At 52.3% G+C, this 47,434-nt stretch carries 63 protein-coding genes; 59 read left to right on the plus strand and 4 right to left on the minus strand.

Features of this window, described 5'->3' with window-relative positions:
- The 47 genes from tuf to GXX34_01110 form a co-directional block, all read left to right on the plus strand.
- Positions 1-127 (plus strand): elongation factor Tu (tuf, locus tag GXX34_00880; protein ID HHW06079.1); only part of this gene is annotated, 127 nt, incomplete at its 5' end.
- Between the two features lie 189 nt (positions 128-316).
- A complete protein-coding gene (gene rpsJ, locus GXX34_00885; protein ID HHW06080.1) occupies positions 317-625 on the plus strand; it encodes a 30S ribosomal protein S10 in 309 nt (102 codons plus the stop codon).
- A 24-nt stretch (positions 626-649) separates the two neighbouring features.
- A complete protein-coding gene (gene rplC / locus GXX34_00890; GenBank protein HHW06081.1) occupies positions 650-1,279 on the plus strand; it encodes a 50S ribosomal protein L3 in 630 nt (209 codons plus the stop codon).
- A gap of 24 nt (positions 1,280-1,303) precedes the next feature.
- Complete coding sequence (rplD, locus tag GXX34_00895) at positions 1,304-1,927, plus strand: 50S ribosomal protein L4 (protein HHW06082.1); 624 nt, start codon at positions 1,304-1,306, stop codon at positions 1,925-1,927.
- A complete protein-coding gene (rplW, locus tag GXX34_00900) occupies positions 1,927-2,214 on the plus strand; it encodes a 50S ribosomal protein L23 (GenBank protein HHW06083.1) in 288 nt (95 codons plus the stop codon). Before rplD ends, rplW begins: the two co-directional genes overlap by 1 nt.
- A 26-nt stretch (positions 2,215-2,240) precedes the next feature.
- On the plus strand, positions 2,241-3,065 hold the full coding sequence (rplB, locus tag GXX34_00905) for a 50S ribosomal protein L2 (GenBank protein HHW06084.1): 825 nt from the start codon (positions 2,241-2,243) through the stop codon (positions 3,063-3,065).
- A gap of 18 nt (positions 3,066-3,083) precedes the next feature.
- Entirely contained in the window at positions 3,084-3,368 is a 285-nt protein-coding gene (rpsS, locus tag GXX34_00910) for a 30S ribosomal protein S19 (protein HHW06085.1), read from the plus strand.
- Between the two features lie 35 nt (positions 3,369-3,403).
- The gene (rplV, locus tag GXX34_00915; GenBank protein ID HHW06086.1) at positions 3,404-3,742 is read left to right on the plus strand and encodes a 50S ribosomal protein L22; all 339 of its coding nucleotides are present in this window, start codon (positions 3,404-3,406) and stop codon (positions 3,740-3,742) included.
- 3 nt (positions 3,743-3,745) lie between these two features.
- Entirely contained in the window at positions 3,746-4,405 is a 660-nt protein-coding gene (gene rpsC / locus GXX34_00920) for a 30S ribosomal protein S3 (GenBank protein HHW06087.1), read from the plus strand.
- A gap of 2 nt (positions 4,406-4,407) precedes the next feature.
- Positions 4,408-4,845 (plus strand): 50S ribosomal protein L16, encoded by a 438-nt coding sequence (gene rplP, locus GXX34_00925; protein HHW06088.1) that lies wholly within the window; start codon positions 4,408-4,410, stop codon positions 4,843-4,845.
- Entirely contained in the window at positions 4,835-5,041 is a 207-nt protein-coding gene (rpmC, locus tag GXX34_00930) for a 50S ribosomal protein L29 (GenBank protein HHW06089.1), read from the plus strand. The genes rplP and rpmC overlap by 11 nt, the downstream gene beginning before the upstream one ends.
- 12 nt (positions 5,042-5,053) lie before the next feature.
- Positions 5,054-5,317: a 30S ribosomal protein S17 gene (gene rpsQ, locus GXX34_00935; GenBank protein ID HHW06090.1), complete on the plus strand. Its 264-nt coding sequence runs from the start codon at positions 5,054-5,056 to the stop codon at positions 5,315-5,317.
- Positions 5,318-5,358: 41 nt separating this feature from the next.
- On the plus strand, positions 5,359-5,727 hold the full coding sequence (gene rplN, locus GXX34_00940; protein ID HHW06091.1) for a 50S ribosomal protein L14: 369 nt from the start codon (positions 5,359-5,361) through the stop codon (positions 5,725-5,727).
- A gap of 18 nt (positions 5,728-5,745) precedes the next feature.
- Entirely contained in the window at positions 5,746-6,084 is a 339-nt protein-coding gene (locus GXX34_00945) for a 50S ribosomal protein L24 (GenBank protein HHW06092.1), read from the plus strand.
- Between the two features lie 23 nt (positions 6,085-6,107).
- A complete protein-coding gene (rplE, locus tag GXX34_00950) occupies positions 6,108-6,650 on the plus strand; it encodes a 50S ribosomal protein L5 (GenBank protein HHW06093.1) in 543 nt (180 codons plus the stop codon).
- A gap of 40 nt (positions 6,651-6,690) precedes the next feature.
- Positions 6,691-6,876 carry a type Z 30S ribosomal protein S14 gene (locus GXX34_00955; protein ID HHW06094.1) on the plus strand — a complete coding sequence of 62 codons (186 nt, stop codon included), beginning with the start codon at positions 6,691-6,693 and terminating at the stop codon, positions 6,874-6,876.
- 24 nt (positions 6,877-6,900) lie between these two features.
- Positions 6,901-7,299 (plus strand): 30S ribosomal protein S8, encoded by a 399-nt coding sequence (rpsH, locus tag GXX34_00960; protein HHW06095.1) that lies wholly within the window; start codon positions 6,901-6,903, stop codon positions 7,297-7,299.
- A 38-nt stretch (positions 7,300-7,337) separates the two neighbouring features.
- Complete coding sequence (gene rplF, locus GXX34_00965) at positions 7,338-7,880, plus strand: 50S ribosomal protein L6 (GenBank protein HHW06096.1); 543 nt, start codon at positions 7,338-7,340, stop codon at positions 7,878-7,880.
- A 35-nt stretch (positions 7,881-7,915) separates the two neighbouring features.
- A complete protein-coding gene (rplR, locus tag GXX34_00970; protein HHW06097.1) occupies positions 7,916-8,284 on the plus strand; it encodes a 50S ribosomal protein L18 in 369 nt (122 codons plus the stop codon).
- A gap of 19 nt (positions 8,285-8,303) precedes the next feature.
- Entirely contained in the window at positions 8,304-8,801 is a 498-nt protein-coding gene (rpsE, locus tag GXX34_00975; GenBank protein ID HHW06098.1) for a 30S ribosomal protein S5, read from the plus strand.
- 11 nt (positions 8,802-8,812) lie between these two features.
- Complete coding sequence (gene rpmD / locus GXX34_00980; protein ID HHW06099.1) at positions 8,813-9,001, plus strand: 50S ribosomal protein L30; 189 nt, start codon at positions 8,813-8,815, stop codon at positions 8,999-9,001.
- Between the two features lie 13 nt (positions 9,002-9,014).
- Entirely contained in the window at positions 9,015-9,455 is a 441-nt protein-coding gene (gene rplO / locus GXX34_00985; protein HHW06100.1) for a 50S ribosomal protein L15, read from the plus strand.
- Position 9,456: 1 nt separating this feature from the next.
- Positions 9,457-10,710 (plus strand): preprotein translocase subunit SecY, encoded by a 1,254-nt coding sequence (gene secY, locus GXX34_00990; GenBank protein ID HHW06101.1) that lies wholly within the window; start codon positions 9,457-9,459, stop codon positions 10,708-10,710.
- A 58-nt stretch (positions 10,711-10,768) separates the two neighbouring features.
- The gene (locus tag GXX34_00995) at positions 10,769-11,422 is read left to right on the plus strand and encodes an adenylate kinase (GenBank protein ID HHW06102.1); all 654 of its coding nucleotides are present in this window, start codon (positions 10,769-10,771) and stop codon (positions 11,420-11,422) included.
- Positions 11,419-12,165: a type I methionyl aminopeptidase gene (gene map, locus GXX34_01000; protein ID HHW06103.1), complete on the plus strand. Its 747-nt coding sequence runs from the start codon at positions 11,419-11,421 to the stop codon at positions 12,163-12,165. Before GXX34_00995 ends, map begins: the two co-directional genes overlap by 4 nt.
- Before the next feature lie 16 nt (positions 12,166-12,181).
- Positions 12,182-12,484: an RNA-binding protein gene (locus GXX34_01005; GenBank protein HHW06104.1), complete on the plus strand. Its 303-nt coding sequence runs from the start codon at positions 12,182-12,184 to the stop codon at positions 12,482-12,484.
- A gap of 21 nt (positions 12,485-12,505) precedes the next feature.
- A complete protein-coding gene (gene infA / locus GXX34_01010; protein ID HHW06105.1) occupies positions 12,506-12,724 on the plus strand; it encodes a translation initiation factor IF-1 in 219 nt (72 codons plus the stop codon).
- A gap of 39 nt (positions 12,725-12,763) precedes the next feature.
- Positions 12,764-12,877: a 50S ribosomal protein L36 gene (gene rpmJ / locus GXX34_01015; protein ID HHW06106.1), complete on the plus strand. Its 114-nt coding sequence runs from the start codon at positions 12,764-12,766 to the stop codon at positions 12,875-12,877.
- 173 nt (positions 12,878-13,050) lie between these two features.
- On the plus strand, positions 13,051-13,422 hold the full coding sequence (rpsM, locus tag GXX34_01020; GenBank protein ID HHW06107.1) for a 30S ribosomal protein S13: 372 nt from the start codon (positions 13,051-13,053) through the stop codon (positions 13,420-13,422).
- An 18-nt stretch (positions 13,423-13,440) separates the two neighbouring features.
- On the plus strand, positions 13,441-13,830 hold the full coding sequence (gene rpsK, locus GXX34_01025) for a 30S ribosomal protein S11 (GenBank protein HHW06108.1): 390 nt from the start codon (positions 13,441-13,443) through the stop codon (positions 13,828-13,830).
- Between the two features lie 15 nt (positions 13,831-13,845).
- On the plus strand, positions 13,846-14,472 hold the full coding sequence (gene rpsD / locus GXX34_01030; GenBank protein ID HHW06109.1) for a 30S ribosomal protein S4: 627 nt from the start codon (positions 13,846-13,848) through the stop codon (positions 14,470-14,472).
- Positions 14,473-14,511: 39 nt separating this feature from the next.
- Positions 14,512-15,459: a DNA-directed RNA polymerase subunit alpha gene (locus GXX34_01035; GenBank protein HHW06110.1), complete on the plus strand. Its 948-nt coding sequence runs from the start codon at positions 14,512-14,514 to the stop codon at positions 15,457-15,459.
- 15 nt (positions 15,460-15,474) lie between these two features.
- On the plus strand, positions 15,475-15,813 hold the full coding sequence (gene rplQ, locus GXX34_01040; GenBank protein ID HHW06111.1) for a 50S ribosomal protein L17: 339 nt from the start codon (positions 15,475-15,477) through the stop codon (positions 15,811-15,813).
- Positions 15,814-15,900: 87 nt separating this feature from the next.
- Positions 15,901-16,725 carry an energy-coupling factor transporter ATPase gene (locus GXX34_01045; protein ID HHW06112.1) on the plus strand — a complete coding sequence of 275 codons (825 nt, stop codon included), beginning with the start codon at positions 15,901-15,903 and terminating at the stop codon, positions 16,723-16,725.
- Complete coding sequence (locus GXX34_01050; protein HHW06113.1) at positions 16,716-17,579, plus strand: energy-coupling factor transporter ATPase; 864 nt, start codon at positions 16,716-16,718, stop codon at positions 17,577-17,579. Before GXX34_01045 ends, GXX34_01050 begins: the two co-directional genes overlap by 10 nt.
- Positions 17,572-18,369, plus strand: a complete 798-nt coding sequence (locus GXX34_01055; protein ID HHW06114.1) for an energy-coupling factor transporter transmembrane protein EcfT — start codon at positions 17,572-17,574, stop codon at positions 18,367-18,369. The genes GXX34_01050 and GXX34_01055 overlap by 8 nt, the downstream gene beginning before the upstream one ends.
- 15 nt (positions 18,370-18,384) lie before the next feature.
- Positions 18,385-19,134: a tRNA pseudouridine(38-40) synthase TruA gene (gene truA / locus GXX34_01060; GenBank protein HHW06115.1), complete on the plus strand. Its 750-nt coding sequence runs from the start codon at positions 18,385-18,387 to the stop codon at positions 19,132-19,134.
- 28 nt (positions 19,135-19,162) lie between these two features.
- Positions 19,163-20,473 carry a putative manganese-dependent inorganic diphosphatase gene (locus GXX34_01065; protein ID HHW06116.1) on the plus strand — a complete coding sequence of 437 codons (1,311 nt, stop codon included), beginning with the start codon at positions 19,163-19,165 and terminating at the stop codon, positions 20,471-20,473.
- A 37-nt stretch (positions 20,474-20,510) separates the two neighbouring features.
- Positions 20,511-21,374 (plus strand): D-amino-acid transaminase, encoded by an 864-nt coding sequence (gene dat, locus GXX34_01070; GenBank protein ID HHW06117.1) that lies wholly within the window; start codon positions 20,511-20,513, stop codon positions 21,372-21,374.
- 168 nt (positions 21,375-21,542) lie between these two features.
- Positions 21,543-22,532: a TAXI family TRAP transporter solute-binding subunit gene (locus GXX34_01075; protein ID HHW06118.1), complete on the plus strand. Its 990-nt coding sequence runs from the start codon at positions 21,543-21,545 to the stop codon at positions 22,530-22,532.
- A 72-nt stretch (positions 22,533-22,604) separates the two neighbouring features.
- Positions 22,605-23,105 carry a DUF1850 domain-containing protein gene (locus GXX34_01080; protein HHW06119.1) on the plus strand — a complete coding sequence of 167 codons (501 nt, stop codon included), beginning with the start codon at positions 22,605-22,607 and terminating at the stop codon, positions 23,103-23,105.
- A complete protein-coding gene (locus tag GXX34_01085; protein ID HHW06120.1) occupies positions 23,095-25,041 on the plus strand; it encodes a TRAP transporter permease in 1,947 nt (648 codons plus the stop codon). Before GXX34_01080 ends, GXX34_01085 begins: the two co-directional genes overlap by 11 nt.
- 141 nt (positions 25,042-25,182) lie before the next feature.
- The gene (gene rplM, locus GXX34_01090; GenBank protein HHW06121.1) at positions 25,183-25,620 is read left to right on the plus strand and encodes a 50S ribosomal protein L13; all 438 of its coding nucleotides are present in this window, start codon (positions 25,183-25,185) and stop codon (positions 25,618-25,620) included.
- Between the two features lie 18 nt (positions 25,621-25,638).
- Complete coding sequence (rpsI, locus tag GXX34_01095) at positions 25,639-26,031, plus strand: 30S ribosomal protein S9 (protein HHW06122.1); 393 nt, start codon at positions 25,639-25,641, stop codon at positions 26,029-26,031.
- 203 nt (positions 26,032-26,234) lie between these two features.
- Positions 26,235-26,972 carry an N-acetylmuramoyl-L-alanine amidase CwlD gene (locus GXX34_01100; protein HHW06123.1) on the plus strand — a complete coding sequence of 246 codons (738 nt, stop codon included), beginning with the start codon at positions 26,235-26,237 and terminating at the stop codon, positions 26,970-26,972.
- Positions 26,973-27,055: 83 nt separating this feature from the next.
- Complete coding sequence (locus tag GXX34_01105) at positions 27,056-27,559, plus strand: methylated-DNA--[protein]-cysteine S-methyltransferase (protein ID HHW06124.1); 504 nt, start codon at positions 27,056-27,058, stop codon at positions 27,557-27,559.
- 79 nt (positions 27,560-27,638) lie between these two features.
- Positions 27,639-27,995, plus strand: a complete 357-nt coding sequence (locus tag GXX34_01110) for a hypothetical protein (GenBank protein ID HHW06125.1) — start codon at positions 27,639-27,641, stop codon at positions 27,993-27,995.
- Positions 27,996-28,113: 118 nt separating this feature from the next.
- Here the strand turns inward: GXX34_01110 and GXX34_01115 are convergent, their stop codons facing one another.
- On the minus strand, positions 28,114-28,872 hold the full coding sequence (locus GXX34_01115; protein ID HHW06126.1) for a tRNA 2-thiocytidine biosynthesis protein TtcA: 759 nt from the start codon (positions 28,870-28,872) through the stop codon (positions 28,114-28,116).
- 262 nt (positions 28,873-29,134) lie between these two features.
- On the opposite strand from GXX34_01115, the gene GXX34_01120 reads away from it, so the two are divergent.
- The 5 genes from GXX34_01120 to GXX34_01140 all read left to right on the plus strand — a co-directional run bounded on the left by GXX34_01120 (position 29,135) and on the right by GXX34_01140 (position 35,747).
- On the plus strand, positions 29,135-29,779 hold the full coding sequence (locus GXX34_01120) for a flavodoxin family protein (GenBank protein ID HHW06127.1): 645 nt from the start codon (positions 29,135-29,137) through the stop codon (positions 29,777-29,779).
- 118 nt (positions 29,780-29,897) lie between these two features.
- Entirely contained in the window at positions 29,898-31,037 is a 1,140-nt protein-coding gene (locus GXX34_01125) for an acyl-CoA dehydrogenase (protein HHW06128.1), read from the plus strand.
- A 599-nt stretch (positions 31,038-31,636) separates the two neighbouring features.
- Positions 31,637-33,553 carry a CBS domain-containing protein gene (locus GXX34_01130; GenBank protein HHW06129.1) on the plus strand — a complete coding sequence of 639 codons (1,917 nt, stop codon included), beginning with the start codon at positions 31,637-31,639 and terminating at the stop codon, positions 33,551-33,553.
- An 18-nt stretch (positions 33,554-33,571) separates the two neighbouring features.
- Positions 33,572-34,315, plus strand: a complete 744-nt coding sequence (locus GXX34_01135) for a 3'-5' exonuclease (GenBank protein ID HHW06130.1) — start codon at positions 33,572-33,574, stop codon at positions 34,313-34,315.
- A 211-nt stretch (positions 34,316-34,526) separates the two neighbouring features.
- A complete protein-coding gene (locus tag GXX34_01140; protein ID HHW06131.1) occupies positions 34,527-35,747 on the plus strand; it encodes an NAD-dependent malic enzyme in 1,221 nt (406 codons plus the stop codon).
- A 146-nt stretch (positions 35,748-35,893) separates the two neighbouring features.
- Here GXX34_01140 and GXX34_01145 read toward each other — a convergent pair whose 3' ends face one another.
- Both GXX34_01145 and GXX34_01150 read right to left on the minus strand, forming a co-directional pair.
- Positions 35,894-36,916 carry a sugar kinase gene (locus tag GXX34_01145; protein ID HHW06132.1) on the minus strand — a complete coding sequence of 341 codons (1,023 nt, stop codon included), beginning with the start codon at positions 36,914-36,916 and terminating at the stop codon, positions 35,894-35,896.
- 16 nt (positions 36,917-36,932) lie between these two features.
- Positions 36,933-37,580, minus strand: coding sequence for a bifunctional 2-keto-4-hydroxyglutarate aldolase/2-keto-3-deoxy-6-phosphogluconate aldolase (locus tag GXX34_01150; protein ID HHW06133.1), 648 nt, complete (start codon positions 37,578-37,580; stop codon positions 36,933-36,935).
- A 162-nt stretch (positions 37,581-37,742) separates the two neighbouring features.
- Here GXX34_01150 and GXX34_01155 point away from each other — a divergent pair, with 162 nt between their 5' ends.
- From GXX34_01155 to GXX34_01180, 6 genes are all read left to right on the plus strand, one after another.
- Positions 37,743-39,341: a mannitol dehydrogenase family protein gene (locus GXX34_01155; GenBank protein HHW06134.1), complete on the plus strand. Its 1,599-nt coding sequence runs from the start codon at positions 37,743-37,745 to the stop codon at positions 39,339-39,341.
- Between the two features lie 33 nt (positions 39,342-39,374).
- The gene (gene dctP / locus GXX34_01160; protein HHW06135.1) at positions 39,375-40,403 is read left to right on the plus strand and encodes a TRAP transporter substrate-binding protein DctP; all 1,029 of its coding nucleotides are present in this window, start codon (positions 39,375-39,377) and stop codon (positions 40,401-40,403) included.
- Between the two features lie 15 nt (positions 40,404-40,418).
- On the plus strand, positions 40,419-40,901 hold the full coding sequence (locus GXX34_01165) for a TRAP transporter small permease (GenBank protein ID HHW06136.1): 483 nt from the start codon (positions 40,419-40,421) through the stop codon (positions 40,899-40,901).
- Between the two features lie 4 nt (positions 40,902-40,905).
- The gene (locus tag GXX34_01170; protein HHW06137.1) at positions 40,906-42,186 is read left to right on the plus strand and encodes a TRAP transporter large permease; all 1,281 of its coding nucleotides are present in this window, start codon (positions 40,906-40,908) and stop codon (positions 42,184-42,186) included.
- Positions 42,187-42,201: 15 nt separating this feature from the next.
- The gene (gene uxuA, locus GXX34_01175; protein HHW06138.1) at positions 42,202-43,278 is read left to right on the plus strand and encodes a mannonate dehydratase; all 1,077 of its coding nucleotides are present in this window, start codon (positions 42,202-42,204) and stop codon (positions 43,276-43,278) included.
- A gap of 69 nt (positions 43,279-43,347) precedes the next feature.
- Entirely contained in the window at positions 43,348-44,025 is a 678-nt protein-coding gene (locus GXX34_01180) for a GntR family transcriptional regulator (protein HHW06139.1), read from the plus strand.
- 103 nt (positions 44,026-44,128) lie between these two features.
- Here the strand turns inward: GXX34_01180 and GXX34_01185 are convergent, their stop codons facing one another.
- A complete protein-coding gene (locus GXX34_01185) occupies positions 44,129-44,527 on the minus strand; it encodes a pyridoxamine 5-phosphate oxidase (protein ID HHW06140.1) in 399 nt (132 codons plus the stop codon).
- Between the two features lie 49 nt (positions 44,528-44,576).
- Here GXX34_01185 and GXX34_01190 point away from each other — a divergent pair, with 49 nt between their 5' ends.
- Positions 44,577-45,863, plus strand: coding sequence for a trypsin-like serine protease (locus tag GXX34_01190; protein ID HHW06141.1), 1,287 nt, complete (start codon positions 44,577-44,579; stop codon positions 45,861-45,863).
- Positions 45,864-47,434 lie beyond the last annotated feature (1,571 nt).

Here is a 47,434-nt window from a genome sequence, read left to right on the forward strand (position 1 = left end):
CGGCGATAACGTGAAGATGTACATTGAGCTGATTACACCTATCGCCATGGAAGAAGGACTGCGCTTTGCTATTCGTGAAGGCGGTCGTACCGTCGGTGCCGGTGTTGTAAGTGCAATCCACGAATAGAAACTTTGGGCCAGCGGCCGCTGATGCAAGTAGTGCGGTCGCTGGCACCTGGATTCCATTCGTAAGATTCAAATTGTCTGAAGCAATCAGGCGATGACGTGAGAGGTTGCCCGGTATCACGCCGGTACCGGGGGAATTTTCACCGAGAATGTCCGCTTTAAATCGGGCGCAGAGGAGGAAAATAGAAGTATGGCTAAGCAGAAAATCCGTATTAGATTGAAAGCCTTTGATCACAGACTGCTGGATCAGTCCGCGCAGAAAATCGTTGAGACTGCCAAAAGAACAGGGGCTGATGTATCGGGGCCAGTTCCTTTACCCACCGAGAAAAACATCTTCACCATTTTACGTTCACCCCACGTTAACAAAGACTCCCGGGAACAATTTGAGATGCGCACCCACAAGCGCCTGATCGACATTTTGGACCCAACCCCCAAAACGGTGGATGCTTTGATGCGTTTGGATTTACCTGCAGGGGTGGACATCGAGATCAAACTGTAGTAAAGCATTATGGAGGTGCCAAGGATGAAAGGAATACTGGGCAAAAAACTGGGCATGACCCAGGTCTTTAACGATGAAGGCATGGTCATCCCGGTGACCGTCATCGAAGCCGGTCCCTGTGTGGTAGTACAGAAAAAGACTGTGGAAAATGACGGTTATACTGCCGTTCAATTAGGTTTTGAAGCCAGGTCTGAAAGAAGAGTGAATAAGCCCTTGAAAGGGCATTTTGCCAAAGCGGGTGTGAAGCCTTTCCATTACCTCAGGGAATTCAAAGTGGAAAATGCCGATGATTACCAAGTAGGGCAGGAAATAAAGGTTGACGTCTTTGCCGCCGGGGACAAGGTGGATGTGAAAGGTATTTCCAAAGGTAAAGGCTTTGCCGGCGGTGTTAAGCGTCATGGCTTTGGCCGCGGTCCTATGGCCCATGGTTCCAAATATCACCGGCGTCCCGGTTCCTTGGGTGCGAAAGGTCCGGCCCGGGTATTTAAAGGACGGAAATTACCCGGTCACATGGGTCACCGGACAGTGACGGTGCAAAACCTGGAAGTGGTGAAAACCATTCCGGAACGGAATCTATTACTGGTGAAGGGTGCCGTGCCCGGACCTCGCAAGGGCCTTTTGGTGATCACCCAATCCAAGAAGGCCAAAGCCTAGGTGCGATGGAAAGGAGGAAGGAACATGCCGAAGGTAGCTGTTTATAATATGCAAGGTGAAGTGGTAGGAGAAATGGAGTTGAATGACCGGGTTTTCGGATGCCAGGTCAATGAAGCGGTGCTCCACAGCGCGGTGGTGATGCAGCTGGCCAGCCGGAGGCTGGGAACGGCTTCCACCAAAACCCGGGCCGAAGTAGCCGGCGGCGGCCGGAAACCTTGGCGGCAAAAAGGCACGGGCCGGGCCAGAGTCGGCAGCATTCGTTCACCCCTGTGGCGTAAAGGTGGTATCGTTTTCGGACCGAGGCCCCGGAAATACGGCTACAGCTTGCCGAAGAAAGTACGCCGCCTGGCACTGCGTTCAGCCCTCTCCGCTAAAGTACAGGAAGGAAACCTGGTGGTAGTGGAGGATTTAAGTTTGCCGGAAATTAAAACTAAGGAAATGGTGAAGGTCTTAAAAGCCCTGAAGGCGGAACCGAAAGCCTTAGTAGTCACGGCAGGCTATGACGAGAAAGTGGAAAAGTCTGCCCGCAACATTCCCGGCGTCTTACCCTTGGAAGCAAAGGGTTTAAATGTTTACGACATCTTGTATCATGACAAGTTAGTGATGACCAAAGAGGCTGTGGCTCAAGTCGAGGAGGTGCTGGCGTAGTGCGGAGACCTCAGGATATCATTATTCGCCCGGTGATTTCGGAGAAATCCATGGGCTTGATGGAAGACAATAAATACACTTTTATTGTTGACCCGAAGGCCAATAAGATCGAAATCAAGCACGCCATTCAAGAGCTCTTCAACGTCAAGGTGGAGAAAGTTTACACCATGATGGTGCGAGGCAAGAAAAGGCGTCAAGGCCGTTTTGAAGGAAAAACCCCGGATCGGAAGAAGGCAATCGTTAAACTGAGACCAGGAGATAAGATCGAGATTTTCGAAGGGCTGTAAACCGGTCGTCTAGAGGAGGGAATAGCATGGCGATTAAAAAATTCAAACCAACCTCGCCGGGCCTCAGGCAGATGTCCGTTAACACCTTTGAGGAGATTACGACCGATCAACCTTATAAGCCATTAACGGCGCCCCTTAAAAAGAAGGCAGGTCGTAACAGTCAAGGGACCATCACTGTCAGGCACCAGGGCGGGGGACATAAGAGAAAGTATCGCATCATTGATTTCAAGAGGGATAAAGACAACATCCCGGCTAAAGTAGCCACCATTGAATACGATCCGAACCGTTCGGCTTACATCGCGCTGTTGAATTACGCTGACGGTGAAAAGAGATATATTATTGCACCCCATGGGATTAAGGTCGGCGACGTGCTGTATTCAGGTCCCGAAGCTGATATCGTTACGGGTAATGCCCTTCCTTTGAGAAACATTCCCGTGGGTACCGTCATCCATAACATTGAACTAAAGCCCGGGAAAGGCGGCCAGCTGGTTCGTTCCGCAGGCAGCTCAGCGCAGCTGATGGCCAAGGAAGGCGATTACGCCCATGTGCGGTTGGGCTCCGGTGAAGTGCGCTTGATCCACCTTAACTGCCGGGCCACTGTCGGTCAAGTGAGCAATATTGAACATGAGAACATTACCATCGGGAAAGCAGGGCGTTCCCGCTGGATGAACAAGCGGCCTTCAGTCCGCGGTGTCGTGATGAACCCGGTGGATCACCCCCACGGCGGTGGTGAAGGTAAGACCGGTGCCGGTCGTAACCCGGTTACACCATGGGGCCATCCGGCATTGGGCAGGAAGACCAGGAAGAAGAACAAGGCATCAGATCGCCTGATCGTGAAACGCAGGAAATAGGAAAGGAGGTCACACTCTGTGGGAAGATCCTTAAAGAAAGGGCCATACTGTGATCCCAAGCTGTTGGCGAAAATTCAAAAGATGAATGAAACCGGTGAAAAGAGAGTCATTAAGACCTGGTCGAGACGTTCCACCATTTTCCCGGAAATGGTTGGGCATACGCTGGCAGTGCACGATGGCAAGAAGCACGTACCCATCTACATCACCGAGGATATGGTGGGGCACAAGCTGGGAGAATTCGCTCCTACCAGGGTTTTCAAAGGACACGGAGATCATACGGAACGGTCAACGGCCTTGAAATAATTTGTTGATGACGGCTTTTAGGAAGGAGGGTCTATATGGAGGCCAAGGCAGTAGCAAAGTATATTAGGATCTCCCCGAATAAGGTGCGGCAGGTCGTCGATCTTATTCGCGGCAAGGATGTGGCTGAGGCACTGGCCATTTTGCGATTTGTGCCCAAAAGAGCGGCGACCCCGGTGGCGAAGTGTTTGAAATCAGCCATTGCGAACGCTGAGCATAATTACAACATGGATGTTGACAATCTCTATGTGGCGAAAATTTGTGTGGATCAAGGACCCACTTTGAAGAGATACAAACCTCGGGCTTTTGGAAGGGCTGACATGATTAGAAGACGGACCAGCCATATTACCGTGGTGGTTAAGGAAAAGGAGGTTTAGTTAGTGGGGCAAAAGGTTCATCCTAAAGGATTGCGGATCGGGATCATTAAGGATTGGGACGCCAGGTGGTTTGCAGATAAGGATTACACCGAACTCTTGCATGAAGATATTAAAATCCGCCGTTATTTGAAGCAAACCCTGTACAGCGCCGGCATCCCGAAAATTGAAATAGAGCGGGCGGCCAACAGCATGCGGATTTACCTGCATACAGCGAAGCCCGGTATCGTGATCGGTCGCGGCGGCAGCGAAGTGGAGAAGCTGCGTCACCAGCTGGAACACATGACCGGCAAACGGGTCAGCATCAATATCGTTGAAGTTAAGAAACCTGAGCTGGAAGCTCAATTAGTGGCGGAGAACGTAGCCGCCCAGTTGGAAAAACGGGTATCCTTCAGGCGTGCCATGAAGCAAGCCGTGAGCCGCACCATGCGCATGGGAGCGGAGGGGATCAGGATTGCTATCTCCGGCCGCCTGGGAGGAGCGGAAATTGCTAGAACGGAATGGTACAGCGAAGGCAAAGTGCCTCTTCATACCTTAAGGGCTGATATTGACTACGGGTTTGCCGAAGCCATGACTACTTACGGTAAACTGGGGGTCAAAGTCTGGATCTACAAGGGAGAAGTCCTTCCAGAGGCTAAAGAGGCGGTACAGGAAGGGGGCAAATAAACATGTTGATGCCAAAAAGGGTTAAATGGCGTAGACCTCATAAACCGAGAAACTTAAGCGGTCGTGCGCAAAAAGGGAATGAGATCGCCTATGGTGAATACGGATTGCAAGCATTGGAACCCGGTTGGATTACCAGTCGGCAAATTGAAGCGGCTCGTATTGCCATGACCCGTTATATTCGCCGCGGCGGTAAAGTTTGGATTAAGATTTTCCCCGATCGCCCCATTACTTATAAACCGGCGGAAACCCGGATGGGTAGCGGAAAAGGTACGCCGGAGTACTGGGTAGCAGCGATTAAACCTGGTAGAGTATTATTTGAGCTGGCGGGTGTTTCGGAAGAGATAGCCCGGGAGGCTATGCGGCTTGCAGCCCATAAGCTGCCGGTCAAAACGAAATTCATCACGCGAGCAGAATTGGGTGGTGAAGCCAATGAAAGCTAAAGAAGTGAGAGACTTGACCACAAAAGAACTGCAAAAAAAGGTGGAGGATCTCAAGCAGGAACTGTTCAACCTGCGGTTTCAGTTGGCTACCGGGCAATTAGATAATCCCATGCGGATTAGGGACGTGCGCCGGAATATTGCCCGCGTCAAGACAGTTCTCCGCGAGCGGGAATTAAAAGAGACAAAGGTGAAATAAGGAGGGATTTCCTTGACCGAGAGAGGTAGACGTAAAGTCCGGATCGGGCGCGTTGTCAGTGATAAGATGGACAAAACCATCGTAGTTGCCGTAGAAACTTTGAAAAGGCATCCTCTCTATGGCAAAAGAGTGAAGACCAGTAAGAAGTTCAAAGTCCATGACGAGAACAACGAATGCCGCGTGGGAGACCTGGTCAAAATCATGGAAACTCGTCCGCTGAGCAAAGAAAAAAGATGGCGCTTGGTGGAGATTGTTGAGAAAGCACAACAGATTTAATCATAGAGGCAGGCAATTACCGAGAAAAGGGGGGTAGTCCTGTGATTCAACAAGAAAGCAGGCTCAAAGTCGGTGACAACAGTGGGGCGAAAGAGATTCTGTGCATCCGCGTTTTAGGCGGTACCGGGAAAAAGTATGCCACCGTCGGCGATGTGATTATCGCTTCCGTTAAAGAAGCAACACCAGGAGGCGTTGTTAAAAAAGGTGACGTGGTAAAGGCCGTGGTGGTGCGGGTTAACCGGCCCATCAAGAGACCTGACGGTTCCTATATCAAGTTTGACGAGAATGCGGCGGTGATTATTAACGATCAGGGAAACCCGCGGGGCACCCGTATTTTTGGCCCTGTAGCCCGGGAACTGCGGGAAAAGGATTTCATGAAAATCATTTCCCTGGCGCCGGAAGTGCTGTAATCGGCATGATACTCATGGATGGAGGTGAAGATCTTGGCCTCGAAAGTTCACGTTAAGAAAGGTGACACAGTAGTCGTTATTACCGGGAAAGACGCAGGGCACAAAGGGAAAGTGCTGGCGGTATTTCCCAAAAACCAAAGGGTAGTTGTAGAGAAAGCCAATATTGTGAAGCGGCATACCAGGCCTACCAGGACCATGCCTCAAGGCGGTATTATTGAGAAAGAAGCGCCGATTCACAGCTCCAATGTGATGTTGGTTTGTCCTAAGTGCGACAAAGCCACCAGGATTGGGAAAAAAGTCTTGGCCGACGGGAGTAAGGTCAGGACATGCAAGAAGTGCGGTGAAGTAATCGATTAGCTGCAGGAAAGGGGGTTTGCCAAATGGGCTCACTGAAGGAGAAGTATCTGAATGAAGTCGTTCCTGCCATGCAGGAAAAGTTCGGCTATAAAAACATGATGGCCATTCCCAAACTGTCGAAAGTGGTCATCAACATGGGGGTGGGCGAAGCCACCCAGAATCCTAAAGCACTGGACGGAGCGGTCGAAGACTTAATGGCTATATCCGGGCAAAAACCGGTTATCACCAGGGCGAAGAAATCCATTGCCGCCTTTAAGCTGCGGGAAGGAATGCCGATCGGGGTGAAAGTTACCCTGCGGGGAGAACGGATGTATGCCTTTGTCAATAAACTGTTGAGTGCAGTCCTGCCCAGGGTGCGTGACTTTAGAGGAGTTAATCCCCACGGCTTTGACGGGAGAGGCAATTATACGCTGGGCTTAAGAGAACAAATCATTTTCCCGGAAATCGATTATGACAAGGTAGATAAAGTGCGGGGCATGAACATTTCCTTTATCACCACCGCCAAGACCGACGAAGAAGCCTATGAATTGTTGAAGTTGTTGGGTATGTCCTTCAGGGAAAGGTAATTCACTGGAAGCCAGACTACACTAAGGAGGGAAAACAAAGTTGGCGAAAAAATCCATGATCGCCAGGCAGAAGCGCCCGGTTAAGTTCAAAGTAAGATACCATAACCGTTGCAAGCTTTGCGGACGCCCGCATGCCTATATGAGGAAATTCGGCATGTGCCGGATTTGTTTCAGAGAACTGGCTTACAAGGGTGAGATTCCAGGCGTAACCAAGAGCAGCTGGTAACAATAGGGGAAGGAGGTTTTGTCCATGACCATGACCGATCCGATTGCGGATTTCTTGACCAGGATCCGCAATGCAAATTTGGTATACAAGGAAACCGTTGAAGTGCCGTCTTCAAAGATGAAACTGGCCATGACCCAAATCATGAAGGATGAGGGTTTCATCAAGGATTTTGAGCACATTGAAGACGGCAAACAGGGCATCATCAGGATTTACCTGAAATACGGTCCCAACCGGGAAAAGGTAATCACCGGTTTGAAAAGGATTTCCAAACCGGGCCTCAGGGTTTATGCGAAGAAAGATGCAGTGCCCAAAGTATTGAATGGTTTAGGTATTGCCGTGCTTTCCACCTCAAAGGGATTGATGACCGATAAGCAGGCTCGTCGGGAAGGTATAGGCGGAGAAGTGATCTGTTACATCTGGTAAGAGGAAGGATATCCCAGTTACTGCAGGAGGTGTGATACATGTCCAGAATTGGTCGAGCACCGATCACCATACCCTCCGGGGTTGAGGTAAACCTGGACGGTAATAGGATCCGGGTCAAAGGACCGAAAGGACAGCTTGAGAGAACCTTGCACCCGGATATGCAGGTGGCCATCGAAGGTAATCAGATCGTCGTTACCAGGCCCTCCGAAGAGAAAAAACACAAGGCGCTTCATGGTTTGACCAGAACCCTTGTTAACAATATGGTTGAAGGTGTCACCAAAGGTTTCAGCAAAAACTTGGAACTGGTCGGTGTGGGTTACCGGGCAGCCAAGCAGGGCAATAAGCTGGTCCTGACCGTCGGTTATTCCCAGCCCGTGGAAATCGTCCCCGAAGCGGGTATCGAAATCGAAGTACCGGCTCAGAACAAAATCGTGGTAAAAGGTATCGATAAAGAACGGGTAGGGGCCCTGGCGGCATACATCAGAGGCATTAGGCCCCCGGAACCCTATAAAGGCAAGGGCATTAAATACGAGAATGAAGTCATCCGCCGTAAGGTCGGTAAGACAGGTGCTAAGAAATAGGTAACGCCTAGCGCTGGTAGAGGGGAGTGATATGATTGTTTAAGCTGGTAGATAAGAACGCCGTCCGCAAGAAGAAGCATTACCGGATCAGGAAAAAGATCTCCGGGACACCCCAGCGTCCCAGGCTTTGCGTGTACCGGAGCAACAAGCATATTTATGCCCAGATTATTGACGATGTAAACGGCACCACTTTAGTGGCTGCTTCCACCTTGGAAGCCCCCCTGCGGGATGAGTTAACCAGCAAGTGCAATAAAGAAGCGGCAAAAAGAGTTGGTCAACTCATTGGGGAGAAAGCTTTGGCGAAAGGCATCAAATCTGTTGTGTTTGATCGAAGCGGGTATATCTATCACGGCCGGGTAGCCGCTCTGGCGGATGGAGCCAGGGAAGCCGGTTTGGACTTCTAGGAAAAGGAGGGAAGGTTTAGTGCAGATCGATCCAAAAGATATGGAATTGGTCGAAAAGGTTGTATCCATCAACCGGGTTGCCAAAGTAGTGAAAGGTGGCCGGAGATTCAGTTTCAGCGCTCTGGTCGTTGTGGGCGATAAGAACGGTCATGTAGGAGCAGGTTTAGGGAAGGCGGCGGAAGTACCGGAAGCCATCCGGAAAGGCATAGAAAACGCTAAGAAAAACTTGATTAAAGTACCCATCGTCGGAACCACCATTCCCCATCAGGTGATTGGTCAGTTCGGTGCCGGCAGCGTCTTGTTAAAACCTGCCGCCCCCGGTACAGGCGTGATCGCCGGTGGTCCGGTGCGGGCGGTCCTTGAACTGGCCGGGGTAAAAGATATCCTGACCAAGTCCCTGGGTTCTTCCAACGCTAACAATATGGTATATGCCACATTGGAAGGATTGCAATCACTGAAGACAGTCGAGCAGGTGGCTAGACTCCGGGGCAAATCAGTCGAGGAACTGTTGGGCTAGGAGGGATCTAAGTGGCCAAGAAATTGAAAATAACTCTGGTACGCAGTCTCATTGGCAGGTCTGAGCGCCAGCGGCGTACTGCCTATTCCCTGGGCCTCAGCAAGCTCAATGGGAGCGTTATCCAAAACGATACCCCCGATATTCGCGGTAAGATCAAAAAACTAGAGCATCTGTTGGCCGTTGAGGAAATAGAGGCTTAAGGAGGTGTTGACGTTGAAGCTCCACGAATTAAAGCCAGCAAAGGGTTCTCGCTTTAAAGCTCACCGGGTAGGCCGCGGCATTGGCTCAGGTTCCGGCAAAACCTCCGGCAGAGGGCACAAAGGACAAAAAGCTCGTTCCGGCGGCGGAGTGCGCCCTGGCTTTGAGGGCGGTCAAATGCCTCTTTACCGCAGATTGCCGAAAAGAGGCTTTACCAATGTCTTTAAGAAAGAGATCGTTGCCGTAAACGTGGAAACCCTGAATCGTTTCGAAGCAGGCACTGAGGTCACCCCGGCTCTCTTGGTGGAAAGCGGTGTGATCAAGAGTGTGAAAGACGGGGTTAAGATCTTAGGCAACGGCAGTTTGGAAAAGGCACTTACCGTCAAAGCACACAGCTTCAGCCAGTCGGCCCGGGAGAAAATCGAGGCGGCCGGCGGAAGAGCAGAGGTGATTTAAGGTGCTGCAAACACTGTCCAGTGCCATGAAGCTGCCGGACCTAAGGAAGAGAATAGGCTTTACGCTGCTCATGTTTCTCATCTTCAGGTTAGGAGCTCACGTCCCGGTACCCTTTATCAACCGTGAGATCCTGGCTCAGATGATGCAGCACAATATCTTCGGCTTTTTCGACATCATTTCCGGGGGAGCTTTTAAGACTTTTACCGTCTTTGCCATGGGGATTATGCCTTACATTAACGCCTCCATTATCATGCAGCTGTTGACGGTGGTCATTCCCCAATTGGAGCGCCTGGCGAAAGAGGGAGAAGAAGGGCGGAAGAAAATCGTCCAGTATACCCGTTACGGCACTGTGGTTTTAGGTACGATTCAGGCCATCGGCATGACCTTCTATCTCCGTACGGCCCTGGTGAATCCATCCTTCTTAACTTACACAGTCATCGTTATTACCCTGACTGCAGGTACCGCTTTCCTGATGTGGTTAGGTGAACTGATCACGGAAAAAGGTATCGGCAACGGTATTTCCCTGATCATTTTCGCCGGGATAGTGTCTCGTTTGCCCATGGGCACATACAATGTCATCCAGGAAGTCCTGGCCGGTGAAGTGAGCATTTTCGGTGTCATCGCCTTCTGCATCATCGCCGTGCTGGTCATCGCCGGCGTGGTGGCTATCCAGGAAGGACAAAGACGTATTCCCGTCCAGTACGCCAAGCGGGTAGTTGGCCGGCGGGTTTACGGCGGGCAAAGCACTCACATTCCCTTGAAAGTGAACCAGGCAGGGGTTATTCCGGTTATTTTCGCCATGTCAATTCTCATGTTTCCGTCGACCATCGCCAGCTGGTTCCCGGAAAACGGCGTGGCTCAATTTGTGCTGCGGCATTTTAATTTCAACGCACCACTATATATGATCTTTTATGCGTTGCTGATCGTCTTCTTTACCTATTTCTATACGGCAGTTACTTTTAACCCGGCGGATGTGGCCGAAAACATCAAAAAGTACGGCGGCTTCATACCGGGTATTCGCCCGGGCAAGCCTACGGCCGAGTATATTGAAAGAGTACTAAGCCGGATCACTTTAGCTGGGGCCGTGTTCCTGGCAGCAATTGCATTGCTCCCCAACATTATCATGTCGCTGACCGGACTCAATATCTATTTTGGCGGCACAAGTCTGTTGATTGTGGTAGGTGTAGCATTGGATACCATGAAGCAGATGGAATCCCACTTGCTGATGCGGCACTATCAGGGCTTTATGAAGTAGCAGAGGTACGGCTGAACTTTACCGGTAACTGTAAAATAATTTAAGGAGGTAATTAATAATGAGATTGTTGATTATGGGACCTCCCGGTGCTGGGAAAGGAACGCAAGCCGAAACTTTGGTGGCAAAACTGGCTATTCCGCATATCTCGACGGGTGACATGTTCCGGAAAGCCATCAGCGAGGGCACGGAACTAGGTAAAAAAGCCAAGGAGTATATGGATGCGGGTCAATTAGTACCTGATGAAGTAACCATCGGAATAGTCAAGGAGAGATTGTCACAGCCGGATTGTGCCGAAGGATTCCTGTTGGATGGGTTCCCCAGAACGGTGCCGCAGGCAGAGGCGTTAGAGCAGTTGTTAAAAGAACTCGGCATGTCCCTGGATGCCGTGTTGAATATCTCCGTGCCGGATGAGAAACTGGTGGCTCGCTTAACGGGACGGCGCATTTGCCGCCAGTGCGGTGCGAGTTTCCATGTGGTCTTCAATCCCCCGAAACAAGAGAACGTGTGTGATCACTGCCAGGGAGAGTTGTACCAGCGCAGCGACGATAATGAGGAAACAGTCACCAACCGGTTGAAGGTGTACCACCAGAACACCGCTCCATTGATTGATTTTTACCGGGAGCGGGGACTGCTGAAAGACATTGACGGGGATCGTCCCATTCCCGAAGTGCTGGTTGCCATCGGAAAGGCCTTAGGAAGAGATTGGGCATGATTGTGCTCAAATCCGAGAAGGAATTGGGCTATATGCGCGAGGCTGGCCGCGTAGTAGCCATTGTGCTGAAGGCGATGGAGGAAGCAGTAGAACCGGGCATTACCACCAAGGAACTGGATGCCATTGCCGAAAGAATCATCCGCGAACATGGCGGCACTCCCTCTTTTAAAGGTTATAACGGTTTTCCCGCCAGTATTTGTACATCAGTCAACGAACAAGTGGTGCATGGCATTCCGGGTTTAAGGAAGCTGGTAGCGGGAGATATTATTAGTATTGATGTGGGCGTGGATATAAATGGATATCATGGCGACGCGGCCATCACGCTGCCGGTGGGAGAAGTAGATGCGAAAGTGATGCAGCTTTTGCAGGTTACCCGGGAATCCCTGATGGCTGCCATTGAAAAGGCAGTGGTCGGTAATCGTTTAAGCGATATCTCCCATGCGGTTGAAAGCTATGTGAAGAAGTTTGGGTTTTCCGTCGTGAAGGACTATGTTGGACACGGTATCGGCGCCAGGTTGCATGAGGAGCCCCAAGTACCTAATTTCGGTCCTCCGGGGCGGGGGCCCCGCCTGAAGGCAGGGATGACCCTGGCCATTGAACCCATGGTCAATATGGGTACCGATCAGGTCAAGGTGCTGCAAGACGACTGGACCGTGGTGACGCGAGACGGTATGCCCTCGGCTCATTTCGAGCACACCGTCGCCGTTACACCGGATGGCCCTGAGATTTTAACAAAGTTGTAGCCCGGGGGGTGTTTGGGTGACGTTAGAGCCTGAATTAGAACCCGGACAGCTGGTGATTTCCGTTGCCGGCCGGGATAGGGGTCGAGCCTATTTGGTGGCCGGGTATGACAACGCCAAGTACGGCACTTTCGTGTATGTGGTTGACGGCAAATATCGTCCTGTCCAACGTCCGAAACGTAAAAATATTAAACACTTGAAAGCAACTCAACTGAAAGCGGAGGAAATAGGCAGTCGCTTGGAGACCGGAAACCCTGTTTCTAATGTGGAGATACGTAAAAAGCTGGCGGATTTGCTTGCCATTTACCGGGAAGACTCTTAAGCCTAAAAGGGGGTTAGATGAGTGGCGAAGGAAGACTTAATCGAATTTCAAGGTAGGGTAATTGAGCCTTTACCAAATGCCATGTTTAGGGTAGAATTAGAAAATGGTCATAAAGTGCTCGCCCATGTTTCCGGAAAGATTCGCATGAATTTCATTCGTATCTTGCCGGGGGACCGGGTGACGGTGGAATTATCCCCTTATGATCTTTCCCGCGGGCGGATAGTATACAGGTACAAGTAACATTGGTGGCAGGCTACTCATGGTAAAGGAGTGTTAACAATGAAGGTAAAGCCATCAGTAAAGCCAATCTGTGAAAAGTGCAAGATTATCAAGAGAAAAGGCAGAGTTATGGTCATCTGCGAAAATCCCAAGCACAAGCAAAGACAAGGTTAATTAGCACCAGTGGACTTGTCCTAAAGGTGCGGCTGCCCCGGAAGTGGGACTTTTAGGACAAACCCCGGAATTCTCAGGAGCGACTTTTAGCCGGTCGCACACCCCTTCTTGAGTGATTCCTCCACTGCTGGTTTGATTGTAGATTTAAGTCTGTTATTTGGAGGTGCAACTTAATGGCAAGGATTGCCGGAGTAGACTTACCCCGGGATAAGCGAGTGGAAATAGCCTTGACTTACATTTACGGCATCGGCCGTTCCAGATCCAAGGAAATCTTAGCCAAGGCCAATGTCAATCCGGATACGCGGGTGCGGGACCTCACTGAAGATGAAGTGAGCAGGCTGAGAGAAATCATCGATAAAGAATACACCGTCGAAGGCGATTTGAGAAGAGAAGTCTCTCTCAACATCAAGCGGTTAATGGAAATCGGTTGCTACCGGGGCATTAGGCACCGGAGAGGCTTACCCGTCAGGGGTCAGCGGACCAAGACCAACGCTCGTACCCGGAAAGGCCCCAGGAGAACTGTGGGCGTCAAGCGGAAGAAGTAAGGAAAGGGGGAACATTGGATGGCGAAAAGGCCTACGCGTACAAGACGGCGTGACCGGAAAAACGTTGAATACGGCGTAGCTCACGTCAAGTCGACTTTTAACAATACAATTGTGACCATTACTGATAAAGCCGGTAACACCATTTCCTGGGCCAGTGCCGGTACCATCGGTTTTAAAGGATCGAGAAAGAGTACTCCTTACGCTGCCCAAATGGCCGCCGAGGCTGCCGCCAAGGCCGCTATGGAGCACGGCATGAAGGAAGTAGAATGTTATGTGAAAGGCCCCGGGGCCGGCCGGGAAGCAGCGATTCGTTCCCTGCAGGCGGCAGGTTTAGAGGTCAGCATGATCAAGGACGTAACTCCTATTCCCCACAACGGCTGCCGGCCGCCGAAACGCAGAAGAGTATAAGGAGGTGCACGGACTTTGGCAAGATATACTGGAGCAGTATGCCGCCTTTGCCGGCGCGAAGGTGTCAAATTATATCTGAAAGGGGACCGGTGCTACTCCGACAAGTGTTCTGTGGATCGGAAAGGATATGCACCGGGACAGCATGGACAGCAGCGAGCCAAACATTCTGAATACGGGCTGCAGCTCAGGGAAAAACAAAAGGCAAAACGTATTTACGGCGTGATGGAAAGACAGTTCCGCGGTTACTTTGTAAAAGCCGAACGGCAAAAAGGTATCACCGGGGAAAACCTGCTGCGACTGCTGGAAAGAAGATTGGACAACGTGGTTTACCGTCTAGGTTTAGCCAGTTCCCGGGTGGAAGCCAGGCAGCTGGTGCGCCATGGACATTTCACCGTGAACGGGCGCAGGGTCAATATTCCTTCTTACTTGGTGGAAATCGGCGACGTCATCAAAGTAGCGGAAAAGAGCATGAAGTCGCCCAAGTTTAAAGAACTGGCTGAAGCAGCCGTTCATAAAACCCCGCCTGCTTGGCTGGAACGCAATATGGAAGCCTTAGAAGGCAGGGTAGCGGCATTTCCTTCCCGTGAAGAAATCGATACAGGCATCCAGGAGCATCTCATCGTGGAATTGTACTCCAAGTAACCTCGGAAGGAAGGCGAAAGCTATCGAAGGAGGGTAAGAATGTTAGAGATTGAAAAACCTAAGATCGAGTGCGTTGAGCGCAGCGATGACAATCGTTATGGTAAGTTCGTGGTTGAGCCCTTGGAAAGGGGTTACGGCATCACACTAGGCAATTCCCTCCGGAGGATTCTGCTTTCTTCTCTGCCTGGTGCAGCAGTTACTTCCGTCAAAATCGACGGTGTACTGCACGAGTTTTCCACGATTCCCGGTGTGCTGGAAGATGTAACCGATATCATTCTCAATTTGAAGAGTCTTTCCGTTAAACTCCATTGCGATGAGCCGAAAACAGTGCGCATCGATGCTGCGGGAGAGGGAGTCATCACAGCGGGAGATATCATTCATGATGCCGATGTGGAGATTCTTAATCCTGATCTCAAAGTCGCGACGCTGGAAGCGGACGGCAAGTTAAGGGCGGAGATGGTCGTGGAGAAAGGCCGGGGCTATCGCCCGGCTGAAAAAAACAAGAAAGACGGGCATGTCATTGGGGTCATACCCATTGATTCCTTGTTTTCTCCCGTGCTGAAAGTCAACTATACCATTGAAGACACCCGGGTGGGCCACAGCATGGATTATGACCGCTTGACCCTGGAAGTTTGGACGGACGGCAGTATCGCCCCGGATGAGGCCATCAGCTCCTCGGCCAAGATCCTGAGCGATCATCTAAAACTCTTTATCGGGTTGACCGAAAAGATCAGCGATGAGGTCACGATGGTGGAGAAAGAAGAAGAGAAAAAGGACAAGGTCCTGGAAATGACCATCGAAGAACTGGATCTGTCCGTTCGCTCCTACAACTGCCTGAAGCGGGCGGGGATCAATACGGTGGAAGAACTAATCCAGCGTACGGAAGAAGATATGATGAAAGTAAGAAATCTAGGGAAGAAGTCCCTGGAGGAGGTAATTTCAAAACTTGCAGAATTGGGATTGTCTTTGCGCAAGCCCGATGAGTAAAGGAGGTAGAGGGACATGGCCACTCGCAAACTAGGCATGAAAACCGATCACCGCAAAGCCATGCTCAGAAACATGGTCACTTCCTTATTAAAAGAAGGCCGCATTGAAACTACGGAGCCAAGAGCCAAAGAGTTAAGGCGGGTAGCTGAAAAAATGATCACTCTGGGCAAAAAGGGTGACCTTCACGCCCGGCGTCAAGCTCTTGCTTATATACGGGAAGAAGATGTGGTTAGAAAACTGTTTGCAGAAATTGCTCCACGTTATGCCGACAGGCAGGGTGGTTATACCCGGATTATCAAAAAAGGCTATCGGCGTGGCGATGCTGCAGAAATGGTACTGATAGAGTTGGCATAGCCAGAGATAAAGCAGAGTCAGGAGGTGCGGCGGGGCAGGCCGATATTTCCTGGCTTGTTTTTTTAGGCACAGAAGGCAGGTGGGTCTATGATCGAGGTAATCGACTTGGAGCACAGCTATACCTCCAGAGATGGGGGAGAAGTACAAGCAGTGGCCGGGGTTAGTCTTACCGTGGCCAAAGGGGAATTTGTAGTAATCATTGGGCACAACGGTTCCGGTAAATCCACTTTGGCCAAGCATCTAAACGGCCTCCTATTGCCCACCAAAGGCCGCGTGCTCGTGGATGGGTTGGATACCCGGCAAGTGGAAAACATGTGGGAAATCCGGCGCCGGGTAGGCATGGTCTTTCAAAACCCGGATAACCAGTTGGTGGCCACATCCGTGGAAGAAGATGTGGCTTTCGGGCCGGAGAATCTGGGTATTCCTTCGGCGGAAATCCGCCAGCGGGTGGATGAAGCCCTGGAGCTGGTGCGGATGAGCGAATTCAAATTGAAGGAGCCTCATTTGCTGTCCGGAGGTCAAAAGCAGAGAGTGGCCATTGCCGGGGTGATTGCCATGCGGCCCGATTACCTGGTATTGGATGAGCCTACCGCGATGCTGGATCCCCAGGGCAGGCAGGAAGTTATGTCAACTGTGATGCGGTTGAATAAAGAAGAAGGCCTTGGCGTGATTCATATTACCCACTATATGGATGAAGCAGTTCATGCGGACCGGGTCATTGTCATGGAACACGGGAGAATTGAGCTGACCGGCACCCCGCGGGAAGTATTCGCCCATGTGGAAAAGCTCAAGCAACTGCGCATGGATGTGCCCCAGATGACAGAACTAGCAAGTCTGCTGCGTCAAGGAGGGATGGATATTCCTCCCGACGTACTGACGGTGGAAGAAATGGTGAAGTGCTTATGCGGATAGTGGTGGACGGGGTATCCCATGTGTATAAATCTGGTACCCCTTTTGAAACAAAGGCATTAGACAATATTAATTTAACGATCGAGCCGGGAGAGTTTATCGGGCTCATCGGTCATACCGGTTCAGGCAAATCCACCCTGGTGCAGCACCTCAACGGGCTGTTACTGCCTACGGAAGGGAACATCTGGGTAGGGGATTTGGACGTCCTCTCCAATAAGGCTAACCTCATCAAAATCAGGCAAAGGGTGGGGTTGGTTTTCCAGTACCCGGAACACCAGCTGTTTGAAGAAACGGTGTACGATGATGTGGCTTTCGGACCGAGAAACCTGCAGCTATCCCCGGAAGAAGTAGACCGCCGGGTGCGCAAGGCGTTAACAACCGTGGGTCTGGATTTTGCAGCGGTGAAAGACCGTTCTCCCTTTGCTTTAAGCGGGGGGCAGATGCGCCGGGTGGCCATTGCCGGGGTGTTGGCCATGGAACCACAGGTGTTGATCCTGGATGAGCCGACGGCCGGCTTGGACCCCAAGGGCCGGGATGAAATCTTGGAGCAAATTGCCGCCATGCATCGCTCCTTGGGGATCACCGTCATCCTGGTTTCCCACAACATGGAAGATGTGGCGCGCTATGCTCGCCGCGTCATCGTCATGCACAAGGGCAAAGTGATTATGGATGGACCGCCCAGGCAGGTCTTTTCCCGGGTGAAGGAATTACAGTCTTTAGGCTTGGGAGTACCTTTAGTGGGCATTCTCATGGAACGGCTCAACAGCATGGGTTACCGGGTGAGAACCGACGTGCTGACGGTGGAGGAGGCCAGCCAAGAAATCTTAAGTTGGTGGAGAGAGAGGAAACATGCTTAAGGATATCACCATTGGACAATATATACCGGGGGATTCTCCGGTGCACCACCTGGATCCCAGGACCAAGATCCTGAGTGCGGTCATCTTCATGGTGGCCCTGTTTTCCGTCAAGACCGCTTTGGGCTATATTTCCATGGGAGCATTCACCCTGCTGGCCATCCTCCTGTCCCAGATCCCGTTTCGCTATTTACTAAAAGGCTTGAAACCGGTCCTGATCATTATTGTCTTTACCGTCACCTTACACCTGTTTTTGACTCCGGGTACAGAGATCTTCCGGTGGGGGATTTTCAAGATTACCTGGGAAGGAGTGCGCCAGGGGGTTTTTATGGGATTAAGGCTCATCTTCCTGGTCTTTATTACCTCCCTGCTGACCCTGACCACTTCCCCGATCCGCCTGACCGACGGTCTTGAATATCTCTTGAGTCCCGGGCGCAAGGTTGGCATTCCCGCCCACGAACTGGCCATGATGATGAGCATAGCCCTGCGGTTCATCCCAACCCTATTGGAAGAAACGGAAAAAATCATGAAGGCCCAGTTGGCCCGGGGAGCGGATTTTGAAAGCGGCAACTTGTGGCGCCGGGCCAAGAACATGATTCCCTTGCTGGTACCCCTCTTCGTCAATGCCTTCAAGCGGGCCGATGACCTGGCCATGGCCATGGAAGCCAGGTGCTACCGCGGCGGTACCGGCCGTACCAGGTTAAAGGAACTGGTAATGGGCACCGGGGATTACGTGACCCTGGTCCTTATGGCCTTGTTTCTGGTTTTTGCCGTGTTGACCAGGTATGTTTAGTCCGGAAGTGATGGTATGAGGCGCAGAATTAAGATGTGCTTGGCTTATGACGGTACGGCTTATGCCGGCTGGCAGGTGCAAACCAAACAGCCCTGGGTGAAAACGGTGCAGGGCACAGTAGAACACGCTTTGCGCAAGATCACGAAAGAACACGATCTTACGGTGACCGGGGCGGGACGCACCGATGCCGGTGTCCATGCCCGGGGGCAGGTGATTCACTTCGATACGGAAAGCAGGATTCCCACGGACCGCTTTCCGCTAGCGGTAAACAGTGTCTTGCCGGCAGATATCCGGTGCCTGCAGGCCGAGGAAGTATCGCAGGACTTTCATGCCCAGTACGGCGCCAGGGCTAAGCATTATTCTTATACTATCGACCGGGGGTTGGTACCGGATGTTTTTTTGCGCAACTATGCTTATCATTTTCCCCATAATTTGGATTTAGGGGCCATGGCCGAGGCCGGAGCCCGGCTTTTGGGCACCCATGATTTTCGCAGTTTCTGTGCCAGCGGCAGTTCCGTGAAGAATTATGTACGTACCGTATTTGAGTTCAATATCCAAGAATCCGGTTCTCTTGTTTATGTAAACATAGTTGGCGATGGTTTCCTGTACAACATGGTGCGCATTATCGTGGGCACTTTGCTGGAGATCGGACAGGGTAAAATGGAACCATCAGCTATAGATGATATCATCAAAGCGCAGGACCGGGATTGTGCCGGTCCTACCGTGCCGGCGAAAGGGTTGTGTTTGGAGAAAGTCATGTATTAGAATGGCTGCAGGAGGGAAATGGGCTCCAATGAGTAAGGAGATTCTAGTGATCGGTCACCAACGACCCGATACGGATTCCATCGCCTCTGCCATTGGTTATGCTTGTTTGAAAAACGAACTGCACCAAGGGGGCTATAAGCCGGGACGGTGCGGGGGCCTCAACCGGGAAACGGAATTTGTGCTTAAGTACTTTGACATTCCCGCTCCTGAATTGGTGGAAAGTGTACATACGCGAGCGCGGGACATGCTGGACGGGGGACTATTGTATATCCATCCCGATGCGACCGTGCGCCAGGCCGGCGTGTTTATGCGGCAGCATGGGGCCAAGACCCTGGCCGTAGTGGGAGAAAACGGGGTGCTGCTTGGGTTGTTCACTATGGGTGACCTGGCGCAGTTTTTTTTGGACTCCTGGGACAGCGGCAGTGCAGCACTGGAGGTACCGCTCCATAGAGTAATGAAGCGGGATCATTTAGTGGTCTTCTATGAGGACGATTTGCTGGCCGACGTTCGCCGGACCATGCTGGAAACCAGGTACCGGAATTACCCGGTGGTGGATGAACAATTCCGGCTGCTGGGCCTTATTGCCAGGTATCACTTGCTCTCCACCAGGGGCCGCAAGGTCATTTTAGTGGACCACAATGAACAGAGCCAAGCGGTACCGGGTATTGAAGAAGCGGAGATTTGCGAAATTATTGACCATCACCGCCTGGCCGATATCGAAACAGGGGAACCCATCGTGGTGCGCAACGAGCCCGTCGGGAGCACCGCCACCATTGTTGCTAAGATATTTAAAGAGCAAGAGGTTACACCGCCTGCTGATATTGCCGGGCTGCTGTGTGCCGCTATCCTGTCCGATACCCTCATTTTCAAGTCTCCCACGGCCACCCTGCAGGACCGGAAACAAGCGGAATGGCTGGCGAGCATTGCCGGAATTGATGTTATGGCCTTTGGCCGTGAAATGTTTAAAGCCGCATCCTTCATGGCCGGCAGGACAGCGAGGGAAATTATCCTGGAGGACTTCAAGAGCTTTGTCCTCAACGGGTGCAAGGTCGGCATCGGTCAGATCGAGATCCTGGATCCCGATTCCCTGCCGGTGAGCCGGGAAGAACTGCAAGAGGAGTTGGACAGGATCAGGCAGGAACGGGATTATGATTTGAGCATTCTCATTGTCACTGATTTATTGCGGGATGGGTCCGAGCTTCACTTTGCAGGGTCCATCAACAGGGGGGTGGAAATGGCTTTTAATATTCCTCCCGGCGAAAGAAGCATCTTTCTTCCCGGTGTCATGTCCCGCAAAAAACAAGTGGTGCCGCCGTTACAACGCTGGCTGCAGAAGTGAATGGGTATCTATTCTATAAAAAGGAGTTGGCTGCACGATGGGTGAACTGGCTTTTGTTAACGGCAATTTTGTCCCCCTCGATCAGGCCTACGTTCATGTAGAGGATCGCGGGTACCAGTTCGGTGACGGAGTCTATGAGGTTGTTTATGCTTTTAATGGGGTTCCTTTCGGTTTGCAGGAACATGTCGACCGTTTTTTCAGCAGCATGAAACTGATCAGGATTGAGCCACTTTATACCAAGGAAGAAGTGACCCGACTGGTGCATGAAGCAGTGGGAAAGTCCGGTTTCGCTCATGCCCAGGTCTATTTCCATATTACACGGGGTGTCAGCAAGAGAAGCCATCCTTTCCCGGTTCCCCCTACCCCGCCCGGTTTTGTCATCACGGTGCGGGAAGCCGCCCCTTTACCGGAGGAAAAAAAGGAACACGGGGTAGCTGTCTATTTGACGGAGGATCTCCGGTGGGCCCGCTGCAATATCAAGAGTCTCAACCTGCTGCCCAACGTCTTGGCGAAGCAGGCTGCTTTGGATCACGGCGCCTTTGAAGCAGTTTTGTATAAAGAAGGGTACGTCACAGAGGGATCCGTATCCAACGCTTTTATTGTCTCCCAGGGGCAAGTCCGCACCGCACCGGCGGATCATAGAATACTGCCGGGTATTACCAGGCAGCAGGTGATTGACCTGTGCGGGCAGTTAGGCATAGCAGTGCGGGAAACGCCTTTTACACCAGAAGAATTAATGAACGCTGATGAAGCCTTCTTGACGGGCTCAGGGATTGAGGTGCTGCCGGTGGTCAAGGCAAATGACACCCTTATCAACGGGGGTAAGGTTGGTCCCGTGACCAGACAACTACAGCAAGCCTTTAAAGAATTAATAATTAAGCAATGCGGTAAATATTCATAAAGCAATTAGTTTACATTGACGAACATTATTGGATATGCTACCATTTAGGAGTGACATTTAATTGCAATCGATCCTGAGCTAAACCGGTAAAGGAAAGGAGGGGCTTGGCGCAGGTAACAAATGCATAAAATTTCATGGGAAATAATCCTAGGGGAGGGGTTAGCTAGTATGTTCCTGAGAAAGAAATTAGTAGCTGTTGTCCTGCTGTTGATGATGCTGGTGGCGGCCGCCGGGTGCGGCGGACAAGGGTCCTCCGACCAGCAAAGCCAAGGAGATACCAAAACTACCACTCAGTTCATTAACATTGCTACCGGCGGTACTTCAGGTACCTATTACCCGTTAGGCGGTGCCATGGCGGATATTTTTAACCGGAATATTGAGGGAGTAAATGCCAGTGCCCAGAGCACCGGGGCGTCCGTAGCCAACATTAACTTGCTGAAAGATAATGAAGCCCAAATTGCTTTCGTGCAGAATGACATCGCTTATTATGCCGCTAACGGCGTGGAAATGTTTGAAGGCAACCGGTTCGACGGTTTAAAGGGCGTGGCTACTCTGTATCCGGAAACGGTCCAGATCATCACGCTGGCAGACAGCAACATCAATTCCGTCGCGGATCTAAAAGGTAAAAGAGTAGCCGTTGGAGCCGCCGGCAGCGGTACGGAAGCTAATGCCCGGCAGATTTTAGGGGCGGCCGGTATTACTTACGATGACATTACCGTCCAGTACCTGTCCTTTGGTGAGGCCGCCAATAATTTGAAGGACGGCAACGTGGATGCGGCCTTTGTCACCGCCGGTTTTCCCACGGCAGCCGTGCAAGATATTGCCGCTTCCCGGGGTGTGAAACTGATTTCCCTGACCGATGATATCATCGCCGCTTTAATTGCCGAATACCCGTTCTATGTGGAAACCGTCATTCCCAGTGGCACCTACCCGAACCAGAGTGCAGACGTCAAAGCCGTGTCCGTCCTCGCCATGCTGGCCACCAATGCCGAATTGGATGAGGAACTGGTGTACAACATGTTAGATGCTCTCTACAGCTACACCGATCGGTTGGTGGCAGCTCACCCGGTAGGAGCACAAATCAAGAAAGAAACCGCTACTGAGGGAATGTCCATTGAGCTTCATCCAGGGGCCCAAAAGTTTTTTGAAGGTGAATAAACCTTGCTAAAAGACTTGCTCTTACCAAGGGCCGGATACTTGCCAGTGTCCGGCCCAAAGTGTATCCGTCCTGTGCTGCTTGGCATAATTGTGATTCTTTTCCTCCTCGGTCTTTCCCTATCTCCTTCCTATTACCTGGTCGTCGCCGGCGAACCTGGTGAAGAACTGATGTCGCTTCCCTTGGCAAAAGGGGAAAGCTTCAAGCTGTATTATGAGCATTCCGTCCACCGTACCCCGGTCATAGAGATTTTCCAAGTTGGTCCCCAGGGAGAATTGCGGCTGGTGGCTTCGGAGTTTAGTGCTTTTGGTGTGGGGACTCCCTTTTTGCCGGAGGAAGGAGAACTGCGGGAGGTAAATGGGAGATTTGTGCTGGAAGGATTGGAACGGGTCTTTCCCGAGGTCCGGATCCGGCCCCTTGCATTAACCAACAACCAGTTGTGGTACCGGGAGCAAGTATACCCTTTGTTTGATTTGAGTAGCGACGGCTCCGTAATTATCTTGAGAGTATGTCCCGGTAAGTTGACAAAGCTGTGGCAGTATATCGATAAAGGGGGAATGGTAGATGAGCCGTGAACACGTCGTTGACAACCAGGTTGAGGCAGAAAAGATACTGGCTGAGATAGATCCGGAATCCGGTTACCGGCGTCTAGGCGGCTTTGCTGCCAGGATTATTGCCGCCGTTGCTATCACTTTTTCCTTATTCCAACTCTATACCGCGGCTTTTGGGGTTCTGGATGCTCATTTGCAGCGTTCCGTTCACCTGGCCTTTGGTCTCTGCCTGGTGTTTTTGCTTTATCCTGCGCGGAAAAGCTGGCCGAAAGACAGGCTGCACCCGTTGGACTTACTGCTGGCTTTACTGGGTGCCGCCGCGCCCCTCTACATTGTTTTCAATTATGACGCTTTAGTCCTGCGGGCAGGCACGGTCACCACCACGGATTTGATCATTGGTAGCCTGGGTATTTTGCTGGTGATTGAGGCCGCCCGCCGGGTGGTAGGCTGGCCCATTGTGATCGTAGCATTTGCCTTCGTGGCTTACGCTTTCCTCGGCCCTTATATTCCCGGTGCATTTGCCCACAAGGGCGCCACTATAAAACGTTTGGTGGGTCATTTGTTTTACACTACGGAAGGCGTTATGGGGATACCCCTGGGCGTGTCCTCGACCTTCATCTTCCTATTCATTCTATTCGGAGCTTACCTGGAGAGGACCGGTCTAGGACAATTCTTTATTGACCTGGCTAATGCCATTGCCGGTTGGGCCGTGGGAGGACCGGCTAAGGTGGCTGTGTTGTCCAGCGGTCTCATGGGCACTGTATCCGGCAGCTCCGTAGCTAATGTGGCGGGCACGGGCAGTTTCACCATACCGATGATGAAAAGGTTAGGATACAGACCGGAATTTGCCGGCGCGGTGGAGGCAGCGGCCTCAACCGGCGGCCAATTGATGCCCCCGATCATGGGAGCGGCTGCCTTTTTGATGGCGGAATTTGTGGGGATACCTTATATTGAAGTGGCTAAAGCAGCCGTTATTCCCGCCATCCTTTATTTCACCGGGATTTGGATCGGGGTCCACCTGGAGGCCAAGAAAACCGGGCTCAAAGGCATGAACCGGGAAGAACTGCCCAAAATTAAGAACATCTTGCTGGAGCGAGGACACTTGATCATACCGCTGGTGGCGATTGTGGTGCTGCTGGTGAAACAATATACTCCCATGCGGGCAGCTTTAGTAGGTATTGTGCTGGCCATCGGTGCCTCCCTGCTGCGCTCCTCCACGCGCATCAGCTGGCGGGGGGTACTGGAAGGATTGGAAGCAGGTGCCAGATCAGCCTTAGGCGTGCTGGTGGCTTGCGCCTGTGCCGGTATCATCGTCGGGGTAGTTACCCTGACCGGTTTGGGATTGAAGCTGGCTACGGTGCTGGTGGATTTGGCCCAAGGGCTGCTGCTGCCGACGCTGGCCCTGGCCATGCTGGCTTCCTTGTTGCTGGGGATGGGCATTCCTACCACGGCCAATTACGTGATTACCTCCACCATCGCTGCTCCTACTCTCATGCTGCTGGGTGTCCCGCCCTTGCCGGCTCACATGTTTTGTTTCTACTTTGGTGTGATTGCCGACGTGACGCCGCCTGTGGCCCTGGCCGCCTATGCCGGTTCAGGGATTGCGAAAGGTAATCCCATGGTTACCGGTGTGAATGCTTTTAAGCTGGCCATTGCCGCTTTCATCGTGCCGTACATTTTCGTCCTGTCGCCTTCCATGCTGCTAATTGATACTAGTGCTGCGGAAATAGTACGGATTATTTTCACCGCTCTATTCGGCATGGTGGGTTTAGGTTCTGCCATGGCCGGTTATTTGTTGGTGCAGGCGTCATTAATTGAACGGCTGCTCCTTCTAGTCGGCGGTTTAATGATGATCCACCCGGGTCTGCAAACAGACTTGATTGGACTGGCCGTTTTGGCAGCGGCGGTGGCCTGCCAGTACTTGAAGCGACGCCACCTGGCCATCACTCAGGAAGCTTAATTCCTTGGATGCTTGACATTGCATAGCCTGTGGATTAAAATATCTATTGTGGTTTTTTGTATACATTTTTCTCCAAGCCACGAGAGCCCCGTTAGCTTGAGATAATGTTGCAGCCACGTCAGATGTTAAGGAGGGACGATTGTGACTACTACCTTTATGGCAAAACCCCGGGAGGTAGAGAGAAAATGGTATATCATAGATGCGACCGATAAGCCGTTAGGACGCCTCGCTTCGGAAGTAGCCTCCATTCTCAGGGGAAAACACAAGCCGATCTTTACGCCGCATGTAGATACCGGGGATTTTGTCATTGTGATCAATGCCGAGAAAGTAGTGTTAACCGGTAAGAAATTAACCCAGAAGAAATGGATCAGGCATTCCGGTCATCCCGGCGGTTTGAAATCTACCGATTATCAAACCCTGTTGGCAACCAAGCCGGAAAAGGCCGTGGAGCTGGCCGTGAAAGGCATGCTGCCTCACAATTCCTTGGGGCGTAAAATGTTTAAGAAACTGAAGGTTTATCGCGGAGACAGCCATCCTCATCAAGCCCAGAAGCCGGAAAAATGGGAATTGAGAGGTTAACGGAAGGGAGGATTTAGTTTGGCACAGGTGCAGTATTACGGTACAGGGCGCCGGAAACACGCAGTGGCCAGGGTACGACTGGTGCCCGGGGACGGCAACTTCATCATCAATGATCGGCCCCTGAATGAATATTTTCATGCGAAGACTTTGGAAATGATCGTCAAGCAGCCTTTGGAACTGACCGGAACTATTGATCGTTTTGATGTGCTGGTTAACGTACACGGCGGTGGCACCACCGGACAAGCCGGCGCTATTCGTCACGGCATTGCCCGGGCCCTTCTCCAAGCTGACGGAGAACTCCGTCCCGTGCTGAAGAAGGCCGGTTTCCTCACCCGGGATCCGAGAATGAAGGAAAGAAAGAAATACGGCCTAAAGAAAGCCCGGAAAGCGCCTCAATTCTCCAAGCGTTAATGACGGTCTGGCAGTGTTACGACAAAAGGTTTTTATGCCTTTTGTCGTTTTTATTTTTCCCGGTTTTGCCGGCAACAAAAGGAAAGGCAGACCGGCAGTGGGCGACCGTTTGACGGCCGACTGGATTTTTCTTTTAGGGGAGAGTTCTAGGAATGGTGCCGGCCACATAGGAATGATTAGCATGGAATGAGGAGTGAAGGCGGTTGCGGGTAGTGTTTCTGGTACTGCACCGGCGGGCGCTATGTTTGATCATTCTGAGCCTGTTAGGCCTAACTCTTTCCGCCCTGTTTGTGTTTTATGTAAACTATGGTACTGCCGACCGGGAGGCAGCCGGTCAAGAGACCTTCAACTGGGTTTTAGGAGGAAAGACCATCGCCCTGGACCCGGGCCATGGAGGCTACGACCCGGGCGCCAAAGGCCCGGGCGGCAGCCTGGAAAAAGATATCAACCTGGCCATTGCCCTTCAGTTACAGCAAGTGCTGGAACAAGCCGGCGTTAACGTAGTGCTGACCCGGGACCGGGATGTGGACCTGCTTACCCCCGGTGAGGGAACCAAGAAATACCGGGATTTGAGCAACCGGTTGAAACTGATCCGTGAGCAAGGGGCGGAACTGCTGGTCAGTATTCACCTGAACAGCTCCGGCAGCCGGTGGCGCGGTGCCCAGGTCTTTTACCACCCGAAGGACCCTCGCAACAAGGAACTGGCGGTAGCTATCCAGGCTGAAATCCGTAACCGGTTACAAAACACCACCCGCCAGGCACTGCCCTTGACCACGGCTTACCTGCTGAAGGAAATTGACATCCCCGCCGTGATTGTCGAAGCAGGCTTTATCAGTAATCCGGAAGAGGAAAGACTCCTCAACCGGGTTGATTACCAAGAAAAGATGGCGCAAGCCATTGCCGGGGGCATCCTTAAATATTTGTCATGTGTTGACGAATAAAGACGAGGGATTTGGCCCTTCCTGTCAAATCCTTTATGCGACAGGTAGTCCAGGGATGCATTTAATCAACGGGGAGGATGGATATGTTCTATTCTATTTGGCAGATGTCCTGGGGTTGGATGGGAGCTATGGGCGATGAGGGCGGCCTAGCCTATTTGACACTGCCCAGGGATGACCGGGAACTGGTCTACCGTGAATTGCGAGACCATGCCGCCGGGGAGTTGGCGGACAACCCTGCCTGGTTCACCGGATTACGTCAACTACTGGACCGGTATTTCCAAGGTGAGTACGTTGATTTCCGGGAGATTTCCCTGCAATGGGACCTGGTCACCCCATACCGGCGACGGGTGCTGGCGAAAGCACAGGAGATTCCTTACGGGGAAACCAGAACCTATAAATGGCTCGCCGAGGCCGTGGGTAACCCGAAAGGTGCCCGTTCCGTGGGACAAGCCATGGCCCACAACCCCTGGCCCCTGATTGTCCCCTGCCACCGCGTGATTGGCACCAACGGCAGGCTGACCGGCTTTGGCGGCGGTTTGTCGATGAAAGAGAGGCTCCTGGCGTTGGAAAGCAAGGGAAGGAAATAGCCGGCAGGGCACCTTTTCCCCTGGTGCCACATAAAATGCAGTAGCAATACTAAAATTTGTAAAAAGGAGTCTGGTACCAATGCGCAGGGATTATGTAGACGACTGGTCATCCTATGGCTACGGCGATCCCTATTACATTGACAGTGCCTACGGGGCGGGATACGGGTACAATAACAACTATAACCACCCCAATTACTACGGGCCTAACTGGTCCTGCCCCGGGGGAGGTTACGGCCCCGGCATGGGGTGCGGCGGTTATGACAACTGGCATTATGGCAACAATTGGCAAGGGTGTCCCGGCGGCTCCATGACACCCAATGAATTGGCGGAATTGATGCAACTGGTGCGGGATACGAACCAGTGCTGCCGGCAGATGCTGCAGATGATGCAGCAAATGCACCCACCGGGCCACCAGAATACTTCTGCGGCGGAGTAAACCGGCTGCGCAAAAAAGGGCATCCAATCAATGCCCTTTTACTCTTTGAGGAATTATCTAGTGTTCAGCTGTGGCTGCCGGGAGGCACATTTCGGGGGACAGCTCCACAACGGTTCTTTTATTCTTGCCATAAAGTTTCTCCGGGAAGGCGGTGCTGTTTCCACAAGTTGCTGAAATCGATGTTGTGGAAAGCCGTTAAGAATTTTTGCTTGACGTCCGGGTATTCCCCGGCCAACTGCCTCACCAGTTCCCGCATGCTGTCCCGCCGGGTATGGCCCGAGGCGGGACAAGGGTTATGGATTTCCGGCAAGTAAAAATGGCGCCCGACGGAAACAACCGTTTCCTGGGGTAGGTAAATCAAGGGACGGATCAGGGTCAAGCCTGTCCGGTCCAAGAAGGTGGACGGCTTAAAGGTGCCCAGCTGCCCGGTGAAGATAATATTCAACAGAAAAGTTTCGATGGCATCATCCAGGTGATGCCCCAGGGCCACCTTGTTGCATCCCAGCCGCAACGCCACCTGGTTTAGGGTACCGTGGCGCAATTTGGAACAAAGGGAGCAAGGATTGGTTTCCTTGCGTATATCGAAAAGAATACGGCCGATTTGAGTCGGTTCGATATGAAAGGGTATGTTTTCCCTGGCACAAAAGTCTGCTAAAGGGCTGAAATCGGTTCCCAATCCCATGTCCAGGGTAATAGCCTGCAATTCAAAATTGAGATGGGAGTGCTTCTTTAACAGGGACAGGATGTATAATAAGGCCGTGCTGTCCTTGCCCCCGGAGGCGCCTACCGCCACTTTATCCCCGTCCTGAATCATTTCGTAATCGCGGATTGCCCTTTTTACTCGGGTCAAAAACCATTTACTGTATGCCTTTTTCATAGCCCACCTCTGCCGCAAGTTGTTTCATGACAGTGTATATTATAACGGATAGCCGCGAAAAAGCTAAAGATTATTTTGCGAATTTGTTATTAATTACCGGTGGCGGCAGGTTTTAGGCCGGGGAAGACATCATCCATCGCTGCCCGCCCGGTCCGGCGGCGCCAGGTTTTTATCCTGGGCGCCTGCGAAAAAGAAGGAAATTCATCTAACTAGGGAGAAGTGATCATGACCGGCAACACCAGGACAGCGGGAGTGAAATTGCATGAAGATTCTTGCTATTAACGGGAGTCCCAGGAAGGGCAAAAACACTGCCATCATGCTCAAAACCGCCCTTGAGGCGGCGCAAGAACTGGGGGCGGCCACGGAGTTATTGGAATTATCGGATTATAATTTGCGTTTCTGTACCGGCTGCAATACTTGTTTGCGGCAGGAGGCTTGTGCCATTACTGATGACGATAACGCCTATCTGCATGCCAAAATGCTTGAAGCGGACGGCATTATTTTGGGTTCTCCCTGCTATTTTGCCAATGTCAGCGCTTTGATGAAAAACTTTATGGACCGGACCCGGTGCCTGCACATGGTGAAGCCTGCTTTGAAAGGCAAGGTGGGCGGAGCCGTAACCCACGCCGGGTTACGGCACGGGGGACAGGAACATACTTTGGCTATCCTGGAGCGCTTTTTGGTCAGCCAGGGGCTGATCCTGGCCGACGGCTTTGAGCCCTTTGACGGTGGGAAGCGCTTGTTGACCACCACCGGGGTGATGGGCACCATGTTCCGCGGCGTGGAAGAAGGGAAAATCAAGTATTACCGCAGTGTTACGGAGGATGAGCTGGCCATGGATGCTTGCCGCATCTTGGGTCAAAACATGGTCAAATTGATTGAAAAACTGCAAAAAGCTGTGCCCTAGGCCGACCGCCGGCGCCGGGGGCCGGGCACCCCTGCTCGTTCCGGGGTGCCGGCATGGGCAGTATTATCAAAAAATACTGAAAATACAGCGCGAATGGCTGTGGAGAAAGGAGTCAACTATGGATTTTCAATTTACCGAGGAACAGCTGCTGCTGCAGAAAACCCTTCGGGAGTTTGCCGAAAAGGAAATCGCCCCTCACGTAGCTGATTGGGAAAGACAAGCCAGGTTTCCCAGGGAGACGGTCAATAGGCTGGCGGAACTGAATCTGATGGGGCTCCCCATTCCGGAAGAATGGGGCGGCGCCGGTGCCGATTTCGTTTCTTATGTGATTGCCCTGGAGGAAATATCCAGGGCCTGGGCCGCCCTGGCGGTGATCCTGGCGGTCCATACCTCCTTGGGATGCTTTCCCTTGCTCTATTTTGGCAGCGAAGAGCAGAAAAAGCGTTTCCTGCAGGAGATGGCGGGCGGCCGGAAGCTGGGAGCTTTTGCCCTGACGGAACCGGAAGCGGGCTCTGATGCGGCCGGGATCAAAACCAGGGCCCGGAAAGTTGGGGATGAGTATGTTTTAAACGGTTCCAAAGTATTTATCTCCAATGCCGGGGAAGCCGATGTTTACCTAACCTTCGCCGTCACCGAGCCGGGTAAAGGACCCAGGGGCATTTCGGCCTTCCTGGTGGAAAAGGATACGCCGGGATTTCGCATGGGGCCGCCGGAGCGGAAAATGGGGTTACATGCTTCTGCTACGCGACAGCTGTTTTTTGAAGATGCCCGGGTACCGGCGGAGAACCTGCTGGGCCGGGAAGGAGAGGGATTCAAAATTGCCATGTCCCTACTGGATACCGGCCGGATTGGCGTGGGGGCTCAGGCCCTGGGCATTGCCCGGGCTGCTTTCGAAGCTGCCAGGGATTATGCCAAGGTGCGGGAACAGTTTGGTCAACCTATCGCCACCTTTCAAGGGATCCAGTTCATGCTGGCGGATATGGCCACCCAGATCGAAGCGGCCAAGCTCTTGGTTTACCAGGCAGCCTGGTTGAAAGAGCGGGGCTTACCTCATACCAAAGAAGCTTCCATGGCCAAAATGTTTGCCAGCGATGCAGCCATGAGGATCACCACCGACGCAGTACAGGTATTCGGCGGGTACGGGTATATGGAGGAGTACAAAGTGGAACGGTTGATGCGGGAAGCGAAAGTGACCCAGATTTACGAGGGCACGAACCAGATCCAGCGGCTGGTGATCGCGCGGGAGATCTTGCGGTGAGAGGAGGTGGCTCTTTTTGACGCCATCCGTTTAGGGGGCAGCCCTCACCAACGGGACAGATGCCTACTTCCGCCCCATTTGAGGAACGGGGCGGGGTGCCGGCTGCCGTCGAACAAGGGTTTTCCCTAGGGAGCTCGCCGGCGGGGGGAAAGAAACTTCGCCGCCTTAAAACCGCAGTGATCATGAGCCGGTGGCCCCTAAGCCCAGGCAATTAAATGGAAGAGTCAGGGGCAGCGCCCACTTGATATCCCTCATGATGGATTGGGTCAGAGCATATGCTACACTAGGCGAAGCTGCATCTGTTATGCCAGAGATGTCCGGGCTATACCGGTAGCGGACGGTTTCTTAAAGGAGGAAACCCGGGCGGCCGGGGGACAGCTCCGCGGGTTCCCGGCGCCACCGGGATTGGAGGAACATAACCGGGACATGAAGGCACTGACCCGGTCACGGGGGGATGCCGGCATCCAGAGTCTTTCTGCCGGGATGCACCCCAAACGCCGGAAACCATGATGGCCGCCGTTCAGGAAGATGTGGACGTAACGGGTGAGCAAGGCCGGCCCCCGGGGCCGGCTTCGGCGACACCGGAAAGGAGGCGAAGCATGCCGAAACCGAGTACCAGCTTTTTGAAGAGTATTACCCCCTTTAACACTTTGACGGATAAAGAAATTGAAGAAGTAGCCGCCCACTTGGAGTATGCCATTTACACGCCGAATACTTACGTTTTCCGCCAGGGAGACCCTTCCCAAAATGTCTTGTTTATCATTGAAGAGGGACTGGCCGAGGTGATGGTGTCCGGCGATCATGTTACGGAAACCATTGTCAGTTACCGCAAAGCCGGGGACTTTTTCGGTGAGACGAGTTTAATTGTCGGGCAGGAGTACTCCGGTTCCGTCAGGGCGGTGGAAGAACTGCGCTGCTGGCTGCTGCCCAAGGAAATCTTTGAGCAGTTGCTGTATAAACCTGCCTTCAGCCACTTTTTCACCAGGATTATTACGGAACGAATGAGATCTCTGTATGATGAAATCGGCCGGGAACAAGCCCAATCGGCTTACTTGGTGGAAGCAGGCACTTTTCGCCGCCGCATTAAAGAGATTATGTCAACTCCCGTGATGACCTGCAGTCCCGAAGATACCGTGGAGGACATTGCGGAAAAAATGGTTAAAGCCAATGTAAGCTCCCTGGTTATGGTGAACGAAGCCCAGGAGCCCATCGGATTAGTTACGGAGAGGCATTTGGTTACCAGGGTGCTGGCGAGTAAACGAACGGCCCGCCTGACCAAAGCCGTCGAGATCGCCGATCCTGTTTCCTCCTCCCTCAGCCCGGATGCCTTTTTCTACCAGGCGCTGCTGACGATGGTGCGGCACCGGGTGAAACATTTAACGGTGGTATCTGAACAAAAACTGGCGGGCATTGTCACCATCAGCGACTTGATTAAGACCAGAAGCGTAGGCACCATCAGTATTCTTCAGGACATCGAAGACCGGCACACCATACCGGAACTGGCTTCCGCCGTCGCCCCCCTCAACAACGTGCTGAAAGCACTGATGGCAGAGAAAACGCCGGTAAGAGAAATTACCGCCATCATGAATGAATACTATGATCGCCTCACCCGTAAAATCATCTCTATTGCGGAAAGGGAACTGGCGGATGAAGGTTTTGGGTCTCCCCCTGCCGATTATTGTTTCATCAATATGGGCAGCGGCGGTCGCCGGGAGCAGTCCCTGCGGACGGATTTGGACAACGCCATTATTTTTGCCGAGCCGGAGGGGTTGACCCGCGAGGAAGCCAGGGCTTACTTCTTGGCTTTAGGCCGCCGGGTGATTGACGGGCTGGTCCTGTGCGGCTTTAAGAGATGCAACGGGGACGTGATGGCATCCAACCCTGCCTGGTGCCGTTCCTTAACGGAATGGATGGAGACGGTGCAGGATTGGTTTCAAAATCCCAGTTCCATCAATATTCGCCACTTGACGATTTTCCTGGATTTCCGTCCCCTGGCCGGCCAAGCAGAGCTGGCTGAGCGGTTGAGGAACTGGATTTTCGATCTTTTTGTGCAATCTCCCCTGGCTTCTCACCTATTGGCCGCTGATGAACTCCAGTACCGGCAGCCCCTCTCTTTGACCGGGAGGTTCATTACCAGGAAGGACGGGCCCCATAAAGGGGAGATTAACCTGAAAATCTCCGCCTGCGTGCGGGTTGTGGATTGTGTAAGGCTGTTTGCTTTGAGGCACAGGATTGAGGAAACTTCTACCTGGGATAGGCTCGATCGCTTGGCTACCCTGCATATTTTAAAGAAGGATGATGTTGAGTTTTTCGGTGCCGCCTATGAAACCCTGATGTTTTTCCGGCTCAGGGAAAATCTAAGAAAAGTAATCATGGGCAAAGAAGCCGATAATTACATCAATCCCGATCACTTGACGAAAATGGAAAGGTCCCTCTTGAAAGATGCTTTTATCGCCATCGGCAAACTGCAGAAAATAACCAACAACCATTTCAGTATTTTCTGGTTGGCCAGGTGAGCTTAAGGAGGTGGGCTGGTGGAAAGGATTACCCAGTGGTTGAGCCTCAGGTACGTGAAATGGAACAGGCCCTGCGCGGCCGGCGGCTGGGAAGAGGAAATCAACCAGCGGATCAGCTTGCTGCGCCCGCGGCAACTGCGCGGCGTTCCCTTAGAAGAAACCCGTTTTGTGGTTTTTGATACGGAAACCACCGGTTTCTATCCGAAAAAAGGTGACGAGCTTCTATCCATTGGCGCAGTGATCCTGGAACAAGGCCAAATCCAGGAGGAGACTTTTCACCGTTTTATTAACCCGCACCGGCCGGTACCCCAGGTGGTGACGGAACTGACCGGCATTACGCAGGCACAAGCCGATCAAGGTGAAGAAGCGGCCGTAGTCATCAAGGATTTCCTGGATTTTGCCGGGACCTGTGTGCTGGTAGGTCACTCGGTGGATTTTGATTTATGTTTCCTTAATCACACCCTGAAGAGGTTGGGCTGCCAGGCCATAAGCCTTCCTGCTCTAGACACTTACTGGCTGGCCAAGGCTGTTCATCCCGGGTACCCGGACTTGTCCTTAGACGGATTACTGAAGCTGTATGGGCTGGAACCGGTGGGCCGGCACACGGCCCTGGGAGATGCTCTTCTCACGGCTAAGGTGTTTATCAGATTGTTGGAACAGTTGAGCCCGCTCAAGTTCTGCGATTATTTTGACCTGTGCAGCTACATCCAGCGCCGGAACTGGCAGCATGAATTCGTCGGGACCCGTTCTCCCCGGCTGTAATTAAGAGACAGAAAATTCAAAATTGATTAGACAAATATCAAGCGCGGTTGGCCCGGTTCATTAAACAAGTGACCGGGTTCTTTTATGGGCTTGGGATTTTGGTCATAAAAATCACCAAAGGGTTGGCCCGGCAAAAAGGTATTTCAGTTCTCGGGAAAGAATTAGACAATTAAGTGTTATCAAATAATTTAGAAAATAAGAGGGTGGTCTAATGTCCGTCAGGGAAAGGGCACTGGAGCTGCATGCCAGGCACCGGGGGAAAATCGCCGTAGTCAGCAAAGTTCCTCTCAGCACGGTCGATGACCTGAGCCTGGCCTACACGCCGGGAGTCGCGGAGCCGTGTAAGGAGATTCACCGGAACAAAGAGTTGGTTTATGACTACACTGCCAAAGGCAACATGGTAGCGGTGGTGACCGACGGCACCGCCGTGTTGGGACTCGGGAATATTGGGCCGGAAGCGGCCTATCCGGTAATGGAAGGCAAGGCTTTGCTGTTTAAGAATTTTGCCGGCGTGGACGCTTTTCCCATCTGCCTTGACACTACCGATGTGGACCGGATCGTGGAAACGGTGAAGCTGCTGGCGCCGACTTTCGGCGGGATCAATTTAGAAGATATTGCCGCACCCAATTGTTTTGAAATAGAAAGGCGATTGAAAGCGGAGCTGGATATTCCCATCTTCCATGATGACCAGCACGGCACGGCGGTGGTGGCTGCCGCCGCTTTGGTCAATGCGCTGAAAATTGTGGGCAAAAAGCTCGGCGATATTAAGATTGTGATTAACGGCGCAGGGGCTGCCGGAATTGCCATCACCAAGCTCTTACTTTCCATGGGTGTAGGGGAAATCATTCTTTGCGATCGCCAAGGGGCTATTTATGAAAGCCGGGACGCAGGGATGAACCCGGCTAAGGCAGAGATCGCGAAGCTGACGAATAAGGACCGGCAGCAAGGCACTCTGGCGGATGTCATCAAAGGTGCCGATGTGTTTATGGGCGTATCCGGTCCCAACATGGTGACCAAAGAAATGGTGGCCGGTATGAAAGAACCCGTTATCATGGCCATGGCCAACCCGGTACCGGAAATTATGCCGGCGGATGCGGCGGAAGCCGGGGCCCGGGTCATCTGCACCGGGCGCTCTGATTTTCCTAATCAGGTGAATAACGTCTTGGCTTTCCCGGGGATATTCCGCGGTGCCTTGGATGTCCGGGCCAGGGATATTAATGACGAAATGAAGCTGGCCGCCGCATACGCCATTGCCGGCCTCATTTCCGAGGCCGATTTGCGGCCGGATTATGTCATCCCCAGTCCTTTTGATGAAAGGGTAGCCCCGGCGGTGGCCAAGGCGGTAGCCAAAGCCGCCCAGGAGAGCGGCGTGGCCAGGTTGAACATCGATCCGGAAGCCATCGCCGAAAGAACCAGGCAACTGCTCCGGTAAGGTGGTAGACCGGGTCGCGGGAACTTCATGGCCCTTTAACATGCCGCAGGTACAATGGAGGGGTGTACAGGCCGGCGCCAACGGTACACCCCCTTTTCTTTTTGCGAACTATCGCCGTGTCGTACGGTGCTAATGGAAAGCTTATTCTATCTTTGCACGCGCCCGGAGGCGTCACCCTTCATAAGGGCTTCCACTTCCTTTTGCGAGACCAGGTTAAAGTCGCCGGGAATCGTTTGTTTCAAAGCCGAGGCCGCCACGGCAAACTCCAGGGCGGTTTCGGGCTCCATGCCGGTGACCAGGCCGTATATAAGGCCGGCGGCAAAGGAATCCCCGCCCCCTACCCGGTCCACCAGGTGGATCTGGTACCGGCGGGAGAAGTGAGCGGTGCTCCCGTCGTACAGCATGGCAGACCAGCCGTTGTCGGAGGCGGACAAGCTTTCCCTGAGGGTGACGGCCACATATTTGAAACCGAAGCGCTCTTTCAGCTGCCGGGCCACATCCTCATAGGCGGCATGATTGATTTCGCCCTTCTGCACATCTGTGTTCTTGGCTTTGATGCCGAACACTTTTTCCGCATCCTCTTCATTGCCGATGCAAACGTCCACGTAAGGCATGAGCATGCTCATGGTGGCATTCGCCTCTTCCGGGGTCCAGAGCTTCCGGCGGTAATTGAGGTCCGCCGAAACCGTCAGTCCTATCTCTTTGGCGGCTTGACAGGCTTCCAGTATGATGGTCCTGCTCTTGGCACTGAGGGCCGGGGTGATGCCGGTGAAATGGAACCAGCCGGCGCCGGCGAAGATTTCCCGCCAGTTAAAATCACCCGGTTCAGCTTCCGCGATGGATGAATGGGCCCGGTCGTAAATCACTTTCGAGGGGCGCTGGGCGGCCCCGGTCTCCAGAAAGTAAATACCCAGGCGGCTGCCACCGCGGGCGATGAAGCGGGTATCCACCCCGTACCGGCGCAAACTATTGACAGCACATTGACCGATTTCATGTTCCGGCACTTTAGTGACGAAAGCGGCTTCCAGCCCGAAGTTGGCCAGTGCCACCGCCACGTTGGCCTCCCCGCCGCCGTAGCAGGCGTCAAAACGGTCGGCCTGCACAAACCGTTGATGGCCGGGTGTGGACAGCCTTAACATGATTTCACCGAAAGTTACTACTCTTGCCATGGGATGACCGCCTCCTCTAAAAATTTCTCGCTTCTCTTACCTTGGCGACAAATTGCTTGGCCGTTTCCGTGACCAGGGCGAAATTCCCGGTTTTCGCTCCGGCAGTGAGCTCACTGCCCACTCCTACCGCTACACAACCGCTGGTAATCCATTCCCGGACGTTGTCCAAGCTCACCCCGCCCGTCGGCATCAAGGGCGCCTGAGGCAAGGGACCTTTGAAAGCTTTCACGATTTTCGGCCCGAATAGGTTCCCCGGGAAAATCTTAATAATGTCCGCCCCGGCTTCCAAGGCAGCCAGCGCCTCCGTGGGCGTCATGCAGCCCGCCATATAAGGTATCTGGTACCGGTTGCACAGTTTAGCGGCGGCCGGATCAAAATTCGGGCCCACGATGAACTCCGCTCCGGCCAAGATGGCAATCCGCGCCGTCTCGCTGTCCAGTACCGTGCCGGCGCCCAGGATCAATTCCTCCGGGGAAAACTGTTCCCGCAGGGCGGCAATGACCTTGTCGGCCTGGGGCACCGTAAAAGTGATCTCGATAGCCGGGATGCCGCCCTCAAGACATGCCCTGGCAATCTTCTCCGCCACTTCCGTGTTTTCCGCCCTCACTACTGCCACTACACCCACATCAATAATTCTTTGCAGGGTCTGCAGTTTCTTAATCAAAATGCTCCCTCCCTTGGTTAGAAAGAAATGAACTTCCCTGATTAAGTACCCAGCAGTTTAGTGCCATTGAGAACAAAAACATATTGCAACTTGTATACTAATATGGTAGCATGTAAGTGATCAAATGAAAAGGGCAAGGCCCAAAATAATCGGGTGAGCAAGATGAAACTTAACTTGCAAGATTTAAAAAACCGGCAGCCTTGGCTGGACAAGGGTTATGAGCTGCCTTCCTTCCCCTTGGAACAAGTGCGGGCGGCTACCTTGGCCGAGCCCACCTGGCTTCATTTCGGGGCCGGCAATATTTTCCGGGCTTTCCCGGCGGTGCTGCAGCAGCAGCTCTTGGAGCAAGGGTTAAGCAGCAAGGGCATTATCGTCTGTGAGGCTTATGATGAAGAGATTATTGAGAAAGCTTTCAGGCCGTACGATAACCTGACTTTGGCCGTCACTTTGAAGGCGGACGGCAGTCTTCACAAGCAGGTGGTGGCCAGCATTGTGCATGCCGTGACGGCGAGGGGCCATATGGCATTCTTGGAAGAAGTATTCACCGCTCCGTCGCTGCAGTTGGTCACTCTTACCATTACCGAAAAGGGTTATTCTCTGACTGATGCTCGCGGTGGGTATTATCCACAGGTAGTGCGGGAATTTGAAAGCCCGGCTGAAGAGCCCAAGAGCCTGATGGGCTTGATCGCCCGCCTGTGTTACAAGCGGTATAAGGCCGGGCGGCTGCCCTTGGCTTTAGTGAGCTTGGATAATTGTTCCCAGAACGGGACCGTGCTGTACCGGGCGGTGAAAACCTTTGCCCAAGAGTGGCACAAACAGGGACTGGTGGATCCAGGTTTTGTGGATTATCTCGACAACCGGGATCTGGTATCCTTTCCTTGGACCATGATTGATAAAATCACCCCCCGCCCTTCCGAGGAGGTCAGAAAAGTCCTGGAGCAAGACGGGTATGAAAGTGCGGCAATAGCCTGTACCGGCAAGAATACCTTTGTTTCTTCTTATGTAAACGCGGAAGAGGTCCAATACCTGGTCATCGAGGATGCTTTCCCCAACGGGCGGCCGCCCTTGGAGCAGGCGGGCGTCATCTTCACCGACAGGGAAACGGTGGACAAGGTGGAGAAGATGAAAGTGGGTACCTGCCTCAACCCCCTGCATACGGTCCTGGCTGTTTACGGCTGCCTCTTAGGGTACACCTCCGTGGCAGAAGAAATGAAGGACGAGCATTTAAAGCTGTTTATTGAGAGGCTGGCTTACCGGGAAGGATTGCCGGTGGTGGTGGACCCGGGCATTATCAGGCCGGAGGACTTCCTGCGGGAAGTCATTGACAAGCGGCTGCCCAATCCTTTCCTGCCGGATGCGCCCCAGCGCATTGCCTGTGATACTTCCCAGAAAATCCCCATGCGCTTTGGGCAAACCTTGCAAGCCTATGTGAAGGCCGGTCAGGATATTTCCGGATTAACCTATATACCTTTGTTCATCGCCGGTTGGCTCAGGTACCTGTTGGCAGTGGATGATGAAGGACAATCCTTTGTCCCCAGTCCTGATCCCATGTTGGATGTGCTGCAGGATTATCTCCGGGGACTTCATTTAGGATATCAGGGGGATTTAACCGGCTACGTGAAACCCATCTTGTCCGATGCGAGGATTTTCGGCGTGGATTTGTATCAATACGGCCTGGCGGCCAAAGTAGAGGGCATGTTCCGGGAACTGTTGGCCGGCAAGGGTGCCGTGAGGCAGACCCTTGATAAATATATACATTAAGCCAAGCTTATGAAAAAAAGAGGAGGGTATTGCATGAAAAAGGTCTTGTCGCTGTTGGTAGTGCTGGTGATGACGGTGGGATTGCTGGCCGGGTGCGGCGGCGGCTCATCATCGCCGGATGGCGGCGCAGGTAATGGAGTAGCGGATGACGGTAAAGTCTATGAACTGAAAATGTCTACCCAGCTGGCTGACACCCATCCCATGGTAACAGGTTTCAAGGAATTGGCCGCCAGGCTGAAGGAAAAATCCGGCGGCAGGTTAGTTATGGAAGTTTTCCCCAGCGCCCAACTCGGTTCTGATGAAGACGTAATTGAACAGGCTATTCAAGGAGTTAACGTGGCCGTTTTAACTGACGGCGGCCGGATGGGCAATTACGTGGAAGAAATGGGTATTATTCTGGCTCCCTATTTCGCTGACAACTACGATGAAGTATTAAAAGTCACGGAAAGCGATCTTTTCAAGCAATGGGAGCAGGAACTGGCGGAGGAACACGGCATCAGGGTGTTGTCCTTCAACTGGTATGATGGCCCGAGGCACTTTTTGACCAATAAACCCGTTACCAAACCGGAAGACTTAAAGGGACAAAGGATCAGGACTCCCGGTGCTCCCGTTTGGTCTGAATCAGTGAAGGCCCTGGGCGCTACCCCTGTCTCCATGCCCTGGACCGAGGTCTACACCGCCGTGCAGCAAAAAGCCATCGACGGGGCGGAGGGGCAGCACACAGCCTCCTATACCTCTCACCTCTATGAAGTGCTGAAATATATCGATAAGACTGCCCATTTCCAATTAGTCAACGGCATTATCGTGGGTGAGAAATGGTTCCAAACATTGCCTGAAGACTTGCAGCAGCTGCTCATTGAAGAGACTAAAGCCGTGGCGGCGGAAAACGCCAGGTATATTGAACAAGTAGCCGACGAATTCGAGCAAAAAATGGTGGAAGCAGGCATGGAAGTGGTTGAGGTAGACTTGGATGCCTTTAAGGCGGCCGCTGAACAAGCTTATGAAGTCTTAGGATTGAAAGAGCTGCGGGATCAGATTTACGCCGAGATTGGGAAAAAGTAAGCAGGCGGTGAGGCAATCTTTATGAAGGCACTGTACAACGCCTGGTGCAAGTTGGAAGAAACGGTGGTGCAGGTGTTTCTGGTCACGATTACCTTCCTGGTCTTTGCTTCGGCTATTTTTCGCACCATCGGCAGGCCGCTGAACTGGGCCACGGATGTATCCTTGCTGCTCGTTGCTTGGACGGTATTTCTGGGAGCCGATATGGCTCTCAGAAATACCGGATTGGTGCGGGTGGACATGATTACGAAGCGGTTCTCCCCCCGGGGGCGGAGAATGATCCAATTAGCCTGGTATCTGGTTATGCTGGTGTTCCTGGCGGCACTTATCCGGTATGGGGTGCCCCTGGCGATAGAAAGCTCCAAGCGTTTGTTCCAAACATTGCGTATTAGTTATTCCTGGGCAACCATGAGTGTGCCCGTAGGTTCCTTCTGTATGATGATTACCATTGTGCTGCGAATGTCTAAGCTCTTCAAGAACCAAACCGTTGAGGAGAAATAAGCCTATGCTGGTTGTTTTGATCATCTTTTTGTTCTTGTTGATGTTCGGTATGCCGGTGGCCTTTGCCATCGGGGTTTCCGGTGTGGTCTATTTCCTCATGACACCGGAAATCCCCTTTTCCATTGTGGTGCAGCGGGTGGTGGCCTCCACCCAATCATTTACCTTACTGGCCATTCCCCTGTTCGTCTTCGCCGGCAACTTGATGAACTATACCGGGATTACCAAAAGGCTGGTGAAACTGGCGGACGTCCTGACCGGGCACATGTACGGCAACCTGGCCCAGGTGAGCTGTGTGCTCAGTACCCTCATGGGTGGGGTGTCAGGGTCCTCCAATGCCGATGCCGCCATGGAGTGCCGCATCCTCGGCCCTGACATGATTAAGAAAGGTTATGCCAGGGGTTACGGCGGTGCCATAAACGGTTTGTCTTCCCTCATCGTTTCCACTATTCCTCCGAGTATGGGCCTGATTATTTATGGTTCCGTAGGGGAAGTGTCCATCGGCCGCTTGTTTGCCGGGGGCTTCATTCCAGGTATTCTGATGGCTATCTTCCTCATGGTGACTGTATCGATCACTTCCCGTAGAAGGGGTTACCTGCCTGCCAGGGAGAAACCTGCTTCCTTGAAGGAAATTGCGGTGGCCGCAAAAGAGAGTTTTTGGGCTTTGATTTTCCCTATCCTGTTAATTGTAGGAATCAGGTTTGGCGTGTTTACCCCGTCGGAAGCCGGTGCTTTCGCTTGCGTTTATGCCATGTTCGTGGGGATTGTCATCCACCGGGAAATGACTTGGAAGGATTTCAAGGAAGCGGTGCGCAGCAGCGTGATGGACATCGGCGCCATCATGGTTATCGTAGCCTATTCGGGCATTATAGGCTACGGGATAGTCTACGACCGGGTGCCGCAGCACCTGGCGGAGTTTCTCATTGGCGTTACTTCCAATCCGGTCATGCTCTTGTTTATCATCATTATCTTTTTGATTGTCGCCGGCATGTTTGTGGAAACCACCGTGGTGGCCTTACTGCTCACTCCTATCTTGCTGCCGGTGGTGACCAAAGTGGGCGTGGACCCGGTGCATTTCGGTTTGATCATGATGCCGATGGTGACATTAGGCATTATGACACCTCCGCTGGGTATCGCGCTGTATACCGTGTCGTCCATTATGGAATGCCCGCCGGAAGAAGTGGTGAAAGAAGCCATCCCCTTCTACCTGGCCGTGATTGCCGTCATCGCTATCGTCGTTTTCTTCCCGGATTTGGTGCTGTGGTTGCCCAATCTCATTTTTGACTAGTGGAGTGTGATGTGATTGAAATTAGTTTTTCGCTGGTTTGGTGTAGGATTTGATAAGATAACTTTGGAACAAATCAGGCAGATTCCGGGAATTTCCGGCGTGGTCACCAGTTTGATGGATATCCCTGTCGGCGAAGTCTGGCCGTTGGATCGCCTGCAGGCTTTGCAAAAACAAGTGGCGGAGCAGAGCTTGGAATTGGAAGTTATCGAGAGCGTGAATATTCACGAGGATATTAAACTCGGCGTGCCCTCGAGGGACCGGTATATAGAGGCATATATTCAAACCATGAAAAACCTGGCCCAGATCGGGGTGAAAGTCATTTGCTACAATTTCATGCCCGTGCTGGACTGGGTGAGGAGCGAACTGGCCCGGCCCCTGCCCGACGGGTCCAATACCATGGCTTACAAGCATGACTATGTGATGCGGATTGACCCTCGGAAACTGTCGGAGTCTGTAGGGAAGCAGTCCAACGGCTATGCCTTGCCGGGCTGGGAGCCGGAGCGGCTAAAACTGATGTCTGACACCATCGCCAAGTATCAAGATGTTTCCGAGGACCAGTACTGGCGTAATATTAAATACTTTTTGGATGCAGTCATACCTTGGGCTGAGAAATATGATGTAAAACTAGCCATTCATCCCGACGACCCGCCCTGGCCCATCTTTGGTTTACCCAGGGTTATCACCGGCCGGGACAATATCCGGCGGTTTTTGGACTTAAACCCAAGTCCTTACAATGGAATCACCCTTTGCACAGGATCACTGGGGTCCAACCGGGACAATGACCTGCCGGCCATGATCCGGGAGTTTGCCGGGGAAGGCAGGATTCATTTCGCCCATATCCGGAACCTGAAATTTGAATCCGATAAAGACTTTTATGAATCAGCCCACTTGTCCTGCTGCGGTTCTTTTGATATGTTTGCTATCGTTAAGGCTTTCTATGATGCCGGGTTTAAAGGCTATATCAGGCCGGACCACGGCCGGATGATCTGGGGGGAAACCGGCAGGCCCGGTTACGGCCTATATGACCGGGCTCTTGGGGTGACCTATCTTTATGGCTTATGGGAAGCCATTGACAAGATGTCCGCTGATTGATTTTCACCGTCGTGCAGGCTAATATTTAATTATGTACGGCTGATCAAACAGTGAAAGCGGGTTTTGTGATTGTTGGAAATCTTAGCAAAAACCAGACACGAAACCACAAGAGAATACGTGATCCGGGTGCTGCGATATAATATCGAGAATCTCACCCTGAAGCCCGGGCAGCTGGTAAGCGAGAATGAATTGGCCCAGAGCCTCGGGGTAAGTCGTACCCCGGTCCGGGAAGCGCTGATTGAGCTGTCCCGTACCGGCGTGGTGGAGATTTACCCGCAGAAAGGTACCTTTATTTCCCTGATCGATTTGTCTATTGTGGAAGAGGCGCGCTTTTTGCGGTGCACCGTGGAAAAGGCCATTGTGCAGCTGGCATGTGAAATGTGTTCTGAAGAAGACTTGGCTGCCCTGGAGGACAACCTGCAGCTGCAGCGGGCCTGCGTGGAGCGCAATGATTACCGGCGGTTGATGAGCCTGGATAATGAGTTCCACCGGTTGATGTATGCCGCCTGCAATAAGGAAATGACTTACAGTCTCATCCAGTCGGTAATGACTCATTTCAATCGAGTGCGGCTGTTGAACCTGGCCGAAATGGATATGCAGCGCACCGTTGACGATCATGAAGCCATTTTAAAGGCCGTCAAGAGCCGCAATAAAGATGAGGCCGTCGCCGTGGTGGAGCGGCACTTGAGCAGGGTCCTCTTTGACAAGAATTACCTGATGCAGCTCCACCCGGATTATTTCAAATAAGGGTTTTAGAAAGGGTAATCCCGCCGCCGGCGGGGATTACCCTTTCATTATTTCAGGGGACGCGATTTAGCCCCATCCTTATATGTGATAGTTCACATTACCACTAAAGTTTGACCGTGCGGGAGTTCCCGGTCAGGTCGGCAAAGGTGGCTTCTGCCTGGTCGGCGTAAAAAATTTCAAAAATGTCGTCGTCTTCGCTGTACATGCTTCTCAGGGAAGGCATGTGGTCCAGGGCCGCTTTTTTCGTTTCCCGGCTGGTGATGAATACGGCTTTGCCTCTTAAACGCAGCCACTTTGTCCCGTCTGCGCTGGTGGCGCTGATTTCGAGATTGGGATTGACTTGCAGCTGCCGGTATACTTCTTTTTGATTGTTGGTGCAGAAGCACAGCTTGCCGTCGTAATTCATGACAAAACCGAAAGGCCGCACCCTGGGCAGGCTCCCGTCAACGGTTGCTACATAGAATACCCGGTTCTCCGTTAAGAATGCCAGTACCTCATCCATTGCATTTGACTCCTTTCAATCATTTGCTTGTATTGTCATAATTATTATAATGCATATAATCTCAATAATCCAAGCTTTGCTATCCTTTTGGCGGCGACATTATATCTTGATTATCCAGGCAGGGGTTTTTAGAATAAAAGGTACAGGCAAAACGGCGGGAGTTCGATGTACGGCGTGGGCGCATGCGGCGCAATTAGTTCTCAGGGGAGGGTGGAGTATGAGCGAAAAAACGACGCCAAGCAAGCTGTTCCTGCTGCCGGTGGTGTTGATCACCGCTTGTTTATCCGGGTTAGCCGGTTGGGGCGGCGCCTACCTTGCCCTGTCGGGGCAGCCGGTGCCGGCGGTGCAGCAAGAAGCATGGCCCGGCAGCTCTTATCAAGGGGTATCCACGGCAGCGGCCCGGGATGAAACAGGTGCCCTATCCATTCCGGAAATTGTCCAGCTGGCTGGTCCGTCGGTGGTGGAAATCACCACGGAAACGGTAAAGACGGATCTGGTCATGCGGCAGTATATCTCCGGCGGGGCCGGCAGCGGGGTCATTATTGCCCAGGACGGTTACATTGTCACCAACTATCATGTCATCGACGGGGCCCGGCGGATTTCCGTGACAACCCATGACGGGCGGAACTTTGAAGCCAAAGTGGTCGGTAAAGATCCACAGACGGATCTGGCGGTACTGAAGGTGGAGGCCGCGGGGCTGAGGCCGGCGGTTTTTGGTGATTCGGACAAGTTGGTGGTGGGTGAACTGGCCGTAGCCATCGGCAACCCCTTAGGCGAACTGGGGGGCACGGTCACGGAAGGCATTATTTCCGCCCTCAACCGGGATATCATCATCGACGGCCAGACCATGAACTTGCTGCAGACTTCAGCCGCCATTAACCCGGGCAATTCGGGAGGAGGCCTTTTTAACAGCAAGGGTGAGCTCATCGGCATCGTCAATGCCAAGTCCAGCGGCCTGGGCATTGAGGGAATCGGCTTTGCTATTCCGTCCAATACCGTCCAGGACATTGCCTGGCAGCTGGTGGAATACGGCTACGTAAGGGGCCGGGTGGAAGTCGGGGTGACCCTGGTTGATATTGCCGACGTGCGGGCAGCCATGCTGTACGGCGTGCCCCGGTTGGGCGTGTACGTGATTAGTGTACTGTATGAAGACACCGGCTTCCAACCGGGCGACCGGATTGTGAGCGTGGAGGGGAGAGAGATTAACAGCAGTAAAGAGTTTAAGAACATCATCAGCGGGTACAAAGTAGGGGACAACCTCAAAGTAGTGGTGCAGCGGGGCAGGAGTTTCATCGAACTACAGGTGACTTTAAGAGAAGCTCAGGGCCGTAGATAAAGGGTAACTCGTGCATGGGAGTTACCCTTTTCTCTTGGTACGCAGGGCGTAAGGGCCATCCACAGGATAAGAATTCGGAACTGTGGGAATCCTGGTAGCCGGATCTTCCTAATTCTGTCGAATTGGGTGGGTGTCAGCAACACTTCTTGATCATCCACGAAAACCGTGTAACGGAAAGGGTTTAACTTGATTTTTCCCGCGGTCATGACGTCATCTCGTACCAGGCCTTTGGCACGTTTAATCAAGGCCGTCACTTTGGCATAAAGCTCCGGCAGGGACAAGGGTGTGGATAATCTCAATTAATTCATCATCATCTTCCACCAAGAGAATCCGGTAAATCATTTTTTCACCTTCAGGGATAGCATAGCATAGATGTGTGTCCTTTCTGTATCTTTGCTATTCGACAGTAAAAAATCAGTTATTTCTTGAAAAGTCTCATTGCCTTTGCCCTTGTCCAGTGCAACGAAAGGGACCATTATCCGAATTGCTGACGCAAAACAAGTACGGGTGTAACATAATGAAGGGTTGGACAACTTCAAAAAGAGATTTCGGAAAATTCGCTGAAGGATAATCATACCCTCATGTCGAATCTAAGGCTTGAGAAAGAAATCATATTCACAAAGTGATCTAAAAAGGCTGGCTGAGGCAGGACAATGAACAGCCCGCTGGATTCAATTTGCCATCAGCCAATTTCTTGTCAAGGAAGCCGGCGACCGCCGGCAAAGAGAGAATATGGCAGGAATGAAATGGCATACATTTGTTGCAAAGGAGGATAGGGTAACTCGCCAGTGCGAGTTGCCCTGTCTCTTTTCGGCTTAACTGGCACCGGTCAAGGCAGGGGGCGCTGCGGCAGAACTCAATGTGATTCCTTACCGGAATTGCCAAGTAAAGACATGGTTTAGAATCATTTGATTAATAAATGTTAAATAAGAATATTATAAATACCTGTGAAGAGAATTTGAACTATGGTGTAGAAAGATGAAAAGGAATTACCGTTCATATATAATTGCGGTGGAACTTGTACCGGGGCGGGGCATGAAGAAGGGTACTCCTGTTATCGAAAACGGATCTCCAGGGCAGGTACGTAGGTAATTAGATGCCCCAGAGCATGATGCATCTCCTAAGAGCTGCAAGACCAGAAACGGTGATTTCAAAATATTCTGGTTGTGATTTGGCAATCTTTGAGATGTTTATGCGGCATTGGTTTGAGCAAAGCCTACATGGGGCTTACCAAGAACAAACTGTCAAGCGGGTTGATGGCAGTGAAAAGACTTCCTGCCGCATAGCGGACTGATGGCAGCGTTGACATGGGATGTGAGACCTTATGTGCAGTTGCAGCATGTGTGCATAGGGGGTATTCGATGCGGTTAAACCAATTTGAATTCTTAGTCGCCCTCAATTCTTACGGTTCCTTTTCTAATGCTTATTCTCGTCAATTCAGACCTTCGTTCCTATAACATCCGGCCAAGCATTCCTGAAATATCCGGACACCGTTCCTGCGGCATCCGGCCACCATTATCGTATGATTCGGCCAACAGCCGGCACCTTATGTCTGAAGTTTAACATAGATA

This window comes from Clostridia bacterium, from assembly GCA_012840125.1.
In the GTDB taxonomy this organism is placed as follows: domain Bacteria; phylum Bacillota; class DULZ01; order DULZ01; family DULZ01; genus DULZ01.

Coding starts and splice junctions, on each gene's coding strand:
- rplQ (HHW06111.1), top strand. CDS start 15,475: ATGGCCACTCGCAAACTAGGCATGAAAACCGATCACCGCAAAGCCATG.
- rpsJ (HHW06080.1), top strand. CDS start 317: ATGGCTAAGCAGAAAATCCGTATTAGATTGAAAGCCTTTGATCACAGA.
- GXX34_01110 (HHW06125.1), top strand. CDS start 27,639: ATGCGCAGGGATTATGTAGACGACTGGTCATCCTATGGCTACGGCGAT.
- GXX34_01115 (HHW06126.1), bottom strand. CDS start 28,872: ATGAAAAAGGCATACAGTAAATGGTTTTTGACCCGAGTAAAAAGGGCA.
- GXX34_01055 (HHW06114.1), top strand. CDS start 17,572: ATGCTTAAGGATATCACCATTGGACAATATATACCGGGGGATTCTCCG.
- rpsH (HHW06095.1), top strand. CDS start 6,901: ATGACCATGACCGATCCGATTGCGGATTTCTTGACCAGGATCCGCAAT.
- GXX34_01045 (HHW06112.1), top strand. CDS start 15,901: ATGATCGAGGTAATCGACTTGGAGCACAGCTATACCTCCAGAGATGGG.
- GXX34_01185 (HHW06140.1), bottom strand. CDS start 44,527: ATGGATGAGGTACTGGCATTCTTAACGGAGAACCGGGTATTCTATGTA.
- GXX34_01105 (HHW06124.1), top strand. CDS start 27,056: ATGTTCTATTCTATTTGGCAGATGTCCTGGGGTTGGATGGGAGCTATG.
- rplC (HHW06081.1), top strand. CDS start 650: ATGAAAGGAATACTGGGCAAAAAACTGGGCATGACCCAGGTCTTTAAC.
- GXX34_01155 (HHW06134.1), top strand. CDS start 37,743: ATGAAACTTAACTTGCAAGATTTAAAAAACCGGCAGCCTTGGCTGGAC.
- GXX34_01140 (HHW06131.1), top strand. CDS start 34,527: ATGTCCGTCAGGGAAAGGGCACTGGAGCTGCATGCCAGGCACCGGGGG.
- dat (HHW06117.1), top strand. CDS start 20,511: ATGGGTGAACTGGCTTTTGTTAACGGCAATTTTGTCCCCCTCGATCAG.
- rplD (HHW06082.1), top strand. CDS start 1,304: ATGCCGAAGGTAGCTGTTTATAATATGCAAGGTGAAGTGGTAGGAGAA.
- GXX34_01125 (HHW06128.1), top strand. CDS start 29,898: ATGGATTTTCAATTTACCGAGGAACAGCTGCTGCTGCAGAAAACCCTT.
- GXX34_01145 (HHW06132.1), bottom strand. CDS start 36,916: ATGGCAAGAGTAGTAACTTTCGGTGAAATCATGTTAAGGCTGTCCACA.
- GXX34_01085 (HHW06120.1), top strand. CDS start 23,095: ATGAGCCGTGAACACGTCGTTGACAACCAGGTTGAGGCAGAAAAGATA.
- rplV (HHW06086.1), top strand. CDS start 3,404: ATGGAGGCCAAGGCAGTAGCAAAGTATATTAGGATCTCCCCGAATAAG.
- GXX34_01120 (HHW06127.1), top strand. CDS start 29,135: ATGAAGATTCTTGCTATTAACGGGAGTCCCAGGAAGGGCAAAAACACT.
- dctP (HHW06135.1), top strand. CDS start 39,375: ATGAAAAAGGTCTTGTCGCTGTTGGTAGTGCTGGTGATGACGGTGGGA.
- rplB (HHW06084.1), top strand. CDS start 2,241: ATGGCGATTAAAAAATTCAAACCAACCTCGCCGGGCCTCAGGCAGATG.
- GXX34_00995 (HHW06102.1), top strand. CDS start 10,769: ATGAGATTGTTGATTATGGGACCTCCCGGTGCTGGGAAAGGAACGCAA.
- rplF (HHW06096.1), top strand. CDS start 7,338: ATGTCCAGAATTGGTCGAGCACCGATCACCATACCCTCCGGGGTTGAG.
- rpsK (HHW06108.1), top strand. CDS start 13,441: ATGGCGAAAAGGCCTACGCGTACAAGACGGCGTGACCGGAAAAACGTT.
- GXX34_01050 (HHW06113.1), top strand. CDS start 16,716: ATGCGGATAGTGGTGGACGGGGTATCCCATGTGTATAAATCTGGTACC.
- rpmJ (HHW06106.1), top strand. CDS start 12,764: ATGAAGGTAAAGCCATCAGTAAAGCCAATCTGTGAAAAGTGCAAGATT.
- GXX34_01075 (HHW06118.1), top strand. CDS start 21,543: ATGTTCCTGAGAAAGAAATTAGTAGCTGTTGTCCTGCTGTTGATGATG.
- GXX34_01170 (HHW06137.1), top strand. CDS start 40,906: ATGCTGGTTGTTTTGATCATCTTTTTGTTCTTGTTGATGTTCGGTATG.
- GXX34_01190 (HHW06141.1), top strand. CDS start 44,577: ATGCATATAATCTCAATAATCCAAGCTTTGCTATCCTTTTGGCGGCGA.
- map (HHW06103.1), top strand. CDS start 11,419: ATGATTGTGCTCAAATCCGAGAAGGAATTGGGCTATATGCGCGAGGCT.
- GXX34_00945 (HHW06092.1), top strand. CDS start 5,746: ATGGAGGTGAAGATCTTGGCCTCGAAAGTTCACGTTAAGAAAGGTGAC.
- truA (HHW06115.1), top strand. CDS start 18,385: ATGAGGCGCAGAATTAAGATGTGCTTGGCTTATGACGGTACGGCTTAT.
- GXX34_01130 (HHW06129.1), top strand. CDS start 31,637: ATGCCGAAACCGAGTACCAGCTTTTTGAAGAGTATTACCCCCTTTAAC.
- rplP (HHW06088.1), top strand. CDS start 4,408: ATGTTGATGCCAAAAAGGGTTAAATGGCGTAGACCTCATAAACCGAGA.
- GXX34_01065 (HHW06116.1), top strand. CDS start 19,163: ATGAGTAAGGAGATTCTAGTGATCGGTCACCAACGACCCGATACGGAT.
- rplE (HHW06093.1), top strand. CDS start 6,108: ATGGGCTCACTGAAGGAGAAGTATCTGAATGAAGTCGTTCCTGCCATG.
- rpmC (HHW06089.1), top strand. CDS start 4,835: ATGAAAGCTAAAGAAGTGAGAGACTTGACCACAAAAGAACTGCAAAAA.
- rpsM (HHW06107.1), top strand. CDS start 13,051: ATGGCAAGGATTGCCGGAGTAGACTTACCCCGGGATAAGCGAGTGGAA.
- GXX34_01035 (HHW06110.1), top strand. CDS start 14,512: ATGTTAGAGATTGAAAAACCTAAGATCGAGTGCGTTGAGCGCAGCGAT.